Genomic DNA, 53906 nt, shown 5'->3' on the forward strand with positions numbered 1-53906 from the left:
CCGGTCCCAAGCCACGCAGTTTCTACCGGGCGCCCACCTGTTGAGCAGGTGGATTTCCCGATGGACTTGCGCGGCCAGCTACGGACGCTTTAGGCCCAATAAGATCGGCCATCACTTGGGCTGCCGGTATTACCGCGGCGGCTGGCACCGGTCTTGCCCAGCCCTTATTCTGGCACCGCCTTAGGGTGCCGAAAAGCACAGGCGCTATGCCTGTGCACTTGGGATCCCCCTATCGCACTGTCGTGCAGTGTAAAGGTTTCGCGCCTGCTGCGCCCCGTAGGGCCCGGAATCTTGTCTCAGATTCCGTCTCTGGGTTCTCACTCTCATGACCCATACCGATTATTGGCACGGTGGGCCGTTACCCCACCGTCTACCTAATCGGCCGCAGCCACATCCTTCGGCGCCGGAGCGTTTGGCGTACCACTCATTCCAGTGGTGGTACGGGATACACTATTAGCCTCAGTTTCCCGAGGGTATTGTGTTCCGAAGGGTAGTTTGGCCACGTGTTACTGAGCTATTCGCCACGAGTCTGAACTCGTGCGACTAGCATGGCTAAATCGGATCCCAATAGCAATGGCCTCCGGCAGGATCAACCGGAATGAATAACCTTCGAGCCTGATTCCCGGCTCGAAGGGGGTGTTGGCGGGTGTCAATCTCGGTGAAGAGGGTTGACACACCATTGCATTGGTCTGTGTGGTGTCCGGTCCATCCAGCGGCTTGGATGACACCGAACGACCACGGCTCACATCAGATCACCGCTTACGCCGGAGCGCAGGGGGCGTGATCCTCATCCTTCGCGGACCTGAACGTACCGGGCGACGGGTCATAAACCCATCGGAACGGTACTGGTCCAGCGAAACCGGGCCGAGTTGAACGGCCCGAGTCCGCGTTGCGTTCTTCGCATTTCTTCGAATGCCCGGGTTGTACTTAACCCCGTCGAACTACCGACGCCACGTCATGCGATTTCATGCCGGGAGGAGCGGCGTAACTGACCGGATCGAGCCCGAGCACAGAGAGCGCTGTCCGAGACAGTCTCTCTGTGGTGACGTAGTGATCGACTCCGTAGCGATGGGGCTACACGGTGCGGAAAACAAGAGATCGGAACCGGAACGCCCGGGGTTACTCTTCCTCGAGGTACTCGATACCCTGCTTCGAAACGTTGGCCTTCGTGATGTCGTCGAGGTCGTTGAGCCAGAAGTCCTCGTCCGCCTCGTCGACTTCCGGAGCGCTGTCCTTCCAGGCCCATCCCTCGTACTCGTGGACTTTCCGCGTCCCCTTCTCACGGAGCCGAAGGGTCGTTCGGTCCGCGTCCTCTTCAGAGGGCGCCGGCTCGAGCGTCCGGGCCGCTTTGAGTGCCGCCTGCCGCGGCATGTTCCCCGAGAACTCGCTCGGTTCCGATCCGTCCTCCTCCCGAAGGGCAAAGTTTCGCTTACCGTCTTCACGTACCATGGTTTTGCCTCCGTGTGAATCCAGCACACAGTGTGTAATAAATATATCGGGGAAATGAAAGCTGTACGGCACAATCTTTATATACGATCCCGGCCGCTGGTTGCGATTTTGCGGAGCGAAGAGAGTCGGTCGCCGCTGTCGGGGCGGAGTTGTCGAGCCGTCGCCCCCGCGCGAGCGGAGTTCCGGGAGCCGCGTGTGGTTCGAGCTCCGCCCGCTGTCGAGGGGTCGGGAGGCAGCTCCTGACGCGAACCACGCCGACTTGACTACGCAGACCGACGCGAGTGAAAGGCGGAGACCGGCGCGGAGTACGGGTAAACAACACTTATGTGTCTGCTATGGCGAAGTGCGACAAGTACACCCGCGATGGTCCGCAAAAAGAAGCTCAGCCCCAGTGGCGCCAAGGACGACGAGGGGGAGTACCACAACGTCCACGTGAACCTCCACGAGGACGAACTCGCCGTCGCCGGCATGGAGATCGGCGACGAGGTGTTCGTCCGGGTCCGAGACGGGAAGATAATCATCCAGAAGGCGGACGCCAACCCGGAGCAACTCGAACACGACTTCTGACGCGGGCGGGTGAGCGAAGTTATCGCCACGCCGAGCGACAGCGACGCGGACCGCGGTCGGCGGATTGATTGTCGCTCGTGACGACACTCAGACGATGGGCGCGTACGATCTGTTGAAGCCAGCACTGTTCCGGCTGCCGCCGGAGACGGCGCACGGACTGATCCACCGACTGCTGGGCGGAGTCCAGGGAACGCCGGTCGGCGACGCGCTCGCCGGTCGATACGTCGTCGACGACAACCGGCTCGGTGTCGACGCGTTCGGGACGGCGTTCCCGAACCCCGTGGGCGTCGCCGCCGGGTTCGATAAGAACGCGCACGTGCCGCGGGCGTTGGCGTCGCTCGGGTTCGGGCACGTCGAGGTCGGTGGCGTCACCGCGGAGCGGCAACCCGGGAACCCGCGTCCGCGGCTGTTCCGGTTGCGCGAGGACGAGGCACTCGTCAATCGGATGGGGTTCAACAACGAGGGCGCGGACAGGGTGGGCGAGCGGCTCGACCGCGACCCGCTCCCGGACGTACCGGTCGGGATCAACATCGGGAAGTCGAAGTCGACGCCGCTCGAGGAGGCCCCCGACGACTACCGCTACACGTACGAGCGCGTCGCGGACGCGGGCGACTACTTCGTCGTCAACGTCTCCAGTCCCAACACGCCGGGGCTCCGCGAGCTCCAGAACCGCGAGGCGTTGGAACGCATCCTCGGGACGCTGGACGACGCGGGCGCCGACCCCCTCCTCGTGAAGCTCTCCCCGGATCTCCCGGAGCCGGCGGTCGAGGACGCGCTCGGCGTCGTCGACGACCTCAACCTCGACGGCGTCATCGCGACGAACACGACGACGTCGCGGCCGGACTCGCTGGGGAGCCACAACCGGGCGGAGCGGGGCGGGCTCTCGGGGAAGCCCGTCGAGTCGCTCGCGACGGAGCGGATACGGTTCGTCGCGGAGCGGACGGACGTGCCCGTGATCGGCGTGGGCGGAATCTCCGACGCCGCGGGGGCGTACAAGAAGATACGCGCCGGGGCCTCGCTGGTACAGCTGTACACAGGGCTGGTCTACGAGGGCCCGAGCCTCGCGCGCGACATCAACGAAGGACTCCTCGAACTGCTCGAACGGGACGGCTTCGACTCGGTCGCGGCGGCCGTCGGCGCGGACCTATGAGCGGGTAAAAACGGAAACGAAGCCGGTTAGGCGTCGTTGCGCACGATGACGACGACGTCGTCGGCCTGAAGCAGTTCGCCCTCGCCCTGATACTGTCGCTCCTCTTCGACCGCGAACTCCTCGTCAACGAGCGTGACGCCCGCGACGCGGAGCTCGTCGTCGTCGAGCTCGTATTCCTCCTGCGCCAAGCCGGCCTCGATGTCGCCGACTTGGTCGCCGTACTTCGGACCGACGGTGGCGTAGTCGAGGTCGATCCCGGTGATCACCGTCTCGACGGGCGCGTCGCCATCGGGGTGGACCGCGAGGTCGTCGACGTGCATCACGCCGGTGATGTCGTCCTCGAAGCCGCGCACGTCGGCGTACACCTCCACCGCGTCGAGCGCGGCGGTGAGCGGGAGCTGGTTCTCGCTCTTGTACTTCCGGAGCGCGCCGACGACGGCGGTGGCGGCGGTCCCGGCGTCACGGTCGGCCTCGATCCCGAGCGGCTCGGGCCAGTCGGTGAGGTGGATCGAGTCGCTCGCGCCGTCCGCGAGTGCGGCCCCGTCGGCCGCGTCGGCGTACATGTCGTGCCACAGCTCCTCGGTGACGTGCGCGAGGAGCGGCGCGAACAGCTTCAGGAACCGGCGGTGCGCGGTCCGGAGCGTGTACGCGGCCGCGTCGTCCTCGCGCTGTTTCGCGATCTCGAGGTAGTCGTCACAGAACGTGTTCCAGAAGAAGCTCCGGAGCTCGTCGCGCGCCTTCGAGAACGCGCGGTCGTCGAGGAGGTCGGTGAGGCGCTCGACCTCGGCGTCGAGCTCCGCGAGGAGCCAGCGGTCGAGCTCGCGGAGGCCGTCCTCAGGCTCGGCCGGGAACGGCTCAGGCGCGAGGGACTCGACGAGCTTCGAGGCGTTCCACAGCTTCCGGATCAGCTTCTCGCCCGCGCGGAGGTCCTTCTCCTTGAACGGGAAGTCGTCGCCGACGGCGGTACCGGCCGCCCAGTAGCGCGTGGCGTCGACGGGGAACTCCTCGAGGACCGCCTCGGGCTCGACGACGTTGCCGACGGACTTCGACATCTTCTCGCGGTTCTCGTCGAGGACGTGCCCGTTGATCATCGTCTCGTCGAACGGGACCTCGCCGGTGTGCTCGTAGCACTTCACCAGAGTGTGGAACAGCCAGAAGCTGATGATGTCGTGGCCCTGCGGCCGGAGGTCGAACTGGTACAGCTCCGGGCGCTCCATGGTGAATTCTTCTGCCTCATCGTCCCAGTCCCATCCGGCGTTGATCAGGGGCGTGAGGCTGGAGGTGGCCCACGTGTCGAGCACGTCGTCCTCGGGCTCGAACGCGTCGTGACCGCACTCCGGACAGGCGTCGACCGGCGGGTCGTCGGAGAGCGGGTCGACCGGGAGGTCGGCCTTGTCTGCGACGACGACCTCTCCGCAGTCCTCGCAGTACCACACGGGGAACGGGATCCCGGAGGAGCGCTGGCGGGAGATGAGCCAGTCCCACTGGAGCCCCTCGACCCAGTGTTCGTACCGGGTGAACATCTTCTCGGGGGACCACTCCATCTCGCGGCCGACCGCGAGGTACTCGTCCGTCTTGTCGAGCATCTCGATGTACCACTGCTCGGTGACGAGGAACTCGACGCTCGTCCCGCAGCGCTCGTGAACGTTGACCGTGTGGGTGATGTCGCGGCGGTCGAGCAGCGCGCCCGCCTCGTCGAGGTCCTCGACGATGGCCTGGCCGGCCTCGTCGGCGTGGAGCCCCTCGTACGCCTCGGCGACGCCGGTCATGTGGCCGGACTCGTCGATGGCGACCCGGAGGTCCAAGTCGTGGACCTGGTACCACTCGATGTCGTTCTGGTCGCCGAACGTACAGCACATCACGATGCCGGAGCCGGTCTCCATGTCGACGCGCTCGTCGGCGATGATCGGCACCTCGTGGCCGAACAGCGGTACCTCGGCGGACTCGCCGACGAGGTCCCGGTTCTCGTCGTCATCCGGGTGGACGAAGACGGCGACGCACGCGGGGAGGAGCTCGGGCCGCGTCGTCGAGATGACGAACTCGGCCGGAAGGTCGTCGTCCGCGTCGGCCCCGACCACGGGGAACGCGATGTCGTTGAAGTGGCTCCCCTGTTCGTCGTCCTCGGTCTCGACCTGCGAGATGGCGGTCTCGCACTCGGGACACCAGATCGCGGGGGCCTTCTCGCGGTACTCCCGGCCCTGCTCGTACAGGTCGAGGAACGAGAGCTGCGAGACGCGCTGGACGCGCGGTTCGATCGTCTGGTAGGTGTGATTCCAGTCGACCGACACCCCGAGCGACTGGACGTTCTCGGTGAACTGCTCCTCGTAGTCGGCGCAGACCTCCCGGCACTTCGCCTGGAACTCGCGCCGCTCGAAGTCCTGGTGCCGGATGTCGAGTTCGTCCTCGGTGAGCCGCTCGGAGGCGATGCCATTGTCGTCGTAGCCGAACGGGAAGAACGTCTCGCCGCCGTTCATCCGCTCGAAGCGCGCGACGAAGTCCTGGAGGGTGAACCCGTACAGGTGGCCCATGTGGAGGCTCCCCGATACCGTCGGCGGGGGCGTGTCGATAGAGAAGACGGTGTTCGGGTCGACCGGGTCGTCGTCGGAATAGGCGTACGTCTCCTCGTCGACCCATCGCCGCTGCCAGCGCGGCTCGACGGCGTCGGGGTCGTACTCACCACTGGGCATTTCGGTCACACGTTCCGCCGGTTCCCCCTTAACGGCCTCGGTTGTGTGGGGCGGCGCGGACGGAGGCCGCGGTCTGCGGCCGTCAGACCGTGTCGTCGACGTCGTGCTCCGCGGCCATCCTCGACGCCTCGGACGCGAACCGCTCGACCTCGTCCGCCGGGGTCTCGCCCAGCGCGGTCTCGTCGACGTCGCGGCCGGCGGTGATCCCGCCGCCCGTGACGAGCCGCTGTTCGGCCAGCTCCTTCATGTGCATCCGCTCGCCGTCCTCGGTGGCGTAGGTGAGCCGCACGAGCCCCTTCGAGTCGAACTGCCGGTCGACGAGCCAGACCGTGGTCATACGCGGCGATGGGTGCCTCCGCGAGTTAAAAAGGACGGTCGCCCGCTGGGACCCGGACAGGGATTGGTGTCGGAGAGGGGTTGGGGAGGTATGAGGCTGCGGTGCTGGGTGAGATTTAAACGGGTAGGCGAGGGGGCGCCGTAGGCGACGTAAGCACCGCAGAGAGCGACCGAAGTGAGCGACCGAGGAGCACAGCGAGTGTACGACTCCCTCCCAGCTGGGGCTTTGGAGGTGGTTTCGACGGATCCGGTTTGGGAGTCGCTGGAGTCCCGCGAGTCTCGCCGTCACCGCTTTGTATCGGCTCGCCGAACAGACGGTCATGTACGTGGAGTTCGACCGCGACACCTGCGTCGGGATGTACCAGTGCGTCGCCGAGTGGGACGCCTTCGACAAGAACCTGAACGACGGGAAGGCCGATCTAGAAGGCAGCACCGAGGAGGAGGAGGACCTGTTCGTCGTCGAGGTGCCCGACGGGGAGGAGTTCGACGCGAAGTTCGCGGCGCGGGTCTGCCCGGTCGACGCCATCGAGGTGTACGACGACGACGGCGAGCAGGTGGTGTGACGCCGCCGGTCGCCGTACGGGACGCCCACGCGATCCGGGTTAGAGGTGGTCGGCCACGTCCTCGGCGAAGTACGTCACGATCAGGTCCGCACCCGCGCGCTTGAGCGAGACGAGCGACTCCAGCGCGGTCGCCTCCAGGTCGAGCCACCCCTTCTCCGCGGCGGCGTGGAGCATCGCGTACTCTCCGGAGACGTTGTACGCCGCGATCGGTCGGTCGAACTCGCGCCGGAGGTCGCCGACGATGTCGAGATAGGGGAGTCCAGGCTTCACCATCAGCACGTCCGCGCCCTGCTCGGCGTCGAGCCGCGCCTCGCGGAGCGCCTCCCGCCGGTTCGCGGGGTCCATCTGGTAGTGCCGGCGGTCGCCGAACGCCGGCGCGCCGTCCGCGGCGTCGCGGAACGGACCGTAGAACGCCGACTCGTACTTCGCGGCGTAGCTCAGGATAGCGACCTCCTCGTGGCCCGCGGCGTCGAGCGCCTCGCGGATCGCCCCGACCTGGCCGTCGGTCATCGCCGAGGGGGCGACCACGTCCGCGCCCGCGTCGGCCTGCGAGACCGCGGTGCGCGCGAGCAGGTCGAGGGTCGGGTCGTTCTTCACCGTGAGCGTCGGGTCCGCCTCAGCCCCCTCCTCGATAACGCCGCAGTGGCCGTGGTCGGTGTACTCGCAGAGGCAGACGTCGCCGATCACGGTGACGTCGGTCTCGGCGTCGATCCGGCGTATCGCGCGTTGGACGACGCCGTCCTCGGCGTACGCGCGGCTCCCCTCGGGGTCTTTCGATTCGGGAACGCCGAAGAGGATCACGGCCTCGACGCCCGTCTCGCGGATCTCCGCGACGCGGTCGACCGCCTCGTCGACCGGCACGCGCTCGTGGCCGGGCATCGTCTCGATGGGGACGCGCTCGTCGGTCGTCGCGTCGACGAACACCGGCGCGACCAGATCCGACGCCGAGAGGGCGGTCTCGGCGACGAGCGGGCGGACGCCGTCGGTCCGGAGTCGGCGTGGACGGTCCGTGAGGTCCATACCAGGCGTTCGGGTCCCGCCGACTTTTAGCGTTCGTCTCCGCGCGACTACTCGGAGGACTCGATGTCGATCCGGTCGCGGAGCTCCGCCAGCTCGTCCGACTCGGCGAGCTCCTCGACGCGCTGTTTGAAGTGGGACTCGCAGAGCCCGACGACCACGCCGCGCTGCTCGGCCTCGTACGTGGCCTCCCGATCGCAGTAGTGACACCGCATGGCCAGTACTCCGGTCGGCGCGGGCTTAATCTTGTTCGTCGGGCGTCGGGGCCGAGGGCTCTCCGGCCCCGAGCACCTCGACCGGGACCGGCTCGGGGAGCCGATCGCGGACGGGGGCAAACGCGGACGCGGTCAAACCCGCGACGCCGAGCGTCCGCTCGTGCGCGTCCGTGCCCCCGGTCCGGAGCAGGTCGGCCTCGCCGGCGACACGGTCGATCCGCGCGTCGTCGACGGCGCGGCCGTACGGGTAGAACCGCTCGACCGCGTCGATCGCGGCCGACTCGCGGGCAACGTCGAGCGCCTCGTCGACGCACTCGTAGCGGAAGGGGTGGGCGAGCCCGACGAGCGCGCAGGCGTCGTCGAGGAGGGAGAGCCCCTCGTCGAGCGGCGTCACGTCGCGCGCGACGTAGCACGGGCCGTCGTTTCCGATCAGCTCGTCGAACGCGCCGGCGTAGTCGTAGGGCGCGTCCGACTCGTTGATGGCCCGCGCGATGTGCGGTCGCCCTAGTCCGGCGCGCGGCTCCACGCCGAGGTCGACGTCCAGTCGCTCCTCGACCGCGTCGAGGATGGCCGCGCCGCGCTCCCGGCGGTCGCGCTGGAGGCGGTCGATCTCCGCGTCGAGGGCGTCAGTGTGTTCGACGCCGTAGCCGAGAAGGTCGAGCCGCTCGAACCCGGCGTCGACCCGGAGTTCGATTCCGCGGACGATCCGGACCCCGTCGCGCTCGACGACCGGCGCGTCGATCCCGGGGTGGACGCGGTCGTGGTCGGTGACGGCGACCCAGTCGACGCCGGCCTCGCGGGCGGCCGCGGGTACCTCGTCGATCGTCAGCGTGCCGTCGGAGACGTCGGTGTGCGCGTGGAGGTCGGCGACGACCGGATCCGCTGAGTTTGGGGGCATGACCGTCGGTAGCGCCGCCCGACACTAAGCGACGGCGGTCCGTCGAGGGGCCAGTCCAGGGGTCGTATAAGGTCGTATAAGGTATCCCCTCCGACTAAGGTCGTACATGGACAATCATTAACAACCATCGCTGGCTCTGACCTGTTGATGCGCTTGAACGGCGTCGACGACCGACTCGAACGGCACCAGTACCCGACCACCTCTGAGGAGATCATCGCGGCTCACGGAAACGCGACCGTAGAGCTCGCGAACGGGTCCGAGCGGCTCGGCGACGTCTTGGAGCGGTTCGGCGAGCAGACGTTCGAGGACCCGGAGGACGTGTTCACCACGCTCCGGGCGGGCGTCTGTCACCGAGGGGTCGGTCGTCGGTTCTACTCGGACCGCGACCCGACCACCGACGCGGAGGACGGACCGACGCCGGTCTCGTTCTGACACGGCGAACCGACCGGCGATCCATACCCTTTCTCGAGACCCGAACCCGGAGCGACGCGGCTACGAAACGCCGTCGACGACCCCGGAGAGGTCAACCGGGACCGACCCCTTCCGGTAGCCCTCGATCGATCCGTCCGGCTCGGCGCGGTACACGACCGCGGGCTTGTGCCGGACCGCGGGTTCGTTCTCGCGCACGGCGGCCCACTCGTCGGCGGGGAACGACGAGCAGTCGACGAACAACGTGACACCGCCGGCGTGGGCCGCGAGCTGTCCGCTGGTCTTCGTCTCGGCGGTGTCGCGGACGGCCGCGACGGGGTCGTTCGCGGAGCGACCGGCGGTCGGCTGCGGCCGCGTCACCTCGACGAGGTGGCCGGTCCCGGTGTCGGGCTCCGTCGCGCGGAAGTCGAGCGAGTGGCCCGTCGTCACCTCGATCTCCGGCGTTATCTCGTAGCCCGCCCGCGTGAGGATCCGAGCCGCGGTGAACTCGGCTATCGCCGCGCTCATCCGGACGAGGTCCTGCGAGGCGGACGTCCCGAGCTTCCCCGCCATCACCTCGCGGTGGTCGTCGAGGATCCCCGGCCGGAGCGTCTCCTCGACGAAGCCGGTCGCCGCGTCGCGGGTCGCGTCCGGGAACCCGGCGGCGTGGTCGCGGAAGAACGCCCGGCTCGTCTCGGCGCCGTCCTTCGAACAGAACACGGGGAGGAAGAACCACGAGACGTGCGGGTAGTCGGCCAGCCACGGCTCGTCGTCGTGGAGCCCGGCGAGTAGCTCCCGCTGCGCCCACCGCGAGACCGGATAGGGGGCCTCGTCGAACCCGTACTTGTCCGTCCGCCAGAGCTCGCTCGGCGTCTCCGTGTTGCCTAGCCAGTAGCCCGCCGGGCCCCCGCCGGCGTCGGCAGGCGGGTCGGCGTCGTCGTCGGTCCAGCAGAACAGCGCGAAGGACCCGTCGTCCATGTCGAACCGACGTGCCTCGTAGCCGGGCGGCGGCGCGAACCACGGGTCGCCGGCGGTCGCCCCGAGATTGTCGTCGAGGGGGCGACCGAGCTGCGAGCGGACCCGATCCGGGGTCCACCGGCCGGACGAGCGCCTGAAGCGGAGCGGTTGTGCCACGGGCGTGAGGTATCACGTCGCGGGGTTAATCGATTCCGGTGAACTGGGCCGAACATTCATCATTGATGACACATTTACCAACAAGTATATTACAGGAAACAGCCAAGTGTAGTCGTACCATGTCAATGGGTGCCTATGACGAGGCCGAACACGAGCGTCGCGAGAAGAAGACCAGCGAAGTCGACGCGGACTTCGACGCGGAGCGCCCCGAGTACTCCGGTTCGCTGACCTACGACTCGGGCGACTCCACGGAGGCACTCCTCGACAAGTTCGAAGAGCTCCAGGGGAAGTGACGCGGCCGCGGCGACGCCGCGCCTTCTAATTCCGTTCTCGAACGCCGATAGCGGCTGCGCTGTCGAGGGCAGACGATCGGAAGTCGAGTCGCGTTCGGGAAGGGCGGGCGGTTGCGTCTCAGGTGAGCAGGATGGCCGCGCCGCAGACGAGCGCGACCGCGATGACGTGTCCGACGACCGCGCCGAGCAGCACGGGCTCGGTGAGGAGGAACGGGACGAGCGCCAGTTGGATCACGGAGAACCCGATGTTCTCGGCGTCGAGCCGCCGGACCGTCGACCGCTCGTCGGGCGAGAGGTCGACGTGGACCGCGCGCCACAGCGCGACGACGGCGCTCCACCACGAGGTGCCGATGCGGTACGTCAGGTCCCAGAGGACGAGCAAGGTGAGGTAGACGACGGGGATCGGCGGGTCCGCGCCGAACAGCCGGTCGATGAGGGTGCCGTCCCACGCGAACAGGTACGTCACGAGGGCGATGAACGCCAGTACGCCCAACACGATCTCGATGCTCGACCCGAACAGCAGCCGCTTGTGTTCGGGCGGGGTCCCGAGCAGGCGGTTCTTCGCGCCCAGCCGGTGCATCTCGACGCTGCCGATCGCGGCGATGACGACGGCGACGGTCCCGGCGATCACGGCGTCCCACGTCCCGTAGTACCAGCCGAGGCCCAACACGCCGACCTCGAAGATGGCGAACTGGAGCGCGACCGCCAGCGTGCGCGGGACGTCGAGCCCCGGGATCCCGCCGACGAGGCTCTCGTACACCCACGTCTCGCCGTACTCTCGGCTCACGGCGATACCCCGGGCAGCGCGCTCAGTCGCGACGCCTCCGCGTTCCGCGACTCGGTCAGGGCGCGGGCGACCCCAAGCTCGAACGGAGTGCGCTCGATCGGGACGGACTCGCGGATCCGGTCGTCCTCGACGATCACTGTGTTCCGGAGCCCCTCGACCAGCGACCGGGCGAGGTATGGGTTCACGTCGGTGACGAGCCGGAGCCACCGGGCCGACAGCTCCGGGCTCAACACGGGCACCCTGACGATCCGGAGCCCCCCGCCGAGCTGTCGCCTGGTTCGGCGGAGGATCTCGGCGTAGGTCAGGACCTCCGGCCCCCCGATCTCGAACGTCTCGCCCGCGGTGTCGGGCGCGTCGAGGACGCCGGCGAGGTACGCGACCACGTCGGCTATCGCGATCGGCTGGCACAGCGTGTCGACCCACTTCGGGGTGATCATCACGGGGAGCCGCCGCGCGAGGCCGGCGACCACCTCGAAGCTCGCGCTGCCGGCGCCGATGATGATCGCGGCCCGGAGCGTCGTGAGCGCCGGGTCGCCGTCGCCGAGGATCCGCTCGACCTCGCGGCGCGACCGGAGGTGTTCGGAGAGCTCCTCGCGGTCCTCGCCGAGCCCGCCGAGGTAGACGATCCGCCCGATCCCCGCGTCGGAGGCGGCCTCGACGAAGTTGGTCGCGCAGTTCCGGTCGCGTTCCTCGTACCCGGGGCCGCCGTCCATCGAATGGACGAGGTAGTACGCGGCGTCGACGGTCTCGCCGTCGAGTTCGAACGCCGGCGGCAGCGTGTCCGGTTCCAGGAGGTCGCCCTCGACGACGGTGACGCCGTCGGGAGGCGCGTAGCCGTCGGCGTCGCGGACGAGCGCGACCACATCGTGGCCGCGGGAGAGGAGTGCCGGGATGAGCCGACTCCCGACGAATCCGGTCGCACCGGTGACGAGCACTCGCATACCGTTCACTCGGGCGGAACGACCATAAGCCTCGGCCCGCCCGGAGCGGCGAGACGACCTGACGAGGGCGCGAGCCGCCGCCGAACGGGACGCCCCGCGGACCGATCGCTAGAAGTGGCCCCGGGTTCCTCGTCCGGTATGCGCGCAGGCGAGTTCGAACCGGTCCGCGGCGTCGAGGACCTCTACGTCCACGACACCGGCATGTTCGACACCGACGAGTACGGCGCGGTCTACGTGTACGACGCCGAGCGACCGATCGTGATCGACACCGGGACGGGGGCGAACCGCGGGGCGCTCTTCGAGAGCGTCGCCGAGATCGGGATCGATCGCGATGAACTGGCGTGGATCCTTCCAACCCACGCCCACCTCGACCACGCGGGCGGCGCGGGCTACCTCGCCGAGCGGTACCCGAACGCGACGGTCAGGGTGCCGGAGAAGGGCGTCCGCCACCTCGTCGACCCCGGGGCGCTGGTCGCAGGGACCAAGTCGGCGGTCGGCGATCAGTGGGAACACTACGCGGAGCCGAAGCCGGTGCCCGACGACCGGATCGAGGGCGTCGGCGAGGGCGACCGGATCGACCTGGGCGACCGCGAGCTCGTCGTCCGGGACGCCCCGGGGCACGCGCCCCACCACGCCGTCTACCACGACCCCGACGCGGGCGTCGTGTTCGCCGCCGACGCCGCGGGGATCTACGTTCCCGAGGTCGACGCCGTGACGCCGACGACCCCGCCGCCGCAGTTCGACTTTGAGCAGTGCCTCGACGACATCCGACTGATCGAGGACCTCGACCCCGACACGATCTGTTTCGGCCACTTCGGGCCGCGGCGCTGCGACGCCGACCTGCTCGGCGAGGCGAAGCGGGCGTACGTCGAGTGGGTCGAGCGCGTCCGGGAGAAGCGCGCCGAACTCGGCGACGACGAGGCGGTCGCCGAGCACTTCGAGGCGGTGAGCCGCGACATCGACTACTGGAACCCCGAGCGGGCGCGAGCAAACACGAGCCTGAACGCTCGCGGCGTGTTGACGTACCTTGATCGCGTCGACGACGCGGCGTGAGCCCGCGGGACGGTGCGGCGCGGAGCGCGCGGAGTCGAGAGAAACGCCCTAAACCCCGCCGCACGTAGACAGGAGACAGATGGGCATCTTCGACACGATACGGGCCGTGCTCGGGACCAGCGCCGAGACCGACGCGACCCGCGAGGCGGACCCCGAGGACCTCTTCGGGATGTCGACCGCCTACATGACGATGGAGGCGGACCTCGGCTACGACCACTGCGGCGAGGCCGCGCTCTGCTTCTCTGGCGTCGACAGCACCCGCTTCGACGAGGCGGTCGAGACCGTCGAGGCCATCCTAGAGGCCGGCGAGATCGACACCGGTACCGGCTTCCACCGGTACGAGGACGACCACGGCTACCAGTGGTTCGTCCTTGAGGACGACGACCCCGAGGACCTGGTGACGAGCGTCCACTTCGCGGCCGACCAGTTCATCGAGGAGGGGTTCGGCTCGCGGCTGCTCGCGGCCGTGTTCGGCTTCGAGAACGACGACGGCCCGGCGTACTGGATCTACTCGTTCCGGCGCGGGGCGTACTACCCGTTCGCGCCGCGGGGGACGGACGACCGGAGCCAGCAGGTCGAGTTCAAGCTCCAGTCGGTCCTCGACGGCGAACTCGGTCTAGAGGACGACGAGTCGTACTGGTACCCGCTGTGGCCGGACGCACGCGGAAACCATCCGTGGGAGTGAGGCCTCGATGAGCGCTGACACCGAGCCGGGCGGGGCGGACCCGAGTCGAGGCGAGGGGACCGCCGGCCGCGACACCGCGAGAAAGCGCCTCCTCCAGTGGGTCGCCGTCCAGGCCACGGTCGTCGCCGCGGCGGTCCACCTCCTGTGGGCGTGGCCGCGGCTCGGCTCGCCCCCGGACGCCCGCCCGTACCTGTTCGTCGCCGGGAGCGCGCTCGCTGTAACCGTCGCGGTCGCGACGCTGCGGGCCGGCGAGTACCGCCGGCTCTACGCGCTCGGCGCGGGGACGCTGGGGACGTTCCTCGGCGGGTTCCTCGTGTGGCACGGGACGGGCGCGGCGGCGGCGCTCGCGGCGGAGCCGCTCGCGGTCGTCGCGGCGATCGTCGAGGTCGTCGGATTCGCCGGCTACCTCGCACTGTTCCGGCTCGCGCCGCCGACGAGCGTCGTCGTCGACCGCCGACGCGAGGAAGAGCCCGACCCGGAGGACCGGACGCCGTGAGCGACGCGTACCGGACCGTGGCCGAGCGCGCGACCGCGCGGTTCGAGGTCCAGGGGTCGGAGTTCCTCGGCCACGTCGCGCCCGTCGACACGGTCGAGGGGGCCGAGTCGTTCGTCGAGGCAGTCGGGAGCGAGTACGCCGACGCGACACACAACGTGCCCGCGTACCGGGTCCCGGCGGGCGAACCCACAGAGCGAGCGCCGGGGTCGGAGCCGATGCTCAGGGAGTACTCCTCCGACGACGGCGAGCCGACCGGCTCCGCCGGGAAGCCGGCGCTGAACGTGCTCCAGCAGCGCGAGGTCCGGAACGTCGTCGCGGTGGTGACCCGGTACTACGGAGGGACGAACCTCGGCGTCGGGGGGCTCGCTCGCGCGTACTCGCGCGCCGTGAAGGACGGCGTCGACGCGGCGGGAGTGACCGAGGAGCGTCCGCACCGGACGCTCGTCGTCGAGACCGAGTACGACGACTCGGGGACGGTCCGCGGGGTGATCGAGTCGACGGGTGTCGAGTTCGACGCCGACTACGGCGAGCGCGTCCGCTTCGACCTCCGGGTGCCGGTCGCGGAGGTCGAGGCGCTCCGCGAGCGGCTCAACGACGCGACGAGCGGTCGGGTCGAGATCGGTCGATAGCGTCGGAAGGGCTCGTTCGTTCCGGGTCGGCTCACGAGAACTTCCGGACGGTCATGTCGAGCGTATCGAGGTCGAGGATCGGCGCGTAGCCGGCGTCAGGGTCGATGTTGACGGACTGCTGGAAGTCGGTCTGGGCCTGCCAGCAGCCGGAGTTGACCGCGAGCACGTTGTGATACTTCCCCCAGCCGAGCTTGTGGACGTGGCCGGTGTGGAACACGTCGGGCACGTCCTCGATGACGAGGTAGTCGCGCTCCTCGGGCGCGACGCGGGTGTGCCCGCCGAACTGCGGCGCGACGTGGCGCTTCTTCAGCAACTGGTACATCGCCTTGTGCGGCTCGTCGTAGCTCGCCTTCTCTTCGGGGAGCTCCGCGATCACCTCGTCGAGCGAGACGCCGTGATACATCAGCACCTCGACGCCCTCGACGGAGACCGTCGCCGGGTTCGAGACGATCCGCGCGTCGTGGACGTCCATGATCTCGCGGATCTCGTCGTTGAACCCGGGCTGCGGCTCCGCGAGCCGGACCGCGTCGTGGTTGCCCGGGATCATCACAATCTCGGTGTCCGCCGGCACCTCCTTGAGGTGTTCGGCGAAGACCTCGTACTGCTCGTAGATGTCGACGATGTCCAGCTCGTCGTCCTGATTCGGGTAGACGCCGACGCCCTCGACCATGTCGCCCGCGAGCAGCAGGTACTCGACGGGGTCGGCCTCGGGCGTATGGAGCCAGTCCGTGAACTCGTGCCACGCGTCGGCCATGAACTCGTCGCTGCCGACGTGGACGTCGGAGATCAGCGCGGCCTGAACGTGGCGGTCGGCCCCGCCGGGGTCGTGCGTCCGGGGGACGTCCGGGAAGTGGAGCGAGTCGGCGAAGAGGATCCCGGCGTCGTCGGCGAGGGTCCCCTCGACCGCGACGCACTCGTCCAACAGGATCTCGTCGACGACGTCGGCGAGCCCCTTGTCCTTCATCACGAGGGCCGGGAAGGTTCCGGTCGTGTCCTCCAGTTCGACCAGCCAGTGGCCGGACTTCGTGGAGCGCACGTCGTTGACGAGGCCGATCATCGCGGCGTCGCTGCCGCCGGGCATGTTCGCGATCGCCTCGGCCGGCCGGTGGTTGACGCGGCCGCGGAGGATCTTCGAGAGTCGCTCGTAGCGGTCCCGGAACGTCGTGACGAAGTCGCTGTACTCGCCGGTCCCGGTGCTGTGACCGGTCATGTCGTTGCCGACCGACAGATCGCGGAGGTCGGGATCGCGGGATCGCTCGGTGTCCGGCGTCTCCGCGGGGTCGACAGTGGGAGTGTCGCGAGCAGTAGTGTCGACAGCGGAACCACCGGTCGCGGATGTGTCGGCGGTCGCCGCGTCCGCGGCGGCGGCCGCCCCGGTGTCGGTCGTCGGGTCGGAAGCCGGTTCGACACGCGCCGCGTCTTCGGCCCCGGACCCCTTCGTTTCAACTGGAGATTCTCCGGTCTCGTCGGGAGCAACGCCCGATCTGTCGGTGTCGGCAATCGCGTCGCGGACGTGGTCGGCCGTGATCCGGAGCGCGTCGTCCGGGGCGTGGTCGACCGCGGCCGCGACCGCCGCGGCCGGGTCCGCCGCGCCCGCGAGCAGGGTGACTGCCTCGCGCTCGGCGTTGTAGCCGCGCTGGGCGAGGGCCTTCGCGATCCGGGCGTTCGACTCCAGCGGCACGCTACCCGAAAGGGGAGTAGCCGGCAAAACCGTTCCGGACGGCGCGGGGCGATTGGGGGACTCGCTTTTTCTGGCCTGAGGGCGTCGCCGTGCGGCCGGACCCGGAAGCTTATCAGCGAAACCCGACAAGGCCGGTGTAATGGACGAAGGGGATCGGCCGACGGACTCCGGTGGGTCGGCCGGTCGAGACGAAGGCGAGGAGACTGATTCCGGGGAGAACCCGGACGAGGCGGCCGACGATCCGTTCGACGGAGAGCCCGAACGAGCGCCCGATGAGGATCGCGAGCGGTCGCCCGACAAGACCGTCGACCGGGCGCACGGGGGCGACAAGACTGTCAACCGGGCGCACGGAGACAACGAGAACAGTCCCGAGTCGCCCGGGAGAAGGGACGTCGGAGACGGGGAGCCGAGCGGACCGGGCACCGAACCGGAACCGGAGTCGGAGCCGGAGGAGAACGAAGTGGGAGACGCGTCCGTCGCCGGCGACGGAGTCTCGGCGGATTCGGTCGATACTCCGGCTACAGCTGCGGAAGACACCGGAGGTGAGCACCAGTCCGTACCCCACGAAACGCCGGAGAGCGACAGCGAGGGGTCGCTCCTGTACCGGTTCCGTCACGACCGGGAGGGCGCGCTGATGTGGATCCGGGAGATGCTGACGAGCGTCGGCGTGGTCCTCCTCGTGGGGCTGCTCCTGTTCGGGGTTAGCGGCGTGTGGCCGCCGATGGTCGCCGTCGAGTCCGGGAGTATGGAGCCGAACATGCAGGTCGGGGACCTGGTGTTCGTCACCGAGCCCGGGCAGTTCGCGCCCGACGCGGCCGACAACGACGTCGGTGTCGTCACGCACGAGGCGGGCGAGGCCGCCGACTATCGAACGTTCGGGGCCTACGGCTCGGTGGTGATATACGCCCCGCCGGGGCGGTCCGGATCACCGATCATCCACCGCGCGATGTTCCGCGTGAGCGAGGGCGAAAACTGGTACGACCGCGCCGACGAGCGGTATCACAACGCGGTCGACTGCGGGTCGCTCGCTCACTGCCCGGCGCCACACGACGGGTTCGTCACGCTCGGCGACAACAACGAGGCCTACGACCAGGCCAGCGGCCTCTCGCCGCCGGTCAGGGCCGAGTGGGTGCGGGGCGTGGCGCGGGTCCGAGTCCCGTACCTCGGGTACATTCGCCTGATAGCGACCGGACAGGTGGAGTTGAATGAGGCGATCGCGCGGACGGTCGGGAACAGTCTCCCGCCGGCGCCGTCGGTCTCCGGAGTAGCGGACGCCGCGGCGTAACGAGAGTCGAAGCGCGGCGGCGTCGGAGATACCGGGATCGACGCGGCGTCAGTTGTCGAACCGCGCCTGGACGAACGGCTGCGCGTTCTCGATGTCGCCGAGCCGCGAGTCCGACAGGAGGACCGCCTCGGTCTCCTCGACCGGAACCGAGAGGCCCATCTCCTTCGTGCGCCCGTAGCGACCCTTGGAGACGACCACGGCGTTGACGATCCCGAGCATGTCGAGCTCGCTGATGAGGTCGGTGACGCGTCGCTGGGTCAGGACGTCGGCGTCGATCTCCTCGCAGAGCCGCTTGTAGATGTTGAACACCTCGCCGGTGTTGATATTGTGGACGCCGTTCTTCTCTAAGAGGATCACGGCGAACAAGACGATCTTGCTCTGGGTCGGGAGGGTCCGGACGACCTCGACGACGCGATCGAGTTCGATCTTGTCCTGGGCCTGCCGGACGTGCTTCTCCGCGACGATCTCGGCCTGGGAGCGCTCCGCGAGCTCGCCCGCCGTCCGGAGGAGGTCGAGCGCGCGTCGCGCGTCGCCGTGCTCCTGCGCCGCGAACGCCGCGCAGAGGGGGATCACGTCGTCGGTGAGGGCGTCGGGCTTGAATGCGGTGTCGGCGCGGTGCTGGAGGATGTCGCGGAGCTGATTGGCGTCATATGGCGGGAAGACAATCTCCTCCTCGCCGAGGCTCGACTTGACGCGGGGGTCGAGGAAGTCGGTGAACTTCAGGTCGTTCGAGATCCCCATGATGGAGATGCGCGAGCGGTCGAGCTCGGAGTTCATCCGTGAGAGGTTATACAGGGTATCGTCGCCGCTCTTCTCGACGAGCTTGTCGATCTCGTCGAGCATGATCACGACCACGCGCTCGTGGTAGTCGACCGCCTCGAAGAACGTCGAGTAGACGCGGTCGGTCGGCCACCCCGTCATCGGGACCTCCTCCATCTCGTCGGCATCGTCCTCCAGCGACTCGATGCGGTCGTCGAGGTCGTCGACCGAGTCGAACTCCGTGTCGGCGAGGACGGCGGCCGCGTCGCGACCGGCCGCCTCGGCGTCCGTCGCGTCGGCGCGGAGGCCTTCGAGGCGCTCCAAGTGGTCGGCGATCACCGCTTGGTTCTCCTCGATGAACGTGTTCGCGAGCTGGGCGAGGACGCGGTACTGGGTGTCTGTCACCTCGCAGTTGATATACTCGACCTCGCAGGGGACGTCGTACTTCTGCGAGGTGGATTCGAGCTCTTGGGAGACGAACTTCGCCGAGGCCGTCTTGCCCGTCCCCGTCTTCCCGTAGATGAGGATGTTGGAGGGAGTCTCGCCGCGCAGCGCGGAGACAAGGATGGTGGCCATCCGGTTGATCTGGTCGTTGCGGTGGGGGAGCTCGTGCGGAGTGTAGGAGGGCCGCAGGACCTCCTTGTTCTCGAAGATTGGCTCGCCGGAGAGGAGGTCGTCGAACAGGCCATGGTTGTCGTCGCCGTCGTCGAGGACGACGCCGTCGAAGTCGACGTCCGGCGACGACCGGTCGCGGCCGCCGTTGTCGAGTCCCGCCGTCTCGGACCCGGCATCGGTCGACAACGAGTCCCCGTCGCTCGACGGCGAGTTCTCGTCGGTCCCGGATTCGCCGAGGTCGACGCCCGAACCGGACGGGTTCGCCTCCGGGGAGCCGATACCGGAGTCCGTGTCGCCGTCGAGATCCGAGTCGGGGTCCGTCCGGATCGGAACGTCGGGGTCGAACTCCTTCGCGTCGGAGCCGGCGACCTCTGCCCCCTCGGCTTCGGCCGCGGAGTCGTCGGCGTCGCGAGCCGAATCCTCGGTCGACGCGGCCTCCTCGGAGTCGCTACTGGGCTCCGAGTCGTCGCCGTCCTCCGGGTCGATGCCGCCGTCGGCCCGCGGTGTGTTGTCGCCTTCGTCCATGTGAACCCCTCCGTTTCGGGTGGAGACGGCCGGGTAAGACGCTTCAGACGCCGTCTCCAGCCCGAAATGCGGACTTGCGGTCGGGATGGATACCGACCGCGTCCAGTTGATACAGTCGAACCAGATGAAGAGACGGTACAAAAGTGTTCCTCTCTGGAGTTGAAACGACCCCCTCTCCACCACAGTCGAGGCGGACTAGACCCAATTTATACCGAGCAATAGATTGTATTTTCTGGTCGGAAAATTGATATTATGGGCGCGCTACCGGGCCGGTTCGAAGCGCCTCGAGATTGGTATCCGGTCGTTCGGGTCCAGGACGCCTACTGTCGTTCGCTCGAACACCCCGACACGCGTACTGTCTTCACCTGAGTCAACGTAATCAAATTGGTACTTCCGTTCACAGGTCACGGCTCGTCGGCCTTGCCCAGTGACCGTTCCCGTCGTTTCGACGTGAAATCAAGGGGAACCCCCACACCCCTTCGTTTCGGGTGGAACGTCGATTGGGTGGGGTGGGGGTCGTGAGGCGTAATTGTATAGCGGTGGTTTTATTATATAATATTTAGAATAGTACCCTCGACAATCCCTCTCAGATTATATTATAGCTATTAGAGTTATTTTATAGTTGAGCCAAAACGAATATTTGTTTGGGAACGGATCGAGACGACATCGACCCCGGCCGCTCATCATACCCTCCGGACCGTATCGGCCGTTCCAGTTGAAACGAAGGGGTGGGGGGCTACAACCGACCCACGGTAGAAACGGATCCTCCGTGAGGACGGCAGGGACAAATGATACCGACGACACCGATATCCCCGGAACGGGCAGTCCAGCCATCGGCGAAAAGACTCGGGATGGCGTCACCGTCCTCGACCGCTCAACGGCTGTCGAGGGGAGTCTCCGCACTACTGGACGTCGTGGCACGCGAGGTTGACCCTCGAACCCGAGCCGAGTAACGAGAACCGAGCAGACGTTGTCCGGACTCATCGCGCAGTCGGCCGACCTCTTCCCACACCTCGCGCCGGCCGACCTACTCGGTCCGTTCGAGCGACTCCAGAACGAACTCGTCGATCGCCTCCCGCGCCTCTTCGGGGGCGTCCTCGTGACCGAGCGAGATCCGCCGTCCCCGGGCGGCGTGGATCACGTCGGTCACCAGCTGGCCCGTGCGCTCGGCGTCCACGTCGCGGAAGACGCCCTCCTCGATGCCCTCCTCGACGACCTCGACGATGCTTCCGCGGACGTGGTCGTAGTACTCGTTGAACACCTCTCGGTGCTGCTCGTCGTTCTGCGCCTGCGTGTACAGTTCGTGGTACACCTTCATCCGGTCCCAGTGGCTGAACTCCTCGAACTCGGGGCCGAACAGGCACTGGTCGATCCGGGCGCGGAGCTCGGTCCGCGGGTCCGCATCGCTCTCGACGACCACGCTGCCCTCGTACTGGTCGATGATGTGTTCGAGGAACGAGGACATGAGGTCGTACTTCCCGTCGAAGTGGTAGTGGATCACCTGCCGCGTGAGGTCCATCTCCTCGCCGATGTCCCGCATCCGGAGGTCCTTGTACCCGTGTTTGCGCAGCGCCCGGAACGTCGCCTCCATGATGACCGCCTTGGTGTCCTTCGAAGACACCGCCCCTCCGCCGGAACTGTCGGTCCCCTCGGCACCGCCGGAACCACTGGACTCGCCAGAACCACTGGACTCGCCGGAGTCATCCTCGCCGGCGTCGGCGTCGCTCGCCGGAGAATCGACGGATTCGCTCGCCGGTTCCCCCTCTGGTTCGCTCATACGGACTCTCCGCGTGTGAGACACATAATACGGTTGCTCCTCGCCCTTCTCCGACCGGTTACATTCTCTCACCCTCGTTAACAGCTATCATTGATGTCCCGACGCCGGACCTCCTCCTTCCGTTCGTCTCCGGGACACCGTCGGCCACCAACCTCGGTATTTTCTCTTGGCGACTAACGCGCGCGGCGAGCATGACCTCCGGTCGGTTGCGATCACCTCGCCTTCCCCGCCCACGATCACCTCGCCTTCCCCGCCCGCGATCACGCACTCACATTCTCTGGAGGGCTCCCCCGACACCGGATTTCGGGTTCGTCCGGCGCCGACGCTCCGGATCGGGGATGTCTGACGCAGTTCTTAAGTGAGAGCGGCGAACACTCTACCGTAATTCCCCGAACGGGCGTCGAGCGCTCGGATCAAACGGCGTCGCGAAACCACCGCGGTGTTCGGGTAACCACACACGGACTGGAGGTCAGGATGGGACTGCTCACGAATCTCAGAGACAGCATATCGCGGGTCACGGACGGCCTGTTCGCGGCCGACGAGCCCAAGCGGATCGGGATCTACGGACCGCCGAACGCCGGTAAAACGACCCTCGCAAACCGGATCGCACGCGACTGGACGGGTGACGCCGTCGGGCCCGAGAGCCACATCCCGCACGAGACTCGCCGGGCCCGCCGGAAGGAGGACGTCGAGATCGAGCGCAACGGGCGCAAGGTCACCATCGACATCGTCGACACGCCCGGCGTGACGACGAAGGTCGACTACAAGGAGTTCTTGGACCACGACATGGAGAAGGACGACGCCGTCCGCCGGTCGCGCGAGGCGACCGAGGGCGTCGCGGAGGCGATGCACTGGCTCCGCGAGGACGTCGACGGCGTCATCTACGTGCTCGACTCGACGACGGACCCGTTCACGCAGGTGAACACGATGTTGATCGGGATCATCGAGTCGCAAGACCTCCCCGCGCTCATCCTCGCGAACAAGACGGACCTGGAGGGGTCGGATGTCCAGCAGATCGCGAACGCCTTCCCGCAACACGAGACGATTCCGCTGTCGGCGCTGGAGGGTGACAACATGGACGAAGTGTACACCAAGATAGCGGAGTACTTCGGCTAATGGCCGGCCCGAAAGCCAACGTCGACGCCGCGGACGACCCGGACGACGGCGACGACGGTGTCCGGATCGACATGATAAGCGGCGCGCGGATGGAGGGGCTCACGGGCATGGAGAAGATCCGACTCATCCTCGACGGCGTCCGCGAGGGCAACATCGTCATCCTCGAAGAGGGGCTCTCCCCGGACGAGGAGTCGAAGCTCATCGAGGTGACGATGACCGAGATCAGCCCCGACGACTTCACCGGCATCGAGATCGAGACGTACCCCAAGGCCGAGGCGGGCGACCAGAGCTTCCTCGACAAGCTGATGGGCCGCGAGTCGACCCAGAAGCTCACGGTGATCGGCCCGGCGAACCGGATCGAGACACTCCACAAAGACGAGAACCTCATCAGCACACTCGTCTCCCGCAAGTAGATGCCCCACCAGTGTACCTCCTGCGGGCGGACGTTCCCCGACGGCTCCAAGGAGATGCTGTCGGGTTGTCCCGACTGCGGCGGGAACAAGTTCCAGTTCAAGCCTGCCGGCGCGACCGACGACGCGCCCACCGGGCAGACCGAACCCGCCGCCAACCAGACCGGATCCGCCGCAGACTCGTCCGGATCACCCGGCGAGGCGTCCGGATCTCCCGCTGACCCGGCCGACGGGTCGCGACCGACCCCCGACGAGGCCTCCGCGCCGACCGCGGACGACGCCGACGCCGAGCGACGGTCGAGCGACCCCGCGGACGCGACGCCGACCGACCCTGAAGCGAACGCCGACGCCGCCGAATCCGACGGCACCGAGCAGATCGCGGACCGAAGCGATGAGGACACCGCGCAGGCGAGCGCGCGCTCCGAGGTCGTCTCGCCGGACGAGCTCGACCGCGCGAGCCGAGACGTCGAATCCACCGAGACGCCGCCGGCCGAGGCGGAACCACAGCCGGGGATCGACGCCCTCCGCGACGAGCTCAACGACCAGTTCGAGAGCATCCGAATCGTCAGTCCGGGGCAGTACGAGCTCAACCTGATGGAGCTGTACGACAGACAGGAGTATATCATCTCCCTCCAAGAGGACGGCCGGTACGTCATCGAGATGCCCGACGCGTGGGGCATCCAAGACGAGTAACGCTGTCATTCCCGTTCCGCGAGCCGGACACCGGTCCGTGAGCCGAGCGTTGCTCCGGGAGACGAACGCTGCGCCGCTTTTGCCCGCTGTGTCTCCAGTCGTCGACTCCGGTGATCGATCGTCGCAGTCTCGCCGCCGGAACCCCGCCATATCGGGCGATTCGATACTTCGGGCGACCCTTGTCGAAGAAGATACTGTTATCCGGCTTCCTCCGCTACGGGGTCGCATGTTTACCGATCGCTCTCGCCGACCGGGCCGGAACTCCGGTCCCGATCCGGGCCGTGCCGTTCCGACCGCGCGAGGTCGACCGCCCGCCGGTACCCGACCGCCTCGGACCCACCGCGAGGGAGCCGCATGCGCGTAGTCGCGAAGTTCGGGGGGACGAGTCTCGGCAGCGGCGACCGGATCGAGCGCGCGGCCGACTCCGTGGCGAGCGCAGTCGCGGCCGGCCACGAGATCGCGGTCGTCGCGAGCGCGATGGGCTCGACCACGGACGACCTCCTCGACGACATCACCTTCGAGACGGACGACGCCGACCGCGCGGAGATCGTCTCGATGGGCGAGCGCACCAGCGTCCGCATGCTCAAGGCCGCGCTGTCCGTCCGCGATGTCGACGCGGTCTTCCTCGAACCCGGCCACCCGGACTGGCCGGTCGTCACCGACGAGCTCGGCGAGGTCGACGTCGCGGAGACGAAGCGACGGGCGCGGGAGATCGCGGCCGACATGGACGGGGTCGTCCCGATCATCACCGGGTTCCTCGCCGAGGATCACGAGGGGAACGTCACCACGCTCGGCCGGGGCGGGTCGGACACGACCGCCGTCATGCTCGGCAACTACATGGACGCGGACGAGGTCGTGATCGTCACCGACGTGGAGGGCGTGATGACCGGCGACCCCCGCGTTGTCGAAGGCGCGCGCAACGTGGGCGAGATCACCGTCGACGAGCTGCGGAACCTCTCGTTCCGCGGCGCCGAGGTGGTCGCGCCGTCCGCGCTCTCGTACAAGGACGAGGGGCTCGCGGTCCGGGTCGTCCACTACCAGCACGGGGACCTCCTCCGCGGCGGGACCCGGATCGAAGGCGAGTTCGAGAGCCTGATCGACATGCGCGAGGAGCCGCTCGCGTGTCTCACCATCGCCGGACGGGCGATCCGCAACCGCCCCGGAATCCTCTCGGAGCTGGCGAGCGCGCTCCGCGCCGAGGAGATCAACATCGACGCGGTCGCCTCCGGGATGGACTCGGTCACCTTCTACGTCGATGTCGACGTCGCCGAGACCGCCGAGGCGCTGCTCCACGAGGCAGTCGTCACCGACGAGGCGCTCTCCTCCGTCACCGTCGCCGATCCCATCGCGGTGATCCGCGTCACGGGCGGCGAGCTCCCCAACCAGTCGGGCGTCATCCAGGACATCATCGCGCCCATCGCGGACGCCGGGATCAACATCATCGACCTGATCACGAGCGCCACCTCCGTCGCGGTGTTCGTCGACTGGGACGACCGCGAAGAGGCGCTCGAAATCGTTCAAGACCGCTTCGACTGAGCGACGCGGCTGCGATAGGCGCACGAATTCGAATCGCTTGTACTCCTCGGGGGAGCCTGACCCGCACCTTCGCCCGAGCACTCCGACGGCCCACCGAGCTCGGAGCCTGACCGGCTCCGATATTCAGGCGCTCTCTTCAGGATCGAACCGGTACCGCGTCGTCGCCGACCCCTCGATCCGCGGCCCGGAGCCCGCCGCCTCGAAGCCGACCGCGTCGACCACGTCTTGGCCGACCCCGTCGGCCGGGACGATGGCCTCGACAGCCATGCCCTCTCGTTTCGCGAAACCGATCGGCTCCTCGAACAGTCGCTCGACCGCACCCGCGGTGCCCTCGAAGTTCGTCACGTGGACCGTCCCGTCGCGCACGTCGAACGCGACGAATCCGTCGACCGCGTCGATCGGCGTGTCGTCGCCGCCGTCGTCGTCCCCCTCGTCACCGTCGCTGTTCCGGTTCGACGGCGAGGCCCCTTCGTCGGGCTCCGACGCGGCGTCGTCCGTCACCGCGACGCGAACCGACCGGTCGTGGATCATGTTCTGGACGACGCCGCGGGGTCGGTCCGTCATCGACCCGATGGCCGCGGCGTCGGCCTCGACCGCGTCGCGAACTCGCATACGTGCGTACTCTCGTCCGACTTCATAAAATCGCCGCACGGTTGGCGCCGACCGGATGATTTTAACGAACGGCGGACGCAATATCTCGCATGTCCAAATCGACCCAGATCGTGGTTGGCACGGTCGGCATCTCGGCCGTCCTCTCGGCGCTCATCATCCTCTCGTACGTCCTCGGCTGATGTTCTCCTCACGGCCGCTCGACGACGACCTCGCCGCGGTCCGCGACCGCTACGCGCCCGGCTCGCCCGTGCTTGACGTCGAGTCCGACTTCGAGACGCTCCCGCCCGCCGCCGCGGAAGATCTCGGCCTCTTCGTCGACGCGCTCGACCCCGCGTCGTACCCCGCCGAGTGGCTCCCCGAAGCGGTGCCGGACCTGCTCGGCAAACACGCCGGCCAGGCGTTCACCGTCGGCCTCCCCGGCGACGGGACCGTCGTCAGGACCACGCAGACCGACCCGCCCGCCGTCCTCGTCAAGCGGCGCGCGGAGGGGACACCCGAAGACTTCCTCGCGTTCCTCGTCGCCGAGCGCTTGGTCCAGATCGACTGCGACCCGGCTCCGGGCGCGGTGAGCGGCGGGGACTCGACCGGCCTCCCCGAGACGTTCCTTCCGTTCTTCGGCGAGCGCTACCGCGACCTCGACGCGGCGATCCGCCGCCCCGACCCGGAGACGGGGGCGTCGACGACGGTTTTCGGCCCGACCGACGTCTTTCAGGTCGCGAACGCCCTGTTCGACGCGTGGGTTGGGCTCCACACCCGCGACGCGTTCGCGTCGTGGGAGTCGGAGCACCCCCGCCTGTACGACGCCTGGGCCGACGCTGGCGAGCGGCTCTCCGGCCGGCTCGACGATCTCTCCGGCGAGGTCGCGCGTGGCGACACGGAGTTCCCGAGCGCGACGGAGTACGCCTGCTCGGCGGTGAAACACGGCCTCGACCTCCCGGCGCCGTACGGGGCGCTCGACACGACCGCCTACAGGGACCGGGGCGCGCCCTACGCGGTTGCGTGGGCGGAGAAGACGTTCGCGGCGCTCGTCGACGACGAGGAGTGACGGGCAGCCCGGTCGCGGCGACTCCCGTGCTCAGACGTCGACGATGACGGTGCCCTCGCCGTCGAGGTCGATGACGCCGTCGAACAGCTCTCGGAACCGGTCGAGCGTCGCGACCTCGTGGACCTCCTCGGAGAGGTGGAAGATCCCGACCGCGTTGTGCTCGTCGAGGAGGTCGAGGATCTCGGCGGCGGCCTCGTACACCGCGTCGTCGTCAGCGTAGTAGGCCATCTCGGTGAGCGAGTCGACGGAGACCCGGCGCTTCCCCTCGTTCTCGGTGAGGAACCGCTCGACGCGGTCGACCACGCCGTCGAGGTCGTCCGGCGCCGAGACGTAGTAGACGTCGTCCGCGGTGCGGCGGGAGTAGCCGCGCTCCACGGAGAGCGTGTCGAGGATGGTCGCCTTCGTCTCGTCGACGTCATAGTACTCCAGCTTCTGTTCGACCTCCCGCGCGGTCGTTCGGGTGGAGACGACGAGGAACGCGTCCGTGTCGGTCTTCAGGAAGTCGGTGTCGATCCGGTCCGTCTCGCCGATGCTCGGGTGGACGAGCAGGAGCCCTGTCCCGCCCGGTATCGTTTCCGGCCCGTTCTCGACGGCGAGGGAGTAGTCCATGCGATCGGCACTCGCCGGATCGACTTAACGGTGCGGGCCGGCGCAGTCCGAGACCGGCGGACGCGGCCGGGTCGCTCCCCCCGCGTTCCCCCCGCCGCTCGTCGCCCGGCGGCCCTCTGCCCCCTTCGTTTCGACTGGAGATCGCGACGGCCGCGCGGCCGCCGGTCGGTTTTTTTGCCCCGCCCGCCGTCAGTGCGTCCGATGCCCGGTCACGACTCGGCGCGCGACGTCTACCGGCAGGCCCTCCCGGTGATATCGGTCAGCCTCATCGCGGGGCTGTTTGCGGGGACGATCCTCGCCTCCGAGACGATGCGCGCGAACATCGCGGAGGTCCCCGGGCTCCTCCTGTTGCTCCCGGCGTTCCTCGCCACCCGCGGCGGGGTGTACGGCTCGCTCGGCGCGCGGCTCTCAACCGGGCTCCACCAGGGGATCATCGAACCGCGATTCCGGCTCGACCGACGGCTCACGAACGCGGTCGTCGCCTCCTTCCTGAACGGGATGACCGTCTCCGTGTTCATCGCGGTCGTCACCTACGCGACGCTCGTCCTGTTCGGCGACGGCGGGAGACTCTTCCAGCTGGTCGGCGTGATGGTCGTCGCCGGCTTCCTCTCCGCCGTGCTCATGATCACGGTGCTCATCGCGGTCATCTTCCTCGGCTACCGCCGCGGGCTCGACCCCGACAACGTCATCGGGCCGGTGGTGACGACGCTCGGCGACGTGTTCGGCGTGTTCTTCCTCTTGATCGGCGTCGCCGCCGTGGGGGCGGTGTCGTGACCGACTCCGCACCGAGCGCGGTCGACGAGTGGTCGGTCCGCCGGATCGTTCGGACGATGATCCCCCTGCTCGCCGCGCTGTCGGTGCTCCAGATCGTCTCCGGGACCGTGCTGGAGACGTACGAGGCGGTCCTGCTTCAGTACCCGGCGCTGCTCGTCTTGGTGCCCGTCCAGATCGGAACGGCCGGCAACCTCGCGTCGATCACCTGCTCGCGGCTCACGACCCAGCTGTACCTGGGGACCTACGAACTCAGCCCGTCGAACCCGGCCCTCCGGGCGAACGCGGGGGCGGTGTTCGGGCTCGCGGCGACCGTCTTCGGCGCCGTGGGGATCGCTGCGTGGGCGATCGGGCTCGCGCTCGGCGGGTCGCTCGCCCTCGGCCGGGTGCTGCTGATCTCGCTGGTCTCCGGCCTCTGTCTCGCGGTCCTCGTCGTCGTCGCCAGCGTCGCTGCCGTCGAGGTCTCGTACCGCGTCGGGCTCAACCCGGACGACACGACGATCCCCGTGGTGACAAACCTCTGTGACATCGCCGGCGTGCTGATCCTCTTCGCGGTCGTCTCTGTCGTAGTGTGAGTGCGGTCGGGGACGGCGGCGCGACGGCGGCTGCGCCCCCACGCCGCGCCCAGTCAGAACACGCTGTCGGCGGTCGCCGCGCCGACGACGCTGAACACCGCGCCGACGGAGACCGCTTTGAACGTCGTCGCCCACAGCTCTCGCCCGACCACGCCCTGTTCGATCAGGAACGTGTCCGGCGCGTCGAACAGCACCGCGAGCACGAGGACGGAGCCGAACGCGACGGTCATCAGCGAGAGGAACCGCACCGGAATCCCGGCGATGTCCTGCTCCGATTCCGGGTCCCTGTCGGTGTCGGCCCGATACAGCGCCGCGTAGCCGATCAGGGCGACGATACCGGCGACCAGCGCGCCTTGGATCCAATTCATTCCCGCGGCCAGCACCCACACCTCCTCGGTGACCACGAACGGGCCGGCGAGGAGGAACCCCCCGACCGCCTGCTGGGCGGAGTCCGCAAGGCGGAAGTTCGGTCGACGGAGCGACCGCGGTCGCTTCATACCCGCGACCGGGACGGGAGCCGGTAAAACACCGCCGTTTTTCACCGCTCTCCACGTTCGGTCGGTATGAGCGTTCGCGAGGAGTTCGACGAGTGGGCGGCGACCGGGAAGGACCGCGGGATGGAGGACAGACACTGGCACACCGCGAAACACGTCCTCGCGCGCATGCCGGCCGAGGAGGGCGACGCCGTCCTCGACCTGGGCACCGGATCCGGCTACGCGCTCCGCGCGCTCCGCGAGCGGGGGATCGGCCGCGGCTACGGCCTCGACGGCGCGCCGGAGATGGCCCGCAACGCCCGCGGGTACACCGACGACGACGCGGTCGGCTACCTCGTCGGGGACTTCGACGAGCTCCCCTTCGCCGACGATTCGTTCGACCACGTCTTCTCGATGGAGGCGTTCTACTACGCGGCCGACCCGGTTCACACGCTCGAAGAGGTCCGGCGCGTGCTGAAGCCCGGCGGCACCTTCTACTGCGCGGTCAACTACTTCGCGGAGAGCGAGACGACCCACGCGTGGCAGGAGAACATCGCCGTCGAGATGACGCTGTGGTCGCGCGAGGAGTACCGCGCGGCGTTCCGCGAGGCCGGCCTGTACGTCGCCGAGCAGGACGCGATCCCGGACCGCGAGGTCGAGATTCCCGAGGCGTCCGAGTTCCCGGTCGACGGCTACGAGACCCGCGAGGCCATGGTCGACCGCTACCGGACGTGGGGGACGCTACTGACGGTCGGCGTCGCTCCCTGATCTGGGTTTCTACGTACTTGCCGGTGGCGTGGTGATCGGCTCCGAGTTTCTGGTCGAACATCTATCGCTGGACACCCGCGGGTTGAGCGTGAATACCTCCGAAGCCCCGCCCACGAGGCTGGCGCACGCTCGCTGCGCTCCTCGCTCGTTCGCTCCGCTCACTCGCTGTGGTGCTTACATCGCCTGCGCCAGCCTCGCGGCCGCCCCTTCGAGCCCCGCCCCGCACGGCAACCGCACCTCGCGCCTCCCCAGCCTCATCGCGGTCGCCGTGGGCGACCGCGACTCCCTCGCACGCGCTCCTCGTGGCCTATCGGCCACTCGGAGGCGCGCGCCACCGCGGAGTATCTCTCAGGTGCGCCGCTCTCGGCGGTCGCGGTCACGCATCTCGGGAGCCCTCACCGCCCCGTTCCGACGGTTTAAATCGTGACGGAGCCCAGACTCCGGTAATGGAACCGAGTTCGCTCTCCGGGCTCCCCGCCGGCGTTGGCGAGGCGCTCGAAGCGGAGGGCGTCGCGGAGCTGTACCCGCCACAGGAGGCGGCGGTCGACGCGGGCGTCACCGACAGCGAAAGCCTCGTCGCGGCCGTGCCGACCGCGTCCGGCAAGACGCTTATCGCCGAGCTGGCGATGCTCTCCTCCGTCGAGCGCGGCGGCAAGGCGCTGTACATCGTTCCGCTGCGCGCGCTCGCAAGCGAGAAGAAAGCCGAATTCGAACGCTGGGAGGAGTTCGACGTCACCGTCGGCGTCTCCACGGGCAACTACGACTCCGACGGCGAGTGGCTCGCCAGCCGCGACATCATTGTCGCCACCTCGGAGAAAGTCGACTCGCTCATCCGCAACGGGGCCCCGTGGATCGACGACCTCACTTGCGTCGTCAGCGACGAGGTCCACCTCGTCGACGACTCGCACCGCGGCCCCACCCTTGAGGTGACCCTCGCGAAGCTCCGCAAGGTGAACCCCGGCCTCCAGACGGTCGCGCTCTCGGCGACCGTCGGCAACGCCGACGTCATCGCGGACTGGCTCGACGCCGAACTCGTCGAGTCCGACTGGCGACCGATCGAGCTCCACACCGGCGTCCACTTCGGCAACGCGATCAACTTCGACGACGGGAGCCAGCGCGAGGTGCCCGTCGAGCGCGGCGAGGACCAGACCGCGAAGCTGGTCGGCGACGCCTTAGACACCGAGGAGGACGGCCAAGGCGGCTCCTCCCTCGTCTTCGTCAACTCCCGGCGCAACGCCGAGTCGTCGGCCCGCAAGCTCACCGACGTGACGGGCCCGCGGCTCACCGGCGACGAGCGCGACCGCCTCCGCGAGCTGGCCGACGAGATCCGCGGCGTCTCAGACACCGACACCTCCGAGGACCTCGCCGACGCGGTCCAGCAGGGGTCGGCGTTCCACCACGCCGGCCTCGCGAGCGAGCACCGCAGCCTGATCGAGGACGCCTTCCGCGACCGCCTCATCAAGTGCGTCTCGGCGACGCCGACGCTCGCGGCCGGCGTCAACACTCCCGCCCGCCGCGTGATCGTCCGCGACTGGCGGCGCTACGACGGGGAGTTCGGCGGGATGAAGCCGCTCGACGTGCTCGAAGTCCACCAGATGTGCGGCCGCGCGGGCCGCCCCGGCCTCGACCCCTACGGCGAGGCGGTGTTACTCGCGAACAACGCCGACACTCGCGAGGAGCTGTTCGAGCGATACGTCTGGGCCGAGGCCGAGCCGGTCCGCTCGAAGCTCGCCGCCGAGCCAGCCCTCCGCACTCACGTCCTCGCGACGATCGCGTCCGGCTTCGCCGCCACCCGCGACGGGCTGCTCTCGTTCCTCGACAACACCCTCTACGCCACGCAGACCGACGACGAGGGGCGGCTCGCAGCGGTCACGGACACCGTCCTCGACTACCTCGAAGTCAACGGCTTCGTCGAACGCGACCGCGACGGCGGGCGCGAGGGCCTCGCCGCGACCGGGATCGGCCACACCGTCTCGCGGCTCTACCTCGACCCGATGAGCGCGGCCGAGATCCTCGACGGGCTCCGGACCGTCGCGGACGACGCGGTGGCGGGGGAGAGCGACGAGTTCGTCGCGGCCGACGATCCGACCGCCGACGCCCCCGACGCCGGCTTCACGACGTACACCCGCGCCGGCGAGGACGGAACGGACGGCGACCCCTCCGAGGAGCCGGCGTCGGGCGACGACTCCACCCCCGTGGTCACCCCGCTCGGCCTCTACCACCTCGTCAGCCGGACCCCCGACACCTACGAGCTGTACCTCAAGTCGGGCGACCGCGAGGAGTACACCGAGGTCTGCTACGAGCGCGAGGCGGAACTCCTCGGCGATGTCCCCTCCGAGTACGAGGACGTGCGCTTCGAGGACTGGCTCGCCGCGCTGAAGACGGGCCGCCTGCTGGAGGACTGGGCGAACGAGGTGGACGAAGACCGGATCGCGGAGCGGTACGGCGTCGGCCCCGGCGACATCCGCGGGAAGGTCGACACCGCCGAGTGGCTCCTCCGCGCGGCCGAGACGCTCGCGCGCGACGTGGAGGGGATCGACGGCGACACCGTCGTTCAGGTGCGCGAGGCCCGCAAGCGGCTGGAGTACGGGGTCCGCGAGGAGCTGCTCGACCTCGCCGGCGTCCGCAACGTCGGTCGCAAGCGCGCCCGCCGCCTCTACGAGGCCGGTATCGAGAGCCGCGCCGACCTCCGCGAGGCGGACAAGGCGGTCGTCCTCGGCGCGCTCCGCGGCCGCGAGCGCACCGCCGAGCGGATCTTAGAGAACGCCGGCCGCGAGGACCCCTCCCTCGACGGCGTCGACCCCGACAGCTCGGCCTCCGCGGCGGCGACCGCGGGCGCGGACGCCGACGGCGACGGCGACGGACAGGCCAGCCTGGGTGATTTCGGATGACCGACTCCGCGGCCGGCGGCGACGGGGTGCCAGCGCCCGACCCCGCGGTCCGGCTCGTCGCCGGCACTTTCGCGATCGACGACCTCGACGCGTTCCTCGCCGACCTCGACGCGGTCGCGGCCGAGACCGGCGCGGTCGTTCAGGCGTTCGACGCCGACCTCGTCGTCTCCGCGACGCAACTCCGCGAGGCGGCGCGGCTGGCGGCGCGGGCGATCGCTCGCGGCGAGGCCGTCGCGCGCGACCCCGGGGTCGAGGTACTGCTGTACGCGGCCGGACGCAGACAGATCGACCGAGCCCTTGAGCTCGGGGTCTCCGCGGGCGAACGGCGCGCGCTCGTCCTCGCCGCGGGCTTCGGCGACGTGCCCGGTGTCGAGCGCTCGGCCGCCGACCTTGACGCGGCCGTCGACGGTCTCCAGTCGCTCGCGACCGACTCGTCAGCGATCCCGAGCGGCGACGACCGTTTGGCCGAGTTCGACGAGGACCGCGTCCGCGAGTTCTACGGCGTCACCGACCGCGAACTCGCCGCGACGAATGGCGACCTCGCCGACGCGGTCCGCGAGCGAGTCGCGCTGCTGGACGTCGAGAAGTGAGTCGCGTCCGAACCCCTATTGACCCCTTCGTTTCGACTGGAAACTGCGGGACGGGGATGCCTCTCAGTTCTAGTCGAAGCGAGACGCGAGAGAAGTAGTCCATCCTGGATTCGAACCAGGGTCGTTGCCCCCAGAAGGCAACAGGATTGGCCACTACCCCAATGGACTGCCCACTTATCGATAACCAGTACGTGTTTGTAAGCGTTGCGCGTTGCGCTCGCCGTGCGATCAGTTGGCGAGACCGCGGGGCCGCCTCGCCGCTCGGATCGCGTTCGTGCGCACATCGACGCGTTTTAACCGACCGAATCCGCACGAAGCTGTATGTACGTCGGACGATTCGTCGTCGTGGCGCCCGGGGTCGGCGGCTACCGCGTCTCCTCGCGCTCGTTCCCGAACCGCCGCGTCCGCGACCGCGACGGGACGCTCACCGTCGGCCCGACCGCGGACGCGCCCGAGACGGACAACCCCTACGTCTCGTACAACTGCGCCAGCCCGGTCGAGACCCCGACCGGCGAGCCGCGCGCGGTCCTCGGGAACGGCTCGCACGTCGACCCGATCGCCGAGAAACTGGAGCGCGGCTACCCCGCTCGCGACGCGCTCGCGTCGGCGCTGCTCGCGCTCGACTTCGAGAAGGACGACTACGACACGCCACGCGTCGCCGGCGTCGTCGGCGCGGAGTCGGCGACGATCGGCACGGTCCGCCGCGACGCGCTGCTCGTCGAGGCTGTCGAGGAGCCCACCGTGGTCGCGACCTACGAGACGGACTCCCCCGAGCCGTACGACCTGACCGCGACGGACGCCCCGTCGGTCGCGACCGAACTGCTCGGCGCCGACCTCGAACACCCAGTCTGCGCCGCGGGCGCGACGGTCGACGACGGCGGCGTCTCGCTCGCGTTCGACAACGGCGAGGACTGAGCGACGACGGCGAGCCCGGCCCGTCGCTCCCCGTCCCCGCCGCCGCCCGCCTTTCCGCCTCCCGACGCCTTTTGCCTCCCCCGTCCGACCCACACCCATGGAGCCGATCACCGCCGCCGACTACCACGACATCGCGGTCCCGTCCGACCCCCGGCTCTCGCCGGACGGGGACCACGTCGCGTTCGTGCGCCGACAGCCGAACGACGACGACAGCTACGAGACGACGGTGTACGTCGTCGACGCCGCGGGCGAGGGCGATCCGCGGCGGCTCACCCTCGCCGAGGGCGCCGACTCCGAGCCGCGCTGGAGCCCCTCGGGCGACCGCATCGCGTTCACCTCCACCCGCGGCGCGGCCGACGACCGCCAGCAGCTGTGGGTCCTCCCGCTCGACGGCGGCGAGGCCCGCCGCGTCACCGACGTGGTCGGCGGCGTCTCGTCGATCGCTTGGTCCCCGGACGGCGAGCGGATCGCATTCGTCCAGTCCGTGACCGCCGACGACCGCGAGGCCGACCGCGACCTCGCCGTGCCGGACGACTACGAGCCCGAGGAGCACCCGGACCCCCGGGTCATCGACCGGACCGTCTACCGGGCCGCCGAGCGCCACTTCGACGGCCGGCGCCCCGGCGTGTACGTCGTCGACGCGGACGCGACGGTCGGCGGCGTCACCGATCCCGACCCGGCCGAGTCCGGCGCGGTCAGTCGAGTCACCGACCGCGACGCCGACTTCGCCGCCCCGTCGTGGGGCGACGCCGACACGCTGTACTACACCGAAGCGGTGGGCGACGACCCGGACGACTCCGTCGAGATCGCGATCCACGCGCACGACTTCGACGCGGAAGAGGCCGAGCGCGTCCACACCACGACCGGCTGGGGCGCCGCCCTCGCGGCGACCGCGGACGGCCGCGTCGCGTTCACGCACGCCGAACCGGAGCAGGTGTCGATGCAGCCGACGGACCTCCGCGTCCTCGACGCCGAGTCGGGCGCGGTCACCGACCTCACCGGCGGTATCGACCGCGGTCTCGGCCGCGGGACGACCCCGCAGTGGGGGCCGGCCGACGAGACGCTGTACTTCGCGACGCCCGACGAGGGGAAGACGGCGCTGTGGCACGTTCCCGCCGACGGGAGCGCGGACCCCGAGCGCCTGCTGCGGCCGGGCACGATCTCGGGTGCGACCGTCGGGGGCGACGCCGAGGGGGGCCCCGAGTCGGTCACCGTCGCGTTCGCCGCTAGCGAGTGGGACCACCCGGGCGACGCGTTCGCCTACGACGCCGCGGCCGACGAGACGACCCGGCTGACCGAACTGAACGCCGACTACCTCGACGAGCGCGCGGTCGGTGAACCCGAGGCGCTCAGCTTCGAGTCCGCCGACGGCGTCGAGATCCAGGGGTGGCTGCTGACCCCGCCGGCGGGAGTCGGCGACGCCGACGGCGAGTCCGCCGACGCGGACGGGCAGTATCCGCTCGCGGTCGAGATCCACGGCGGCCCGCACGCGATGTGGTCGACCGCCGGGACGATGTGGCACGAGTTCCAGACGCTCGCGGCCCGCGGCTACGCCGTCTTCTGGTCGAACCCCCGCGGCTCGACCGGCTACGGCGAGGAGCACATGCAGGCGATCGAGCGCGACTGGGGCGCCGTCACCATGCGCGACGTGATGGCGGGCGTCGAGACGGTCGCCGACCGCCCGGAGATCGACGACTCGAACGCGTTCGTCACCGGCGGCTCCTTCGGCGGATTCATGACCGCGTGGGCGGTCGGCCAGACGGACTACTTCCGCGCGGCCGTCTCCCAGCGCGGCGTCTACGACCTCACCGGCTTCTACGGTTCGACCGACGCGGCCTACAAGCTCGTCGAGGGCGACTTCGACACGGTGCCCTCGGCGGAGCCGGAGTGGCTCTGGGAGCAGTCGCCGACCGGCCACGCCGACGCGGTCGACACCCCGACGCTGCTGATCCACTCCGAGGACGACACCCGGACCCCGATCTGTACGGCGGAGCTGTACCACCGGCTCCTCCGGAAGAACGGCGTCGACACGCGGTTCGTCAGGTACCCTCGCGAGGGCCACGAGCTCTCGCGGTCCGGCGAGCCGGCGCACGTCGTCGACCGGATCGAGCGGATCGCGCGCTGGTTCGACGGCTACTCCGAGTACCACGACGCCGAGCGCGCGCTCGACCGCCCCGAGGACGACGGGCTGAGCGCCGGGGAGGAGTCCGAAGAGTCCGACGCGTAGTCGCCCTCGCGCCCGAAGCTCAGCGCCCGTCCGGGTCGAACCCGTCGATGGCGTCGTGGACGTCGGCGACCCACTCGTCGAGCGCGTCGTGGAGGCGGCGCTTCGCCTCGGGGACCGGGATCGCGGTGTACTGGTAGACGTACCCGCCGGAATCGAGGAGGCGACGCCGCCGCTCGACGAGCCCCTTCTCCCGTAACGTCGACAGCGAGCGGTTGACGTTCGACCGGTCTCTGTCCAGCGCGTCGGCGAGTTCGGCGACGGTGCTGCCCGGGTACTCCAGCAGCGCGAGATACGCCCGGCTCTCGTGGTCGCGCACGCCGAAGACACAAGAGAGGACGTGCTCGAACGACGGCGAGCGGTCGCCGACGAGGTCCTCGATCTCGGGGTCGCTCATGCGACTCGGTTCGCGCGCGGCGTGGTTAAATGTCGGTCTCCGCGCGCGAAGGCGTCACTCCCGAGATGCGTAGCCCATCTGGTCGATACAGCCTCGCATCCCCGACTCGTCGGCGTGCCGGTGGAGGTTCGTCGGCGTGTCGCAGTGGTACGTCTCCCCGTCGTACCGGAGGGCGACCTCGTGGCTCGCGCCGGCGACCTCGACGTCGACGAGGATCCGCTGCCCGTCGTTGAGCGCGTCGATGAGTTCGTCGACGGACAGCTCTCCCGCCTCGACCCGGAGTACCTCGCTCATGGACGTGATTCGGCGGTCCGCGAGTTAAAGTCGACCGATGTGTCTCGGCCGGGGTCGGACGGCGAGTCGATTCGCTCGTCGGCTCGGCTCACGTCGTCGTCGAGTCCGGGCCGCCTTCCTCGGCCGGCGGCTCGACGCCCTCGGCGGCCGCGACGTCGTCGGTCCGCTTCTCGGTCTCGACGTGCCAGCGGTCGATCTCGGACTCGTACTCGTCGAGGACCTCAGAGACCTTCCCCTTCAATTCGTCGTCGTTGACGTTCACCTCGAACACGAATGTCTCGCCGTCCTCGGCGCGGGCGACCTCCTGGATGTTGGCGCTGACGAGCTCGTTGTCGAAGTAGTACGGGGCCATCTGGGTCATCACGTTCCGGTAGACGGCGTCCTCCACCTTCCGGATCGCCTTCCGACTCGCCGAGTCGGCCGCGCGGGCGACGTGCTCGATCGACTCGCCCCAGCTCTCGCGGGCGCTCTCGGTGTCGTTCTCCTCGACCTGCTCGTAGGACTCCGTGAGCTTCTCGCCGGCCGTCTGGAGGTCGTCGCCCGGGGACTGCCCCGCGCGCTCGCCTTCACCCTCGTCGACGGACGCCTGCGCCGCGGTCTTCTCCGAAACGTCCTCGTCGATCCGCTCGTGGGTCTTGGGACGCCACTCGTCGAACTCGTAGTAGGCGTCCTCGTCGACGCCCACCTCGCGGAGCGCCAGGGAGATTCGCTCTCCGTGTTCGACGACGTCGCCCCAGTCGCCGCGCATCTTGAAACCGGAGATGCTCTCTTCCATCGGTTGTCCCTGCTACGGCACGGACGCGTATAAGTCTCCCCGAACTGACGGGACTCGCCGCCTACTTCCCGTACGCGATCCGACGCGCGACCGCGTCGAGCCGCTCCTTGAGGTCGCCGAGGTAGCCGGCCGGCGACGCGCGCCGGACGGCGGACTCGTCGACCTCGATCCGCTCGCCGCGGAACGGGTCGCGCTCGGCGCGCTCTTCGGGGGACTGGTCTTTCGCCACCGCCCCCACGACCGTCGACATCGAGCAGCGGCCGCAGGCCTCGGCCTCGACCGCGCCGTCCGCCTCGTCTCTTTCGTCTGTCATGATCTCTCACATCACACAACGTGGTCCTCCCGGTTAAAACTCCGCCTCGGGAAAACGACGCCTCGGGGGCGCTCGCGCCCGCTCCGGATCGGTCGGCCTCGCTCTGTCGTCGCCCGGTTCGGGGTCCGGCGCCCGCGGCCGCTCCGCTCCCGACGCCCTTTTCACTCGCTCCGTGGAATGCGTTCCCATGGGATATCGTGTCGTCGACGTCGACTCGGTCGACCCGGAGCCGGACCGACCCTGCGAGTGTCGGAAGCTGTCCGCCCCCGGCGGGCTCGACGAAGCGGCGATCAACCGGTTCAGGGCGGCCCCGGGCGAGCAGCTCCCCCTCGCCTACCACGCCCACGAGACGCAAGAGGAGGCGTTCTACGTCCTCGACGGGACGCTGGCGGTCGAGACCCCCGACCGCACGTACGAGGTCCCGGCCGACGACCTGTTCGTCGTCGACCCTGGGAGCCCGCAGCGGGCGTACAACCCGGCCGACGCCGACGAGCCGGTAACGGTGCTGGCGATCGGCGCGCCGCCGGCCTCTGGCGACGCCGTCCCGTACGATCCCGACGATGAGTGAGAACGCGACGTCGAACGGGGGAGACCGCCGCGATCCCGAGGAGCTTCCGGCGGAGATCCGCGAGGCCGTCCCCGACTACGACGACGAGTACCTCGACCGCGTCTCCGACCGGCTGATGTACAGCTACGACCTCGACCGCGACGTCGCCGTCGACGGCGAGCGGTTCGACATGACCGCGGAGATGCGGGTGCGAAACCAGAAGCAGTTCCTCCACCCGGCCCTGAGCTACGCGGACCACGACATGCGGGAGTACGTGTACGTCCGCCGGGTGTCGACCCCGAGCGTCGGGGAGCTGGAGCGGCTCGTCGAGTTCGCCCACGACGTCGCCGACGAGCGCGTCGACGGCCACGAGGAGCACTACGGCACGGACGTCACCGTCGTGGTCGTCGCCGACCGGATCCCGGACGACGTCGCCGACTTCGTCGCCGGCTTCAGCGACCGCACCCTGCTGAAGTTCGGCTACTACGGCCACTACGAGGTGAACCTCGTCGCGGTCGCGCCCGACCGCGAGTCGCTCGTCGCCAGCGAGAACGCCGACACCGCCGCCGCGTTCCGGCTGTGGGAGCGGGTCGACCCACCGGACGAGGGGTTCTTCTCGCGGTTCGCGAAGCGCTTCTGGCGCTGAGCGTCGTGGGTCGTTCGAAAAAAGTCCGCCGTCGGACCGCGATCAGTCGTCGCTCGGTTCGGCCGCCGCTCCGCTGCCGCCCCGCACGGTCGTGATGTTGTCGTAGCCGATCCGCACCAGCGACAGCGCCAGGTAGATGAGGACGAACGCGAGCCCCATCTGGACCACCGCCGATATCTGGCCGCTGAGCCCGGCCACGTTACCGAGGATCAGCTTCTGGTAGAGGTTGTCCCACAGCGCCACCCACGACAGCCCGAGGACGGTGATCGTCACCATGATCGTCATCGGGACGCCGGTGGAGGCGAGCTGCTTCGACTCGTCCCAGTTCGCGAGCCAGACGGTGCCGGCGAGCAGCGCCAGCGCCGCGAGCAGCTGGTTCGCGCCGCCGAACAGCGCCCACAGCGTCACCCACTCGCCGGAGATGACGAGCAGGTACGCGACGAGCGACTGGACGGCCGGGTTCGTGTACCGGCCCTTAGCGATGCTGCCGAGGTCGGCGGAGAAGCCCGTCGTCGTTCCGCTGCCGGTCGTCCCGACGATCTCCTCCATCATGTACCGCCCGAGCCGCGCCGCGGTGTCGGTCGAGGTGAGCAGGAAGCTCACCAGGACGAGCGCCATGAACGGCGCGCCGAAGCTCTGCGGGATCCCGAGACTGGTCAGGATGATCCCGCCGCCGGTCGCGAAGTTCGGCAGCGCGCCGCCGATCCCGCCGCCCGCGGCCGCCGTGGTCGCCCCGGCCACCGCGAGCGTGGAGATGGCGACGGACGCGAGCAGCCCCTCGCCGAGCATCCCGCCGTAGCCGATGAGGCGGGCGTCGCTCTCCTTGTTCAGCTGCTTCGCCGTCGTCCCGGAGGATACCAGCGAGTGGAACCCGCTGATGGTCCCGCAGGCGATGGTGACGAAAAGCAGTGGGAACAGCGGGGTTATCCCGCGTTCCCCGATCGCCAAGTCGCTGCCGAAGAAGCCCATGTACGCGCCGATCGAGGGGTCGACGGTCAGCGGCTGCGCCGAGGTGCCGAGCAGCGTCCCGACGATGATCGCGAGCAGCGCCCCGCCGACCCCCGAGTAGAGGAGGAACGACGAGAGGTAGTCGCGCGGCTGGAGCAGCACCCACACCGGGAGCGCGCTCGCGAGCGACGCGTAGACGAGGATGACGGGCACCCACGCGGCGACGTTCGGCTGAAGGATGGCGTCCGCATCCACCACCGCTCCGGGAAGCCACGCGCCGTTGCCGAGGAACTCCAAGAGGACGATGGTCCCCTCGGGGTACGCGCCGGCTTCCACCGCCGGGAACAGCGCCATCGGGTACTGGACGCCGAGCCAGACGCCGGCGAACACGCCCGCGACGAACACCACCGTCCCCGGAAGGAACGGGCCGTCGAGCTGGTACAGGTAGACGCCGAAGAGGAACGCCAGCGCGATGTACACGAGGCTCGCGGTCGCGGCCGAGGGGAACGCGTTCAACACGATCCCGACGACCAATGCGAACACCGCCACCACGAGGATGATGGTGAGGAACGCGAACCACAGCAGCATGTCCTTGCCGCGCTCGCCGACGTACTCGCCGATGATGTAGCCGATCGACTTCCCCTCGTGTCGCATCGATCCCGACAGCGAGATGAAGTCGTGGACTGCGCCCATCAGCGGGTTACCGATGGCGACCCACAGCAGCGCCGGCACCCACCCCCAGATGGCCCCGGCGGTGATCGGGCCGACGATCGGCGCGCCGCCCGCGATACTCGAGAAGTGATGCCCCAACAGGACCGGCTTCTTCGCCGGTACGTACTCCTGGCCGTCCTCGTACTTGTGGGCCGGCGTCTCCCGTTCGTCGTCGAGGTCGACGAAGCGAGAGAGGTACCGGGAGTACCCCACGTATCCCACGGTGAACGTACTGAGCACGGCGACGACGATCCAAATTACACTTGTCATAAGGTCCCTGCCTCATGATATCGATTCACTATGTTCAACTTAAACGTTATCTTCGTTCATGATGATCGCCGATTTCGTGGGATAGGGTGACCCTACTCACCGCCGAAACGAACTTAATTTCTCTGACGGATCGGTAAAATTCGCGCCAACCGGCCGCAGACCCGTCTCGCGCGCACCCGGACACGGTCCGTCCGTCGTCGCGCGCGGTTCCGGTCGGCGCCGCGCGCGATCCCGCTTGCGGTCCGCGACGCGCGTCCGACGCCCAGCGACCTACGGCTCCACGTCGAGCGACCCCGCCACGTCGGCGAGCACGTCGCCGCGGACCTCCGTGGTTCGGGACTCGATCTCTGCGACGAGCGGCGGGTCGAACTCCTCGCGGACCTGTGCGAGCCGGTCGCGCTCGGTCGCCACCTTCTCCCGCAGGTAGCGCGCGCCCTTGCCGGTCTCGTCGTCGTCGGGCGACGGCGTGAGCTTGTTCGCCACGAGCCCGCGGACGCGCAGATCGCGTTCGGTGAACCCCTCGATGGCGCGCGCCGTCTCGTTGACCGACAGCTGGTCGGGGTTGAACACGAGGAAGAAGGCGGCGTCGGACCGCATCGTCTCCCCGGCGTACTCGAAGAACTCCTTGCGCTCTTGTAGCCGCTCGATCACGGGGTCACCCTCCAGCAGGCGTCGCGGCTCCATGTCGCCGACCGCCGCCTTCTCGAAGAGGTCGATCGACTGCTTGCGCTTGTACAGCAGCCGGTCGATCCAGTCGCCGAGGAACTCGGGGAGCCCGAGCAGCCGCAGCGTCGAGCCGGTGGGCGCGGTGTCGAACACGACCCGGTCGTACGGCTCGCTCTCCGACCGCATCACGTCGACGAACGCGTCGAACAGCGCGGACTCGTACGCGCCGGGCGTCCCGTGGGACATCTCCAGCTGGCGGTTGATCTCCGACACCATCGCCGCCGACACCTGCTCCGAGAGCGACTCGCGGATCTCGTCGAGGTGGCGCTGCATCTCGTCTTCGGGGTCGATCTCGAGCGCGTCGAGCCCGTCGACGCCTGCGACCGGCTCGGGCTCGTCGCCGAACTGCTGGTCGAACACGTCCGACACGGAGTGGGCCGGGTCGGTCGAGACGACGAGCGTCCGGAGGCCGTCGCGCGCGCAGCGATGGGCGTACGCGCACGAGACGGTGGTCTTCCCGACCCCGCCCTTGCCGCCGAAGAAGACGAACTGCTCCATCACTCGGGGTGTGAGCTGTCGTCCGTCATCAGAAGTGGTACTGCTGGCCCTTCCGCTCGATGAGGCTCTCCCGGTCCCACAGCCGCCGCTCCCACGCCTCGAACTCGTCTTCGAGGTAGGGGAGCAGCTCGGCGGTGTAGTACGAGACAGGCGAGGGGACGCCGAACGCGTCGGGGAAGCACGCGAGCAGGAACTCGTCTTCGGTGTCCTCCGCCTCCTTCTCGATCTTCTCGTAGGCCGGGTGCGTGATCATCCCGTGGTATAGGCCCCGAACCCACTCTTCGAGGACCGCCCGAAACCGCTCGATCCGGTCGGCTACTGTCATCATCTCTCATGACACTCCTCCTGTGTTAAAAGCTGTCGCGGTTCGGCCGCCGCCTTCGCGGCCTCGCTATCCGTTCGCGGGGCTTCAGGCGGAGCGCCCGTCGGAGAGTTCGCCCGCGGCGTCGTCGGCGTCGGCGTCCTCGGCGTCGTCGATCTCGGGGCGGTCCTCGTTGCCGGGGCTCGGCGAGTGGATGTCGCTGTCGAGCGATCCCCAGACGAGGTACAGCATCGCGGCGATCATCAGCACGGTCACCGTGACGCTGACCAGCGACACGGCGGAGGCGGACAGAACCATGGCGCGAGTTCGACGACCCCGGCGTATCAACGTATCGGCTCGGGACGAGCGGCGTCGCTGCGGCCGCCGGGGCGTTGAAGTCGCTCCCCGAACACGCACCCGCATGGACGATCGGATCCCGGTCACTGTGCTCTCGGGGAGCCTCGGCGCCGGCAAGACGACGCTCCTGAACCACCTCCTCCGAAACGCCGGCGACCGCGACGTCGCCGTGCTCGTCAACGACATGGGGGACGTGAACGTCGACGCCGACCTGATCGCCGAGGAGTCGGAGGTCGACGTCGAGGGAGTCACGGAGCTGTCGAACGGCTGTATCTGCTGCGAGCTCCAAGACGATCTTGAGAGCGCCGTGGTGCGGCTCGCGAACGAACGCTCCTTCGACGCCCTGGTCGTCGAGTCGTCGGGGATATCTGAGCCAGCCCCGGTCGCGCGGCTGTTCACGACGGAGTCGCGCGCGGCGGCGCGGTACCGGGTCGACGCCCTCGTGACCGTCGTCGACACCCGGCAGTTCCTCGACTCCTTCGGCGGGGAGTCGACGCCCGAGCGACGCGGCGCGCCCGGCGAGGAGGACCGGCCCCTCTCGGACCTCCTCGTCGAGCAGATCGAGGTGTCGAACCTCGTCGTCTGTAACAAGGCGGACCTCTGTACCGACGCCGAGGTCGAGGAGGCGATCGCGCTCGTCGGCGCGCTCCAGCCCGACGCGGAGACGGTCGTCACCGAGTTCTCGGCGGTCGACCCCGACCGCCTCCTCGGCGTCGACCTGTTCGACGCGGGCGAACTGGGCGACCTCCCCGGCTGGAAGCGCGCGCTCGACGAGGACCACGGTCACGGCGACGACGATGAGCACCCGAGCGACGACCACGAGGACGACGACGGCCATGACCACCGCCACCCGGAGGCGGAGTACGGCGTCGACTCGTTCACGTACCGCCGCCGCCGGCCGTTCCACCCCGACCGGATCGCGGCTGTCCTCCGCGACCTCCCCGCGGACGTGGTCCGGTCGAAGGGGACGCTGTGGGTCGCGGGCACCGACCAGCGCCAGCAGGTCGGGCAGGCGGGGCGGTCGGTCCGCGTCACCGCGCTCGGCCCCTGGGTCGCCGGGCTCCCCTCCGTCGAGCGCGACATGCTGCGCTCCAACCGCCCGACCCTCGACTGGGACGACGAGCGCGGCGACCGCCTGACCGAGTACGTCGTCATCGGCACCGGCGTCGACGAGGACGCCCTCGTCTCGCGGCTCGATGACGCGCTCGTCACGGACGCCGAACTTGCGGAACTCGGCGATCCGGGGATTGGCGACGAACCCGCCGACGTCGACCCCGCCCCGTTCCCGAAGACGCAGGGCGACGCGGTCGCGCTCCGAGAGCCGTAGTCCGACGAGGCGAGCGGGATCGACCCGGGCAACGGACGCGGCCATCTCTCACCGACCCGAGCAATCGACGCCGCCACTCCTGATCGCCCCGGTCAGCAGGCGCAGTCGCCCCCGGTCGCACGCGCGAACCGCATCGCGTCGCCGCAGTCGGGACACGTCGGCGTCCCCTCCGCGTCGCGGTCGAGCCACTCGTCGTCGACATCCACGTCGCGGACGCGGACGCCGCAGTCGTCGCACCAGTACGCCCCCTCGGAGCCGTCGTCCCCGGCGGCCCCCGGGGCCGTCCCCGTCGAGCCCGCCAGCGCGTCGGTCACCGTCTCGAAGATGCCCATACACCAACTATCAGTATCGTTCCTGTTAGTTCCTCGGTGTCGTGCGATCTGTTCGCACAGCCGATCCGGCGCGGGTCGCTAGGCCGCGCCCCGCCGGTTCGTCACAGCAGCGGCAGCGTGAGCGCGAGGAAGGCGAGCCCCAGTCCGACCCCCGCGTACAGCAGTCGCTCGAACCGGGGCCCGGAGGGGAGCGGGCCGGCGTCCACCGGGGGCGCGGCCCGAACGAGCTGGCAGTACGCCACCCACGCCGTGGCGCCGAACCCGAGCGCCGAGAGGGCCAGCGCGCCCGACAGTGACAGCCCGTAGGCCAGCCCGTACAGCGGCCCGAACGAGAAGACCAGCGCGAACGCGAGCCCCGTCGTCACGAGGAAGGGGATCGGATCGACAGGCTCCCCGCGTCGGTTGCTGAGGCGGACCGGGTCGACCATGGGGGGCGTACGGCTCGAACGGACAAGAGCTAAGTGGCGCACAGCCGCGCATCGGCGTATGAGCGCCGAGGAGACCACGGACGAGGGCGGCGACGAGGACGGCCCCGGGATCCGCGAGGGCGTCGAGCGCTCCTCGGGCGATCCCAAGGTGCTGCTCGCGATGAACGCCGTGCTCTCGGCGTGGTTCGCCTGGATGATCGTCTGGGGGCTCGAGTTCGTCGGGACGGCGACGCTGTCGATCCGGAACGTCGCGACGCTGGCGCTGATCCTCTTCGCGGTGACGTACGTCGTCGCGCTCCGCTAGGACCGGTCGCGGGGGCGACCGCTCCCTGACCGCGCCCCGGCGAGCGACCGATTCGCCACGTTTTAAGACCGTTCCGGGCGCGGTTTCGCACAATGACGATCGAAGACCGCGACGACGCGTACCTCATCACGCACGCGCTAGCGACGGACACCCTCTCGCGGCTGCGCGACGTCGACACCGAGCAGGTCGCGTTCCGGAAGGGGCTAGTGAAGCTCGGCCGTATCTGCGGCTACGAGATCATCGACGGCGCGATGGAGACCGAGTACGTCCCGGTCGAGACGCCCCTCGCCGAGACCACCGGCGAGCGCGTGAAGGGCCTCGACGATGTGGTGATCATCAACGTCCTCCGCGCCGCGACCCCCTTCGTCGAGGGGCTGTTGAAGGCGTTCCCGCGCGCGAAGCAGGGCGTCATCTCCGCCGGCCGCGACGAGGCGGCCGGGATGACCGAGGACGGCGAGTTCCCGATCACCATCGACTACGTGAAGCTCCCCGAGATCCGCCCGGACGACACCGTCATCGTCGCGGACCCGATGCTCGCGACCGGGTCGACGATGGCCGCCGTCCTCGACCACGTCCTCGACGAGGCCGACGACTTCGAGGACCTGTTCGTCCTCTCCGCGGTCTCCGCGCCCGCCGGCCTCGTCCGCGTGAGCGAGGCCGTCCCGGAGGCGGACCTGCTGACGGTCGCCATCGACGACCGCCTCGACGACGACGGGTTCATCGTCCCCGGCCTCGGTGACGCCGGAGACCGGGCGTTCCGGACGGTCTGACGCCGTCCCAGCTCGCCCGCCGACCCGGCCGCCGCGCCCGACGTACTTTTAAGAGCCGCCGCCGCGACCGGTAGGACATGAGCGACGCGCCGACGACCGAGCCCTGCGACGCCTGCGGCGACCCCACGACGGACGCGCTCGCCCGCACCGTCCGGCTGAGCGTCGACCGGGCGAACATCGACACCCAGCGGCTCTGCCCCGACTGCTTCGCCGACTGGATCCAGCGCTACCAGGACCGCCTCGGCTCCGGCGACGACGGGGGCGACGAGAGCTCCGAGATCATCGTCGACTGAGGCTGAACGCGTTCGCCTCGGCCGGCAACGTCCGTTCCGACCGCCCGTCTTAAGCCCCGCGGGAACCGACGCCGACGTAATGGACTTCGCCATCGACGCCGCGGCCCCGGCGGTGCCCGACTGCGCCGACGACGGGACGTGGCTCGCGTGTATCGCGTGCGACGAGACGTTCGCCCCGTTCGAGGCGGTCCGGTACACCTGCGACGAGTGCGACGGCCTCCTCGAGGTCCGGTACGCCGACCCGCCGACGTTCGACGAGTTCGGGACGGGCGCGTCCACCGACGGCCCCGACCGCGGCGTCTGGCGCTACCGCGAGGGGCTCCCCTTCGACCTCGGCGTCACGCTGCCCGAGGGGGACACCCCGCTCCACCGCGTCCCCCGCATCAAGGAGGCGGTCGGCGTGGACGCGCTCCGGATCAAACACGAGGGGATGAACCCCACCGGCTCGTTCAAGGACCGCGGGATGACCGTCGGCGTCCGCGTCGCGAAGGAGCTGGGCGTCGGCGCGCTCGCGTGCGCCTCGACGGGCAACACCTCGGCCGCGCTGGCCGCCTACGGCGGCCGCGGCGGGATGCAGACGCTCGTCCTCCTCCCGGAAGGGAAGGTCGCCGCCGGGAAGATCGCGCAGGCGAGCCTCCACGGCGCGCGCATCTTGGAGGTCGACGGCAACTTCGACGCCTGCCTCGACATCGTCCAGGAGCTGGCCGCCCGCGGCGAGGCGTACCTGCTCAACTCCCTGAACCCGTTCCGGCTGGAGGGGCAGAAGACGATCGGCTTCGAGATCTTAGAGGAGTTCTACGCCGACTACGGCGTCTTCCCCGACCGCATCGTCCTCCCCGTCGGCAACGCGGGCAACACCTCGGCGCTGTACAAGGGGTTCCGCGAGCTCGTCCAGTCGGGCGCGCTCGATCCCGACGAGGTGCCCAAGCTCACCGGCGTCCAGGCGGAGGGCGCCGCGCCGATGGTCGAGGCGGTCGAGGAGGGGAACGACGAGATCCGCCGCTGGGAGGAGGTCGAGACGCGCGCGACCGCGATCCGCATCGGGAACCCCGTCAACGCGCCGAAGGCGCTCCCCGGCATCCGCAACACCGGCGGCACCGCGGTCGCCGTGAGCGACCCGGAGATCACCGCCGCGCAGCGCCACCTCGCCAGCGAGGGCGTCGGCGTCGAGCCCGCCTCCGCCGCGAGCCTCGCGGGCCTCAAGAAGCTCCGGCGCGAGGGCGTCGTCGACGACGACGAGCGGGTGGTCTGCCTGACGACCGGCCACCTGCTGAAAGACCCCGACGCCGCCTACGAGGCCGGCGGCGACCCCGAACCGGTCCCGAACGACGCCGACGCCGTCGTCGACCACCTCCACGACTGATCGGCCGACGCGCCCGGTCGGTGCGGCCGCGGACACCGCTCAGTTTACGCTGTCCTCGACAATTTTTATATATACAAACACATACACAACACTGAGATGTCGACCAAGACGATCGGCGTACGCGAGGAGGTGTACGAGCGGCTTCGCGCTCGGAAGCGCGACGACGAGAGCTTCACCGACCTCATCGACCGGCTGATCGACGAGAGCGAAAGCGACTGGCGCGAGGGGTTCGGCTCACTGCCGCCCGAGGCGGCCGACTCGCTTCGGGAGGCCGCGGCCGGCTCGCGGGAGCGCTTCGACGAGTCGGCCGGCGACCGGCAGACCGCGGCGGTCGATCGTCTCGCGGACCCGGACGACGGCGGTCGGTCGGACGACGGCGCCGACACAGACGACGCGAACGGCGACGCCGGGGGATCGGCGTGACTCGGTACCTGCTCGACACCACCTTCCTGATCGATTACCTCGCCGGCGACGACGGCGTTCGCCGCTTCCTCGAGTCACGCGAGGAAGCCGAGTTCGCGACGACCGCGATGAACTACAAGGAGGTGGCGGTCGGGCTCCGCCTCAACGACGCGTTCGATCCGGCGCGCCTCGCGGCCGCGTTCGAGTGGCTCGACGTCGTGCCAATCGCGGCCGACCACGCCCTCGCCGCGAGCGCCTTTGAGGCCTCGCTGTGCCGCTCGGACGACCACACGAGGCGGGCCGTCGACGCCGCCACCGCGGACCTACTGATCGCCGGTGTCGCCGACGCGGAGGGGATGACTGTCGTCACCCGGAACGCGGACGACTTCGAGAAGTTCGTGCCGGTCGACACGTATTGAGCGTCTATCGAACGTCCGGCCGCCGCCGTCCCGCTCGGCAACTCCGCCGCACGCTATCACCGATTGCCGAACACATCGCCCCGACAGTTTGTATTAAATAGTAAACCATTGAACGACCGACAAGTTGATAGACGTCTCGATGACCGCCCCGATCGCCGCCCTCGCGGCGGTCGTGGCGGTCGGTGCGACCGTCGTCGCGTTCGCCTCCCGCGACGAGTCGGGCGGCCCCGCCGCGGTCGCGTTCATGGCCGCAATCGCTTGGTGGTCCGCGGGGCTGTTCGGCGAGGCCGTCGCGACGACCGAGGCCGGGAAGCTGTTCTGGCTCAACGTTCAGTACCCCGCGACCGCCGTCGTCCCGGTCGCCGCCGTCGCGTTCGTCGCGGCGTATCTCGGCTACGACGCGTGGATCTCGCGGTGGCGCCTCCTCGCGCTGCTCGCCCCGCTCGCAGCGTTGACCCTACTGAGCTGGACGAACGACGTCCACGGGCTGGTCCGGACCGGGACCGACCTCGTCGCGGTCGGCTCGGGGACGGTGCTCGTCCGGGAGTTCGGCCCGGCGTGGTGGGTCGGCTGGCTCTACTCGCAGGTCCTGCTCGTCGGGACGTTCGCGACGCTCGCGTACGGCGTGTACGACTCGGCACCCGCGTTCCGCGCGTCCGCGGGGCTGCTGCTCGTCGGCTCCGCCGCCCCGTGGGCCGCGCAGTTCGTCGTGCTCGGGGGCGGCCCGGCGTTCCGCCCCGAACTCCTGTTCGTGCTCACGGGCGTCGCATTCACGGTCGCGGTCCGGCGGGGGCGGACGCTGGGCGTGACGCCGGTCGCCCGGCAGGTGACCTTGGAGGCGATCCCCGACCCGATCGTCGTCGTCGACCGGAGCGGGCGGATCGCGGACGCGAACCCGGCGGCCCGCGCGTGGCTCGGCGAGGGCGTCGCGGTCGGCGTCCCGGTCGCGGACGCGCTCGCCGACGCCCCGGAGATCCGCGCCGCGTACCGCCGCGGGGAGGCCCCCGACGAACCGCTCCGCGTCGACGTCGCCGGCGAGCCGCGGTTCGTCTCGCTCTCTGCCGTCTCGCTCCCGACGCTCGGCAACCGCTCGCAGGGGACGGTGCTACTGCTGCGAGACGTCACCGAGTCCGAGTGTAACCGCCGGAACCTCGAGGTGGCGAACGACCGGCTCCAGACGCTGACGCACGCGCTGGCGCACGACATCAAGAACCCGCTGACGGTCGCGGACGGGTTCACCGACCCCGCGATCGCCGGCGACGAGGCGGCGCTCGAACGGGTCGAGAGCGCCCACGACCGGATCTTCGAGATCGTCGACGAGACGCTCGCGGCCGTCGACCACCCGGACCCAGACGCCGGCGCCGAGTCGTTCTCGTTCGCGACCGCGGCCGAGGCGGCGTGGCGGACCGCCGACACCGCGGGAGCGACGCTGACGGTCGCGGGCGCGGAGTCGCTCGTCGCCGACGAGACCGCGGTCCGGAGCGTCCTGGAGAACCTCTTCCGGAACGCGGCGGTCCACGCCGGCACCGAGGCGAGTGTCGCCGCCGTCGCGCTCGACGGCGGGTTCGCGGTCGTCGACGACGGCCCCGGCGTCCCGCCGGCGGAGCGCGACCGCGTCTTCGACCGCGGCTACACGACCGCGGACGTGGGGACCGGGATCGGCCTCGCGTCCGTCGCAGCGCTCGCCGGGTCGCAAGGGTGGACCGTCAGCGTCGGCGCGGGTCGCGGGACCGCAGAGGAAGAGGCCTGCCTGTCGGCCACGGAGGTCGGCGACGGCGCGGCGTTCGTCGTCGCCTTCGGGGATCGACCGATCGAAGCCGTCGCGTCGCCCGTCGTCGCCGACGCGGACGCGCTCGTCACGGTCTCGGAGCCGCCCGCGGCAGAAACGTAGCCCGGCGGCGGTCCGATCGCTTCTCCGGATCTGGGCGGTATTCGACGAGTCCCGCCCTACTCGTCCACGCGCCCGTCGGCGCCGTCCAGGGTGATCTCGGTGATCTCGACGACGCGGTCGTCCGCGAGCAGCTCTTCGATCGCGGCGTCGGGGACGGCCGAGTCGAGGTTGTAGACGGTGAGCGCCTCCCCGCCCTGCGTCTCGCGGCCGTTGAACATCCCGGCGATGTTCACGTCGTGGTCGCCGAGGACGGTCCCGATGAGCCCGATGACGCCGGGCTCGTCGGTGTTGCGCGCGACGAGCATGTGGCCGTACGGGACCGCGTCGACGCGGAACCCGTCGATCCGGACGATGCGGGCGTCCTCGCCGGCGAACAGCGTCCCCTCGACCGAGATCTCGCCGTCGCCGTTGCGGACGGTGACGCGGACGAGGCTCTGGAAGTCGTCTGTCTGCCGGGTCTTCGACTCGGTCACTTCGATGCCGCGCTCCTCGGCGAGCCGCGGCGCGTTCACCGCGTTCACTTGCCACTCCAGCGGCTCGAAGACGCCCTTCAGGGCGCTCGCGGTGACGAGGTCGACGTCTTCCGCAGCGATGTTGCCCTCGTAGGTCGCTTCGACCCCGGTGATCCGGCCGTCAAGCAGCTGCGCGGCCACCTTGCCGGCGGTCTCGGCCACGTCGATGTACGGCTCGATCCGCGGGAAGGCGCTCTCGTCGACCGAGGGCGCGTTGAGCGCGGTCAGGACCGGCTCGTCCTCGAACGCCGCCAGCACCGCCTCCGCGGTGTCGACCGCGACGTTCTCCTGTGCGGCCTCCGTCGACGCGCCGAGGTGCGGGGTCAAGACGACCTCCTCGACGTCGAGCAGCGGCGAGTCCTCGGGGAGCGGCTCCTCGGCGAAGGAGTCGAGCGCGGCGCCCGCGAGGACGCCGTCCTCGACCGCCTCGGCGAGCGCGTCCTCGTCGACGATGCCGCCGCGGGCGCAGTTGATGAGGTAGCCGCCCTCCAGCTGGGCCAGCTCGTCCTCGCCGATCATCCCCTCGGTCTCGGGGAGGAGGGGGGTGTGGATCGTCGCGAAGTCGCCGGTAGCGAGCGCGTCGTGGAGGTCCTCGACGAGCTCAGCGCCCATCCGGTCGGCGCGCTCTTCGGAGATGTACGGGTCGTAGACGACGAGGTCCATCCCGAGCGAGTCGAGCCGCTTGGCGACCTCCTGCCCGACGCGGCCGAGGCCGACGATGGTGAGCGTCTTGTTGTTCACCTCGGTGCCGAGGAACTCGCCTTTGGCCCACTCGCCGCCGATCAGGCGGCCGTGCGCCTGCGGGATCGAGCGCGCGACGGCGAACGTCATCGCGACCGTGTGCTCGGCGGCGGCGCGGACGTTCCCATCGGGCGCGTTCGCGACGACCACGCCGTGATCGGTCGCGGCCTCGATGTCGATGTTGTCGACGCCGATGCCCGCGCGGCCGACGATGACGAGCTCGCTCGCGGCCTCGAAGACCGCCTCGTTTACGTCGGTCCCGGACCGCACGATCAGCGCGTTGGCGTCGGCGACGGCGTCGAGCAGCGCCTCCCCCTCGGCCTCGTAGTCGGTGACGACCTCGTGGCCGGCGTCTCGGAGTCGGTCCAACCCCGCGTCCGCGATGGGGTCAGTCACGAGTACCTTCATGCCGAAACGCACCCGCGGCGCGGGGTTAACGCTTTCCTCATCGCGCCGTTTTGCCGCCCGATCGGATCCGCGCCCGTGGGTATCGATCCCCCTCGTTTCGAGTGGAGAATGCGCGTTCGTGGGCATCTTCGCCGTCGGTACTCCCTTTTATATTGGGACGTACGGTCCGTCCATGGATTTCACGATCGCGTTCGTCGGTGTCGGCGCAATCGTCGCGTTGACCGCGGTGAGCGCCTTCTTCTCCAGTTCGGAGCTGGCGGTGTTCTCCGTCCCGACCCACCGAGTCGACTCGCTCGTCGCGACCGACGCTCCGGGCGCCCGGGCGCTGGCCGCGCTGCGCGACGACTCGCACCGCTTCCTCGTCACGGCGCTCGTGAGCAACAACGTCGCCAACATCGCTGCCGCGTCGGTCGCGACCGCGGTGTTCGTCCGGTTCGGCTTCTCCGGCGGACAGGCGGCCACGGGGTCGACGCTCGTCACCTCTGTATTCGTCATCGTCTTCGGCGAGATCGCGCCGAAGTCGTACGCGGTCGCCAACGCCTAGCGGCACGCGCTCCGCGTCTCCCGGCCCGTCGTCGCGATCCAGCGCGTCCTCCGGCCCGTCCTGTACGTGTTCGAGGCGCTCTCCGGCGTCGTCAACCGCTTCACCGGCGGCGAGTCCGCCATCGAGTCGTACCTCACCCGGGAGGAGATCGCGACGCTCGTGCGCTCCGGCGAGGTCGCGGGCGCGCTCGACCCGGACGAGGGCGCGATGA

Annotated in this window: 59 protein-coding genes, 1 rRNA gene and 1 pseudogene (1 of these 61 running past the window's edge); 34 read left to right on the plus strand and 27 right to left on the minus strand. The window is 69.3% G+C overall.

The features are described 5' to 3' along the window. Together ABNG04_RS15495 and ABNG04_RS15500 are read right to left on the minus strand one after the other, a co-directional pair. A 16S ribosomal RNA gene (locus ABNG04_RS15495) occupies positions 1 to 600 on the minus strand; the annotation flags it as partial. Between the two features lie 519 nt (positions 601 to 1119). Next, complete coding sequence (locus tag ABNG04_RS15500; protein ID WP_297886594.1) at positions 1120 to 1449, minus strand: non-histone chromosomal MC1 family protein; 330 nt, start codon at positions 1447 to 1449, stop codon at positions 1120 to 1122. Between the two features lie 363 nt (positions 1450 to 1812). Here ABNG04_RS15500 and ABNG04_RS15505 point away from each other — a divergent pair, with 363 nt between their 5' ends. After that, a complete protein-coding gene (locus ABNG04_RS15505) occupies positions 1813 to 2016 on the plus strand; it encodes a hypothetical protein (RefSeq protein WP_049931938.1) in 204 nt (67 codons plus the stop codon). Between the two features lie 94 nt (positions 2017 to 2110). After that, positions 2111 to 3166 carry a quinone-dependent dihydroorotate dehydrogenase gene (locus tag ABNG04_RS15510; protein WP_371163288.1) on the plus strand — a complete coding sequence of 352 codons (1056 nt, stop codon included), beginning with the start codon at positions 2111 to 2113 and terminating at the stop codon, positions 3164 to 3166. A 26-nt stretch (positions 3167 to 3192) separates the two neighbouring features. Here the strand turns inward: ABNG04_RS15510 and ABNG04_RS15515 are convergent, their stop codons facing one another. Together ABNG04_RS15515 and ABNG04_RS15520 are read right to left on the minus strand one after the other, a co-directional pair. Beyond that, on the minus strand, positions 3193 to 5853 hold the full coding sequence (locus ABNG04_RS15515; protein WP_371163445.1) for a valine--tRNA ligase: 2661 nt from the start codon (positions 5851 to 5853) through the stop codon (positions 3193 to 3195). Positions 5854 to 5935: 82 nt separating this feature from the next. Further along, entirely contained in the window at positions 5936 to 6190 is a 255-nt protein-coding gene (locus tag ABNG04_RS15520; RefSeq protein WP_371163289.1) for a DUF7967 family protein, read from the minus strand. Between the two features lie 319 nt (positions 6191 to 6509). Between ABNG04_RS15520 and ABNG04_RS15525 the strand changes: the two genes are divergently transcribed. After that, the gene (locus tag ABNG04_RS15525; RefSeq protein WP_371163290.1) at positions 6510 to 6752 is read left to right on the plus strand and encodes a ferredoxin; all 243 of its coding nucleotides are present in this window, start codon (positions 6510 to 6512) and stop codon (positions 6750 to 6752) included. A gap of 39 nt (positions 6753 to 6791) precedes the next feature. Here ABNG04_RS15525 and hemB read toward each other — a convergent pair whose 3' ends face one another. Genes hemB through ABNG04_RS15540 form a run of 3 tightly spaced genes read right to left on the minus strand, consistent with a single transcriptional unit; the run spans position 6792 to position 8882 of the window. Beyond that, positions 6792 to 7772 carry a porphobilinogen synthase gene (hemB, locus tag ABNG04_RS15530; protein WP_371163291.1) on the minus strand — a complete coding sequence of 327 codons (981 nt, stop codon included), beginning with the start codon at positions 7770 to 7772 and terminating at the stop codon, positions 6792 to 6794. 47 nt (positions 7773 to 7819) lie between these two features. Continuing rightward, entirely contained in the window at positions 7820 to 7984 is a 165-nt protein-coding gene (locus ABNG04_RS15535) for a DUF6757 family protein (RefSeq protein ID WP_006114727.1), read from the minus strand. A 25-nt stretch (positions 7985 to 8009) separates the two neighbouring features. Next, positions 8010 to 8882, minus strand: a complete 873-nt coding sequence (locus ABNG04_RS15540; protein WP_371163292.1) for a PHP domain-containing protein — start codon at positions 8880 to 8882, stop codon at positions 8010 to 8012. Positions 8883 to 9029: 147 nt separating this feature from the next. Here ABNG04_RS15540 and ABNG04_RS15545 point away from each other — a divergent pair, with 147 nt between their 5' ends. Continuing rightward, entirely contained in the window at positions 9030 to 9314 is a 285-nt protein-coding gene (locus ABNG04_RS15545) for a DUF5789 family protein (protein ID WP_371163293.1), read from the plus strand. A 60-nt stretch (positions 9315 to 9374) separates the two neighbouring features. Here the strand turns inward: ABNG04_RS15545 and ABNG04_RS15550 are convergent, their stop codons facing one another. Further along, entirely contained in the window at positions 9375 to 10424 is a 1050-nt protein-coding gene (locus ABNG04_RS15550) for a DUF5784 family protein (RefSeq protein ID WP_371163294.1), read from the minus strand. Between the two features lie 125 nt (positions 10425 to 10549). Between ABNG04_RS15550 and ABNG04_RS15555 the strand changes: the two genes are divergently transcribed. Then, entirely contained in the window at positions 10550 to 10717 is a 168-nt protein-coding gene (locus tag ABNG04_RS15555) for a DUF5786 family protein (protein ID WP_004599209.1), read from the plus strand. A 118-nt stretch (positions 10718 to 10835) separates the two neighbouring features. Here ABNG04_RS15555 and ABNG04_RS15560 read toward each other — a convergent pair whose 3' ends face one another. Continuing rightward, positions 10836 to 11504, minus strand: a complete 669-nt coding sequence (locus ABNG04_RS15560; RefSeq protein WP_371163295.1) for a DUF7530 family protein — start codon at positions 11502 to 11504, stop codon at positions 10836 to 10838. Then, a complete protein-coding gene (locus ABNG04_RS15565; protein WP_371163296.1) occupies positions 11501 to 12445 on the minus strand; it encodes an NAD(P)H-binding protein in 945 nt (314 codons plus the stop codon). Before ABNG04_RS15565 ends, ABNG04_RS15560 begins: the two co-directional genes overlap by 4 nt. Positions 12446 to 12583: 138 nt before the next feature. Here ABNG04_RS15565 and ABNG04_RS15570 point away from each other — a divergent pair, with 138 nt between their 5' ends. The 4 genes from ABNG04_RS15570 (at position 12584) to ABNG04_RS15585 (ending at position 15308) form a co-directional block, all read left to right on the plus strand. After that, positions 12584 to 13498 (plus strand): MBL fold metallo-hydrolase, encoded by a 915-nt coding sequence (locus ABNG04_RS15570; protein ID WP_371163297.1) that lies wholly within the window; start codon positions 12584 to 12586, stop codon positions 13496 to 13498. Positions 13499 to 13577: 79 nt separating this feature from the next. Next, positions 13578 to 14183, plus strand: coding sequence for a PspA-associated protein PspAB (gene pspAB, locus ABNG04_RS15575; RefSeq protein WP_371163298.1), 606 nt, complete (start codon positions 13578 to 13580; stop codon positions 14181 to 14183). A gap of 7 nt (positions 14184 to 14190) precedes the next feature. Next, complete coding sequence (locus ABNG04_RS15580; RefSeq protein WP_371163299.1) at positions 14191 to 14679, plus strand: hypothetical protein; 489 nt, start codon at positions 14191 to 14193, stop codon at positions 14677 to 14679. Continuing rightward, positions 14676 to 15308 (plus strand): IMPACT family protein, encoded by a 633-nt coding sequence (locus ABNG04_RS15585; protein ID WP_371163300.1) that lies wholly within the window; start codon positions 14676 to 14678, stop codon positions 15306 to 15308. The genes ABNG04_RS15580 and ABNG04_RS15585 overlap by 4 nt, the downstream gene beginning before the upstream one ends. 31 nt (positions 15309 to 15339) lie before the next feature. Here the strand turns inward: ABNG04_RS15585 and ABNG04_RS15590 are convergent, their stop codons facing one another. Next, on the minus strand, positions 15340 to 16989 hold the full coding sequence (locus ABNG04_RS15590) for a DNA-directed DNA polymerase II small subunit (RefSeq protein ID WP_371163301.1): 1650 nt from the start codon (positions 16987 to 16989) through the stop codon (positions 15340 to 15342). Positions 16990 to 17128: 139 nt separating this feature from the next. Between ABNG04_RS15590 and ABNG04_RS15595 the strand changes: the two genes are divergently transcribed. Further along, positions 17129 to 18274 (plus strand): S24/S26 family peptidase, encoded by a 1146-nt coding sequence (locus tag ABNG04_RS15595; RefSeq protein ID WP_371163302.1) that lies wholly within the window; start codon positions 17129 to 17131, stop codon positions 18272 to 18274. Positions 18275 to 18322: 48 nt separating this feature from the next. On the opposite strand, the gene ABNG04_RS15600 is transcribed toward ABNG04_RS15595, so the two are convergent. Next, entirely contained in the window at positions 18323 to 20173 is a 1851-nt protein-coding gene (locus tag ABNG04_RS15600; RefSeq protein ID WP_371163303.1) for a Cdc6/Cdc18 family protein, read from the minus strand. Between the two features lie 1027 nt (positions 20174 to 21200). Continuing rightward, positions 21201 to 21764 carry a TetR family transcriptional regulator C-terminal domain-containing protein gene (locus ABNG04_RS15605; RefSeq protein WP_371163446.1) on the minus strand — a complete coding sequence of 188 codons (564 nt, stop codon included), beginning with the start codon at positions 21762 to 21764 and terminating at the stop codon, positions 21201 to 21203. Positions 21765 to 22424: 660 nt separating this feature from the next. On the opposite strand from ABNG04_RS15605, the gene dipA reads away from it, so the two are divergent. The 4 genes from dipA (at position 22425) to ABNG04_RS15625 (ending at position 25705) form a co-directional block, all read left to right on the plus strand. Then, positions 22425 to 23066, plus strand: coding sequence for a divisome-positioning GTPase DipA (dipA, locus tag ABNG04_RS15610; RefSeq protein ID WP_297886245.1), 642 nt, complete (start codon positions 22425 to 22427; stop codon positions 23064 to 23066). Continuing rightward, positions 23066 to 23479 carry a divisome-positioning protein B gene (gene dipB / locus ABNG04_RS15615; protein ID WP_297886247.1) on the plus strand — a complete coding sequence of 138 codons (414 nt, stop codon included), beginning with the start codon at positions 23066 to 23068 and terminating at the stop codon, positions 23477 to 23479. Before dipA ends, dipB begins: the two co-directional genes overlap by 1 nt. Then, the gene (locus tag ABNG04_RS15620) at positions 23480 to 24169 is read left to right on the plus strand and encodes an OapC/ArvC family zinc-ribbon domain-containing protein (protein WP_371163304.1); all 690 of its coding nucleotides are present in this window, start codon (positions 23480 to 23482) and stop codon (positions 24167 to 24169) included. 354 nt (positions 24170 to 24523) lie between these two features. Further along, positions 24524 to 25705, plus strand: coding sequence for an aspartate kinase (locus ABNG04_RS15625; protein WP_371163305.1), 1182 nt, complete (start codon positions 24524 to 24526; stop codon positions 25703 to 25705). Positions 25706 to 25828: 123 nt separating this feature from the next. On the opposite strand, the gene ABNG04_RS15630 is transcribed toward ABNG04_RS15625, so the two are convergent. Continuing rightward, entirely contained in the window at positions 25829 to 26317 is a 489-nt protein-coding gene (locus tag ABNG04_RS15630) for a hypothetical protein (protein ID WP_371163306.1), read from the minus strand. Positions 26318 to 26406: 89 nt separating this feature from the next. Between ABNG04_RS15630 and ABNG04_RS18095 the strand changes: the two genes are divergently transcribed. After that, positions 26407 to 26496 (plus strand): hypothetical protein, encoded by a 90-nt coding sequence (locus tag ABNG04_RS18095; protein ID WP_445972126.1) that lies wholly within the window; start codon positions 26407 to 26409, stop codon positions 26494 to 26496. Then, a complete protein-coding gene (locus ABNG04_RS15635) occupies positions 26496 to 27362 on the plus strand; it encodes a DUF7089 family protein (RefSeq protein ID WP_371163307.1) in 867 nt (288 codons plus the stop codon). The genes ABNG04_RS18095 and ABNG04_RS15635 overlap by 1 nt, the downstream gene beginning before the upstream one ends. 30 nt (positions 27363 to 27392) lie before the next feature. Here ABNG04_RS15635 and ABNG04_RS15640 read toward each other — a convergent pair whose 3' ends face one another. After that, positions 27393 to 27971 carry a DUF7090 family protein gene (locus tag ABNG04_RS15640; protein ID WP_371163308.1) on the minus strand — a complete coding sequence of 193 codons (579 nt, stop codon included), beginning with the start codon at positions 27969 to 27971 and terminating at the stop codon, positions 27393 to 27395. Positions 27972 to 28172: 201 nt separating this feature from the next. On the opposite strand from ABNG04_RS15640, the gene ABNG04_RS15645 reads away from it, so the two are divergent. Together ABNG04_RS15645 and ABNG04_RS15650 are read left to right on the plus strand one after the other, a co-directional pair. Then, positions 28173 to 28745, plus strand: a complete 573-nt coding sequence (locus tag ABNG04_RS15645; protein ID WP_371163309.1) for a magnesium transporter — start codon at positions 28173 to 28175, stop codon at positions 28743 to 28745. Positions 28746 to 28801: 56 nt separating this feature from the next. Next, complete coding sequence (locus ABNG04_RS15650; RefSeq protein WP_371163447.1) at positions 28802 to 29317, plus strand: magnesium transporter; 516 nt, start codon at positions 28802 to 28804, stop codon at positions 29315 to 29317. Positions 29318 to 29370: 53 nt separating this feature from the next. Here ABNG04_RS15650 and ABNG04_RS15655 read toward each other — a convergent pair whose 3' ends face one another. Then, positions 29371 to 29814: a DUF2391 domain-containing protein gene (locus tag ABNG04_RS15655; protein ID WP_371163310.1), complete on the minus strand. Its 444-nt coding sequence runs from the start codon at positions 29812 to 29814 to the stop codon at positions 29371 to 29373. Positions 29815 to 29880: 66 nt separating this feature from the next. On the opposite strand from ABNG04_RS15655, the gene ABNG04_RS15660 reads away from it, so the two are divergent. The 5 genes from ABNG04_RS15660 (at position 29881) to ABNG04_RS15680 (ending at position 37181) form a co-directional block, all read left to right on the plus strand. Next, positions 29881 to 30558 (plus strand): class I SAM-dependent methyltransferase, encoded by a 678-nt coding sequence (locus ABNG04_RS15660; protein ID WP_371163311.1) that lies wholly within the window; start codon positions 29881 to 29883, stop codon positions 30556 to 30558. A 446-nt stretch (positions 30559 to 31004) separates the two neighbouring features. Next, entirely contained in the window at positions 31005 to 33449 is a 2445-nt protein-coding gene (locus ABNG04_RS15665) for an ATP-dependent DNA helicase (RefSeq protein ID WP_371163312.1), read from the plus strand. Further along, positions 33446 to 34039 (plus strand): KEOPS complex subunit Cgi121, encoded by a 594-nt coding sequence (gene cgi121, locus ABNG04_RS15670; RefSeq protein WP_371163313.1) that lies wholly within the window; start codon positions 33446 to 33448, stop codon positions 34037 to 34039. Before ABNG04_RS15665 ends, cgi121 begins: the two co-directional genes overlap by 4 nt. A gap of 321 nt (positions 34040 to 34360) precedes the next feature. Continuing rightward, the gene (locus tag ABNG04_RS15675) at positions 34361 to 34954 is read left to right on the plus strand and encodes an IMP cyclohydrolase (RefSeq protein ID WP_371163314.1); all 594 of its coding nucleotides are present in this window, start codon (positions 34361 to 34363) and stop codon (positions 34952 to 34954) included. Between the two features lie 97 nt (positions 34955 to 35051). Then, positions 35052 to 37181: a S9 family peptidase gene (locus ABNG04_RS15680; protein WP_371163315.1), complete on the plus strand. Its 2130-nt coding sequence runs from the start codon at positions 35052 to 35054 to the stop codon at positions 37179 to 37181. 19 nt (positions 37182 to 37200) lie between these two features. On the opposite strand, the gene ABNG04_RS15685 is transcribed toward ABNG04_RS15680, so the two are convergent. The 4 genes from ABNG04_RS15685 to ABNG04_RS15700 all read right to left on the minus strand — a co-directional run bounded on the left by ABNG04_RS15685 (position 37201) and on the right by ABNG04_RS15700 (position 38957). After that, positions 37201 to 37575, minus strand: coding sequence for a helix-turn-helix domain-containing protein (locus tag ABNG04_RS15685; RefSeq protein ID WP_297886081.1), 375 nt, complete (start codon positions 37573 to 37575; stop codon positions 37201 to 37203). A gap of 54 nt (positions 37576 to 37629) precedes the next feature. Continuing rightward, a complete protein-coding gene (locus ABNG04_RS15690) occupies positions 37630 to 37869 on the minus strand; it encodes a DUF8001 family protein (RefSeq protein ID WP_371163316.1) in 240 nt (79 codons plus the stop codon). Positions 37870 to 37957: 88 nt separating this feature from the next. Beyond that, entirely contained in the window at positions 37958 to 38644 is a 687-nt protein-coding gene (locus ABNG04_RS15695; RefSeq protein WP_371163317.1) for a DUF5828 family protein, read from the minus strand. Positions 38645 to 38705: 61 nt separating this feature from the next. Further along, positions 38706 to 38957 carry a DUF8007 family protein gene (locus ABNG04_RS15700; RefSeq protein ID WP_371163318.1) on the minus strand — a complete coding sequence of 84 codons (252 nt, stop codon included), beginning with the start codon at positions 38955 to 38957 and terminating at the stop codon, positions 38706 to 38708. A 187-nt stretch (positions 38958 to 39144) separates the two neighbouring features. On the opposite strand from ABNG04_RS15700, the gene ABNG04_RS15705 reads away from it, so the two are divergent. Beyond that, entirely contained in the window at positions 39145 to 39525 is a 381-nt protein-coding gene (locus ABNG04_RS15705; protein WP_371163319.1) for a cupin domain-containing protein, read from the plus strand. Beyond that, on the plus strand, positions 39518 to 40150 hold the full coding sequence (locus tag ABNG04_RS15710) for a DUF8052 family protein (RefSeq protein WP_371163320.1): 633 nt from the start codon (positions 39518 to 39520) through the stop codon (positions 40148 to 40150). Before ABNG04_RS15705 ends, ABNG04_RS15710 begins: the two co-directional genes overlap by 8 nt. A gap of 42 nt (positions 40151 to 40192) precedes the next feature. Here the strand turns inward: ABNG04_RS15710 and ABNG04_RS15715 are convergent, their stop codons facing one another. The 4 genes from ABNG04_RS15715 to ABNG04_RS15730 form a co-directional block, all read right to left on the minus strand. Beyond that, on the minus strand, positions 40193 to 42079 hold the full coding sequence (locus ABNG04_RS15715; protein ID WP_371163321.1) for a carbon starvation CstA family protein: 1887 nt from the start codon (positions 42077 to 42079) through the stop codon (positions 40193 to 40195). A gap of 270 nt (positions 42080 to 42349) precedes the next feature. Then, a complete protein-coding gene (locus tag ABNG04_RS15720; protein WP_371163322.1) occupies positions 42350 to 43303 on the minus strand; it encodes an ArsA family ATPase in 954 nt (317 codons plus the stop codon). 28 nt (positions 43304 to 43331) lie between these two features. Continuing rightward, positions 43332 to 43628: a DUF7990 family protein gene (locus ABNG04_RS15725; RefSeq protein WP_297886065.1), complete on the minus strand. Its 297-nt coding sequence runs from the start codon at positions 43626 to 43628 to the stop codon at positions 43332 to 43334. A gap of 84 nt (positions 43629 to 43712) precedes the next feature. Then, positions 43713 to 43922 (minus strand): hypothetical protein, encoded by a 210-nt coding sequence (locus ABNG04_RS15730; RefSeq protein ID WP_371163323.1) that lies wholly within the window; start codon positions 43920 to 43922, stop codon positions 43713 to 43715. Positions 43923 to 44025: 103 nt separating this feature from the next. On the opposite strand from ABNG04_RS15730, the gene ABNG04_RS15735 reads away from it, so the two are divergent. Next, positions 44026 to 45288, plus strand: coding sequence for a CobW family GTP-binding protein (locus ABNG04_RS15735; RefSeq protein WP_371163324.1), 1263 nt, complete (start codon positions 44026 to 44028; stop codon positions 45286 to 45288). A 92-nt stretch (positions 45289 to 45380) separates the two neighbouring features. Here ABNG04_RS15735 and ABNG04_RS15740 read toward each other — a convergent pair whose 3' ends face one another. Both ABNG04_RS15740 and ABNG04_RS15745 read right to left on the minus strand, forming a co-directional pair. Then, positions 45381 to 45620 (minus strand): hypothetical protein, encoded by a 240-nt coding sequence (locus ABNG04_RS15740; protein ID WP_371163325.1) that lies wholly within the window; start codon positions 45618 to 45620, stop codon positions 45381 to 45383. A 101-nt stretch (positions 45621 to 45721) separates the two neighbouring features. Beyond that, positions 45722 to 46048: a hypothetical protein gene (locus ABNG04_RS15745; RefSeq protein WP_371163326.1), complete on the minus strand. Its 327-nt coding sequence runs from the start codon at positions 46046 to 46048 to the stop codon at positions 45722 to 45724. A gap of 58 nt (positions 46049 to 46106) precedes the next feature. Here ABNG04_RS15745 and ABNG04_RS15750 point away from each other — a divergent pair, with 58 nt between their 5' ends. The 7 genes from ABNG04_RS15750 to ABNG04_RS15780 all read left to right on the plus strand — a co-directional run bounded on the left by ABNG04_RS15750 (position 46107) and on the right by ABNG04_RS15780 (position 51490). Further along, positions 46107 to 46352, plus strand: a complete 246-nt coding sequence (locus ABNG04_RS15750) for a DUF8107 family protein (protein ID WP_371163327.1) — start codon at positions 46107 to 46109, stop codon at positions 46350 to 46352. 92 nt (positions 46353 to 46444) lie between these two features. Then, entirely contained in the window at positions 46445 to 47122 is a 678-nt protein-coding gene (upp, locus tag ABNG04_RS15755; RefSeq protein ID WP_006114683.1) for a uracil phosphoribosyltransferase, read from the plus strand. A gap of 77 nt (positions 47123 to 47199) precedes the next feature. Beyond that, on the plus strand, positions 47200 to 47415 hold the full coding sequence (locus tag ABNG04_RS15760) for a DUF7569 family protein (RefSeq protein ID WP_006114682.1): 216 nt from the start codon (positions 47200 to 47202) through the stop codon (positions 47413 to 47415). Positions 47416 to 47494: 79 nt separating this feature from the next. Beyond that, positions 47495 to 48778, plus strand: coding sequence for a threonine synthase (gene thrC / locus ABNG04_RS15765; protein ID WP_371163328.1), 1284 nt, complete (start codon positions 47495 to 47497; stop codon positions 48776 to 48778). A 96-nt stretch (positions 48779 to 48874) separates the two neighbouring features. Beyond that, positions 48875 to 49201 (plus strand): antitoxin VapB family protein, encoded by a 327-nt coding sequence (locus ABNG04_RS15770; RefSeq protein WP_371163329.1) that lies wholly within the window; start codon positions 48875 to 48877, stop codon positions 49199 to 49201. Next, positions 49198 to 49599, plus strand: coding sequence for a type II toxin-antitoxin system VapC family toxin (locus ABNG04_RS15775; protein ID WP_371163330.1), 402 nt, complete (start codon positions 49198 to 49200; stop codon positions 49597 to 49599). The genes ABNG04_RS15770 and ABNG04_RS15775 overlap by 4 nt, the downstream gene beginning before the upstream one ends. Positions 49600 to 49738: 139 nt before the next feature. Further along, positions 49739 to 51490, plus strand: coding sequence for a histidine kinase N-terminal 7TM domain-containing protein (locus tag ABNG04_RS15780; RefSeq protein WP_371163331.1), 1752 nt, complete (start codon positions 49739 to 49741; stop codon positions 51488 to 51490). A 56-nt stretch (positions 51491 to 51546) separates the two neighbouring features. Here ABNG04_RS15780 and serA read toward each other — a convergent pair whose 3' ends face one another. Beyond that, a complete protein-coding gene (gene serA, locus ABNG04_RS15785) occupies positions 51547 to 53151 on the minus strand; it encodes a phosphoglycerate dehydrogenase (protein ID WP_371163332.1) in 1605 nt (534 codons plus the stop codon). A gap of 172 nt (positions 53152 to 53323) precedes the next feature. On the opposite strand from serA, the pseudogene ABNG04_RS15790 reads away from it, so the two are divergent. Beyond that, positions 53324 to 53906: pseudogene (locus ABNG04_RS15790) on the plus strand (hemolysin family protein); it runs 698 nt beyond the window's last position.

Origin of the sequence: Halorubrum miltondacostae (genome assembly GCF_041379815.1) — an archaeon.
Lineage (GTDB): Archaea > Halobacteriota > Halobacteria > Halobacteriales > Haloferacaceae > Halorubrum > Halorubrum miltondacostae.

Coding starts and splice junctions, on each gene's coding strand:
- ABNG04_RS15500 (WP_297886594.1), bottom strand. CDS start 1,449: ATGGTACGTGAAGACGGTAAGCGAAACTTTGCCCTTCGGGAGGAGGAC.
- ABNG04_RS15505 (WP_049931938.1), top strand. CDS start 1,813: ATGGTCCGCAAAAAGAAGCTCAGCCCCAGTGGCGCCAAGGACGACGAG.
- ABNG04_RS15510 (WP_371163288.1), top strand. CDS start 2,111: ATGGGCGCGTACGATCTGTTGAAGCCAGCACTGTTCCGGCTGCCGCCG.
- ABNG04_RS15515 (WP_371163445.1), bottom strand. CDS start 5,853: ATGCCCAGTGGTGAGTACGACCCCGACGCCGTCGAGCCGCGCTGGCAG.
- ABNG04_RS15520 (WP_371163289.1), bottom strand. CDS start 6,190: ATGACCACGGTCTGGCTCGTCGACCGGCAGTTCGACTCGAAGGGGCTC.
- ABNG04_RS15525 (WP_371163290.1), top strand. CDS start 6,510: ATGTACGTGGAGTTCGACCGCGACACCTGCGTCGGGATGTACCAGTGC.
- hemB (WP_371163291.1), bottom strand. CDS start 7,772: ATGGACCTCACGGACCGTCCACGCCGACTCCGGACCGACGGCGTCCGC.
- ABNG04_RS15535 (WP_006114727.1), bottom strand. CDS start 7,984: ATGCGGTGTCACTACTGCGATCGGGAGGCCACGTACGAGGCCGAGCAG.
- ABNG04_RS15540 (WP_371163292.1), bottom strand. CDS start 8,882: ATGCCCCCAAACTCAGCGGATCCGGTCGTCGCCGACCTCCACGCGCAC.
- ABNG04_RS15545 (WP_371163293.1), top strand. CDS start 9,030: ATGCGCTTGAACGGCGTCGACGACCGACTCGAACGGCACCAGTACCCG.
- ABNG04_RS15555 (WP_004599209.1), top strand. CDS start 10,550: ATGGGTGCCTATGACGAGGCCGAACACGAGCGTCGCGAGAAGAAGACC.
- ABNG04_RS15565 (WP_371163296.1), bottom strand. CDS start 12,445: ATGCGAGTGCTCGTCACCGGTGCGACCGGATTCGTCGGGAGTCGGCTC.
- ABNG04_RS15570 (WP_371163297.1), top strand. CDS start 12,584: ATGCGCGCAGGCGAGTTCGAACCGGTCCGCGGCGTCGAGGACCTCTAC.
- pspAB (WP_371163298.1), top strand. CDS start 13,578: ATGGGCATCTTCGACACGATACGGGCCGTGCTCGGGACCAGCGCCGAG.
- ABNG04_RS15580 (WP_371163299.1), top strand. CDS start 14,191: ATGAGCGCTGACACCGAGCCGGGCGGGGCGGACCCGAGTCGAGGCGAG.
- ABNG04_RS15595 (WP_371163302.1), top strand. CDS start 17,129: ATGGACGAAGGGGATCGGCCGACGGACTCCGGTGGGTCGGCCGGTCGA.
- ABNG04_RS15600 (WP_371163303.1), bottom strand. CDS start 20,173: ATGGACGAAGGCGACAACACACCGCGGGCCGACGGCGGCATCGACCCG.
- ABNG04_RS15605 (WP_371163446.1), bottom strand. CDS start 21,764: ATGGAGGCGACGTTCCGGGCGCTGCGCAAACACGGGTACAAGGACCTC.
- dipA (WP_297886245.1), top strand. CDS start 22,425: ATGGGACTGCTCACGAATCTCAGAGACAGCATATCGCGGGTCACGGAC.
- dipB (WP_297886247.1), top strand. CDS start 23,066: ATGGCCGGCCCGAAAGCCAACGTCGACGCCGCGGACGACCCGGACGAC.
- ABNG04_RS15620 (WP_371163304.1), top strand. CDS start 23,480: ATGCCCCACCAGTGTACCTCCTGCGGGCGGACGTTCCCCGACGGCTCC.
- ABNG04_RS15625 (WP_371163305.1), top strand. CDS start 24,524: ATGCGCGTAGTCGCGAAGTTCGGGGGGACGAGTCTCGGCAGCGGCGAC.
- ABNG04_RS15630 (WP_371163306.1), bottom strand. CDS start 26,317: ATGCGAGTTCGCGACGCGGTCGAGGCCGACGCCGCGGCCATCGGGTCG.
- ABNG04_RS18095 (WP_445972126.1), top strand. CDS start 26,407: ATGTCCAAATCGACCCAGATCGTGGTTGGCACGGTCGGCATCTCGGCC.
- ABNG04_RS15635 (WP_371163307.1), top strand. CDS start 26,496: ATGTTCTCCTCACGGCCGCTCGACGACGACCTCGCCGCGGTCCGCGAC.
- ABNG04_RS15640 (WP_371163308.1), bottom strand. CDS start 27,971: ATGGACTACTCCCTCGCCGTCGAGAACGGGCCGGAAACGATACCGGGC.
- ABNG04_RS15645 (WP_371163309.1), top strand. CDS start 28,173: ATGCCCGGTCACGACTCGGCGCGCGACGTCTACCGGCAGGCCCTCCCG.
- ABNG04_RS15650 (WP_371163447.1), top strand. CDS start 28,802: ATGATCCCCCTGCTCGCCGCGCTGTCGGTGCTCCAGATCGTCTCCGGG.
- ABNG04_RS15655 (WP_371163310.1), bottom strand. CDS start 29,814: ATGAAGCGACCGCGGTCGCTCCGTCGACCGAACTTCCGCCTTGCGGAC.
- ABNG04_RS15660 (WP_371163311.1), top strand. CDS start 29,881: ATGAGCGTTCGCGAGGAGTTCGACGAGTGGGCGGCGACCGGGAAGGAC.
- ABNG04_RS15665 (WP_371163312.1), top strand. CDS start 31,005: ATGGAACCGAGTTCGCTCTCCGGGCTCCCCGCCGGCGTTGGCGAGGCG.
- cgi121 (WP_371163313.1), top strand. CDS start 33,446: ATGACCGACTCCGCGGCCGGCGGCGACGGGGTGCCAGCGCCCGACCCC.
- ABNG04_RS15675 (WP_371163314.1), top strand. CDS start 34,361: ATGTACGTCGGACGATTCGTCGTCGTGGCGCCCGGGGTCGGCGGCTAC.
- ABNG04_RS15680 (WP_371163315.1), top strand. CDS start 35,052: ATGGAGCCGATCACCGCCGCCGACTACCACGACATCGCGGTCCCGTCC.
- ABNG04_RS15685 (WP_297886081.1), bottom strand. CDS start 37,575: ATGAGCGACCCCGAGATCGAGGACCTCGTCGGCGACCGCTCGCCGTCG.
- ABNG04_RS15690 (WP_371163316.1), bottom strand. CDS start 37,869: ATGAGCGAGGTACTCCGGGTCGAGGCGGGAGAGCTGTCCGTCGACGAA.
- ABNG04_RS15695 (WP_371163317.1), bottom strand. CDS start 38,644: ATGGAAGAGAGCATCTCCGGTTTCAAGATGCGCGGCGACTGGGGCGAC.
- ABNG04_RS15700 (WP_371163318.1), bottom strand. CDS start 38,957: ATGACAGACGAAAGAGACGAGGCGGACGGCGCGGTCGAGGCCGAGGCC.
- ABNG04_RS15705 (WP_371163319.1), top strand. CDS start 39,145: ATGGGATATCGTGTCGTCGACGTCGACTCGGTCGACCCGGAGCCGGAC.
- ABNG04_RS15710 (WP_371163320.1), top strand. CDS start 39,518: ATGAGTGAGAACGCGACGTCGAACGGGGGAGACCGCCGCGATCCCGAG.
- ABNG04_RS15715 (WP_371163321.1), bottom strand. CDS start 42,079: ATGACAAGTGTAATTTGGATCGTCGTCGCCGTGCTCAGTACGTTCACC.
- ABNG04_RS15720 (WP_371163322.1), bottom strand. CDS start 43,303: ATGGAGCAGTTCGTCTTCTTCGGCGGCAAGGGCGGGGTCGGGAAGACC.
- ABNG04_RS15725 (WP_297886065.1), bottom strand. CDS start 43,628: ATGACAGTAGCCGACCGGATCGAGCGGTTTCGGGCGGTCCTCGAAGAG.
- ABNG04_RS15730 (WP_371163323.1), bottom strand. CDS start 43,922: ATGGTTCTGTCCGCCTCCGCCGTGTCGCTGGTCAGCGTCACGGTGACC.
- ABNG04_RS15735 (WP_371163324.1), top strand. CDS start 44,026: ATGGACGATCGGATCCCGGTCACTGTGCTCTCGGGGAGCCTCGGCGCC.
- ABNG04_RS15740 (WP_371163325.1), bottom strand. CDS start 45,620: ATGGGCATCTTCGAGACGGTGACCGACGCGCTGGCGGGCTCGACGGGG.
- ABNG04_RS15745 (WP_371163326.1), bottom strand. CDS start 46,048: ATGGTCGACCCGGTCCGCCTCAGCAACCGACGCGGGGAGCCTGTCGAT.
- ABNG04_RS15750 (WP_371163327.1), top strand. CDS start 46,107: ATGAGCGCCGAGGAGACCACGGACGAGGGCGGCGACGAGGACGGCCCC.
- upp (WP_006114683.1), top strand. CDS start 46,445: ATGACGATCGAAGACCGCGACGACGCGTACCTCATCACGCACGCGCTA.
- ABNG04_RS15760 (WP_006114682.1), top strand. CDS start 47,200: ATGAGCGACGCGCCGACGACCGAGCCCTGCGACGCCTGCGGCGACCCC.
- thrC (WP_371163328.1), top strand. CDS start 47,495: ATGGACTTCGCCATCGACGCCGCGGCCCCGGCGGTGCCCGACTGCGCC.
- ABNG04_RS15770 (WP_371163329.1), top strand. CDS start 48,875: ATGTCGACCAAGACGATCGGCGTACGCGAGGAGGTGTACGAGCGGCTT.
- ABNG04_RS15780 (WP_371163331.1), top strand. CDS start 49,739: ATGACCGCCCCGATCGCCGCCCTCGCGGCGGTCGTGGCGGTCGGTGCG.
- serA (WP_371163332.1), bottom strand. CDS start 53,151: ATGAAGGTACTCGTGACTGACCCCATCGCGGACGCGGGGTTGGACCGA.